50 protein-coding genes, 1 pseudogene and 1 riboswitch (2 of these 52 running past the window's edge) are annotated in these 57014 nt (G+C 70.9%); of the genes and pseudogenes, 29 read left to right on the forward strand and 22 right to left on the reverse strand.

From position 1 onward, the window contains the following. The 4 genes from D1369_RS29610 to D1369_RS29630 all read right to left on the reverse strand — a co-directional run. Positions 1-309: the 5' portion of a DUF4240 domain-containing protein gene (locus D1369_RS29610; protein WP_037899723.1), read on the reverse strand. It extends 210 nt beyond the left edge of the window; only the first 309 of its 519 coding nucleotides appear in the window; its start codon is at positions 307-309; its stop codon lies beyond the left edge, outside the window. A gap of 56 nt (positions 310-365) precedes the next feature. Beyond that, positions 366-1340 carry a YafY family protein gene (locus D1369_RS29615; protein ID WP_037899721.1) on the reverse strand — a complete coding sequence of 325 codons (975 nt, stop codon included), beginning with the start codon at positions 1338-1340 and terminating at the stop codon, positions 366-368. Positions 1341-1425: 85 nt separating this feature from the next. After that, positions 1426-4128 (reverse strand): pyruvate dehydrogenase (acetyl-transferring), homodimeric type, encoded by a 2703-nt coding sequence (gene aceE / locus D1369_RS29620; protein ID WP_007381519.1) that lies wholly within the window; start codon positions 4126-4128, stop codon positions 1426-1428. 1050 nt (positions 4129-5178) lie between these two features. After that, entirely contained in the window at positions 5179-5802 is a 624-nt protein-coding gene (locus tag D1369_RS29630) for a GntR family transcriptional regulator (RefSeq protein WP_007381518.1), read from the reverse strand. Positions 5803-6016: 214 nt separating this feature from the next. Between D1369_RS29630 and D1369_RS29635 the strand changes: the two genes are divergently transcribed. Next, positions 6017-6679 carry a hypothetical protein gene (locus D1369_RS29635; RefSeq protein WP_037899717.1) on the forward strand — a complete coding sequence of 221 codons (663 nt, stop codon included), beginning with the start codon at positions 6017-6019 and terminating at the stop codon, positions 6677-6679. 59 nt (positions 6680-6738) lie between these two features. On the opposite strand, the gene sucB is transcribed toward D1369_RS29635, so the two are convergent. The 3 genes from sucB to D1369_RS29655 all read right to left on the reverse strand — a co-directional run bounded on the left by sucB (position 6739) and on the right by D1369_RS29655 (position 11990). Then, on the reverse strand, positions 6739-8538 hold the full coding sequence (sucB, locus tag D1369_RS29640) for a 2-oxoglutarate dehydrogenase, E2 component, dihydrolipoamide succinyltransferase (protein WP_118082701.1): 1800 nt from the start codon (positions 8536-8538) through the stop codon (positions 6739-6741). Positions 8539-8604: 66 nt separating this feature from the next. Then, complete coding sequence (gene lpdA / locus D1369_RS29645; RefSeq protein ID WP_037899715.1) at positions 8605-9993, reverse strand: dihydrolipoyl dehydrogenase; 1389 nt, start codon at positions 9991-9993, stop codon at positions 8605-8607. 470 nt (positions 9994-10463) lie between these two features. Further along, positions 10464-11990, reverse strand: coding sequence for a leucyl aminopeptidase (locus D1369_RS29655; RefSeq protein ID WP_007381513.1), 1527 nt, complete (start codon positions 11988-11990; stop codon positions 10464-10466). Positions 11991-12222: 232 nt separating this feature from the next. Here D1369_RS29655 and D1369_RS29660 point away from each other — a divergent pair, with 232 nt between their 5' ends. Beyond that, positions 12223-13005: an endo alpha-1,4 polygalactosaminidase gene (locus D1369_RS29660; protein WP_037899712.1), complete on the forward strand. Its 783-nt coding sequence runs from the start codon at positions 12223-12225 to the stop codon at positions 13003-13005. 14 nt (positions 13006-13019) lie between these two features. Here D1369_RS29660 and D1369_RS29665 read toward each other — a convergent pair whose 3' ends face one another. Continuing rightward, positions 13020-13802, reverse strand: a complete 783-nt coding sequence (locus tag D1369_RS29665) for an adenosylcobinamide-GDP ribazoletransferase (RefSeq protein ID WP_007381511.1) — start codon at positions 13800-13802, stop codon at positions 13020-13022. Positions 13803-13875: 73 nt separating this feature from the next. Between D1369_RS29665 and D1369_RS29670 the strand changes: the two genes are divergently transcribed. Further along, positions 13876-14631 (forward strand): hypothetical protein, encoded by a 756-nt coding sequence (locus D1369_RS29670; protein WP_007381510.1) that lies wholly within the window; start codon positions 13876-13878, stop codon positions 14629-14631. Between the two features lie 206 nt (positions 14632-14837). Here D1369_RS29670 and D1369_RS43455 read toward each other — a convergent pair whose 3' ends face one another. The 3 genes from D1369_RS43455 to cobT all read right to left on the reverse strand — a co-directional run bounded on the left by D1369_RS43455 (position 14838) and on the right by cobT (position 18480). Beyond that, positions 14838-15533, reverse strand: a complete 696-nt coding sequence (locus tag D1369_RS43455) for a hypothetical protein (protein ID WP_007381509.1) — start codon at positions 15531-15533, stop codon at positions 14838-14840. A 9-nt stretch (positions 15534-15542) separates the two neighbouring features. Further along, positions 15543-17306, reverse strand: a complete 1764-nt coding sequence (locus D1369_RS29680) for a phosphatidylglycerol lysyltransferase domain-containing protein (RefSeq protein ID WP_007381508.1) — start codon at positions 17304-17306, stop codon at positions 15543-15545. 61 nt (positions 17307-17367) lie between these two features. Beyond that, entirely contained in the window at positions 17368-18480 is a 1113-nt protein-coding gene (cobT, locus tag D1369_RS29685) for a nicotinate-nucleotide--dimethylbenzimidazole phosphoribosyltransferase (RefSeq protein ID WP_007381507.1), read from the reverse strand. 126 nt (positions 18481-18606) lie between these two features. Here cobT and D1369_RS29690 point away from each other — a divergent pair, with 126 nt between their 5' ends. Beyond that, entirely contained in the window at positions 18607-19200 is a 594-nt protein-coding gene (locus tag D1369_RS29690) for a methyltransferase domain-containing protein (RefSeq protein WP_037899710.1), read from the forward strand. On the opposite strand, the gene D1369_RS29695 is transcribed toward D1369_RS29690, so the two are convergent. Continuing rightward, positions 19189-20391: a bifunctional adenosylcobinamide kinase/adenosylcobinamide-phosphate guanylyltransferase gene (locus D1369_RS29695; RefSeq protein ID WP_118082702.1), complete on the reverse strand. Its 1203-nt coding sequence runs from the start codon at positions 20389-20391 to the stop codon at positions 19189-19191. The two genes, D1369_RS29690 and D1369_RS29695, sit on opposite strands and share 12 nt — an antisense overlap. A gap of 176 nt (positions 20392-20567) precedes the next feature. On the opposite strand from D1369_RS29695, the gene D1369_RS29700 reads away from it, so the two are divergent. Next, the gene (locus D1369_RS29700; RefSeq protein WP_020115856.1) at positions 20568-20783 is read left to right on the forward strand and encodes a hypothetical protein; all 216 of its coding nucleotides are present in this window, start codon (positions 20568-20570) and stop codon (positions 20781-20783) included. A 36-nt stretch (positions 20784-20819) separates the two neighbouring features. On the opposite strand, the pseudogene D1369_RS29705 reads toward D1369_RS29700, so the two are convergent. From D1369_RS29705 to D1369_RS29715, 3 genes and pseudogenes are all read right to left on the reverse strand, one after another. Next, positions 20820-20954, reverse strand: a pseudogene (locus D1369_RS29705) (signal protein PDZ); the annotation flags it as partial. Positions 20955-21000: 46 nt separating this feature from the next. Further along, the gene (locus D1369_RS29710) at positions 21001-21702 is read right to left on the reverse strand and encodes a methyltransferase domain-containing protein (protein WP_037899707.1); all 702 of its coding nucleotides are present in this window, start codon (positions 21700-21702) and stop codon (positions 21001-21003) included. 83 nt (positions 21703-21785) lie between these two features. After that, complete coding sequence (locus D1369_RS29715) at positions 21786-22388, reverse strand: DUF3043 domain-containing protein (protein ID WP_037899705.1); 603 nt, start codon at positions 22386-22388, stop codon at positions 21786-21788. A gap of 291 nt (positions 22389-22679) precedes the next feature. On the opposite strand from D1369_RS29715, the gene D1369_RS29720 reads away from it, so the two are divergent. The 7 genes from D1369_RS29720 to D1369_RS29750 all read left to right on the forward strand — a co-directional run bounded on the left by D1369_RS29720 (position 22680) and on the right by D1369_RS29750 (position 30128). Beyond that, a complete protein-coding gene (locus D1369_RS29720; RefSeq protein WP_234358555.1) occupies positions 22680-23459 on the forward strand; it encodes a PspA/IM30 family protein in 780 nt (259 codons plus the stop codon). A 22-nt stretch (positions 23460-23481) separates the two neighbouring features. Continuing rightward, complete coding sequence (locus D1369_RS29725; RefSeq protein WP_007381500.1) at positions 23482-23760, forward strand: hypothetical protein; 279 nt, start codon at positions 23482-23484, stop codon at positions 23758-23760. 482 nt (positions 23761-24242) lie between these two features. Further along, entirely contained in the window at positions 24243-25475 is a 1233-nt protein-coding gene (locus tag D1369_RS29730) for a histidine kinase (RefSeq protein WP_007381499.1), read from the forward strand. Next, a complete protein-coding gene (locus D1369_RS29735) occupies positions 25472-26149 on the forward strand; it encodes a response regulator transcription factor (protein WP_118082703.1) in 678 nt (225 codons plus the stop codon). The genes D1369_RS29730 and D1369_RS29735 overlap by 4 nt, the downstream gene beginning before the upstream one ends. Positions 26150-26255: 106 nt before the next feature. Beyond that, complete coding sequence (locus tag D1369_RS29740) at positions 26256-26666, forward strand: YciI family protein (RefSeq protein ID WP_007381498.1); 411 nt, start codon at positions 26256-26258, stop codon at positions 26664-26666. 16 nt (positions 26667-26682) lie between these two features. Beyond that, on the forward strand, positions 26683-27828 hold the full coding sequence (locus D1369_RS29745) for a DUF6596 domain-containing protein (RefSeq protein ID WP_037903231.1): 1146 nt from the start codon (positions 26683-26685) through the stop codon (positions 27826-27828). A gap of 92 nt (positions 27829-27920) precedes the next feature. Continuing rightward, a complete protein-coding gene (locus D1369_RS29750; RefSeq protein ID WP_037899703.1) occupies positions 27921-30128 on the forward strand; it encodes a serine/threonine-protein kinase in 2208 nt (735 codons plus the stop codon). An 18-nt stretch (positions 30129-30146) separates the two neighbouring features. On the opposite strand, the gene nadA is transcribed toward D1369_RS29750, so the two are convergent. Beyond that, complete coding sequence (gene nadA, locus D1369_RS29755) at positions 30147-31331, reverse strand: quinolinate synthase NadA (protein ID WP_037903227.1); 1185 nt, start codon at positions 31329-31331, stop codon at positions 30147-30149. A gap of 253 nt (positions 31332-31584) precedes the next feature. Between nadA and D1369_RS29765 the strand changes: the two genes are divergently transcribed. Beyond that, complete coding sequence (locus D1369_RS29765; protein ID WP_007381494.1) at positions 31585-31941, forward strand: iron-sulfur cluster assembly accessory protein; 357 nt, start codon at positions 31585-31587, stop codon at positions 31939-31941. A gap of 80 nt (positions 31942-32021) precedes the next feature. On the opposite strand, the gene D1369_RS29770 is transcribed toward D1369_RS29765, so the two are convergent. After that, positions 32022-33887 (reverse strand): hypothetical protein, encoded by a 1866-nt coding sequence (locus D1369_RS29770; protein WP_240436187.1) that lies wholly within the window; start codon positions 33885-33887, stop codon positions 32022-32024. Between the two features lie 688 nt (positions 33888-34575). Next, positions 34576-34785: a hypothetical protein gene (locus D1369_RS29775; protein ID WP_007381491.1), complete on the reverse strand. Its 210-nt coding sequence runs from the start codon at positions 34783-34785 to the stop codon at positions 34576-34578. 202 nt (positions 34786-34987) lie between these two features. Here D1369_RS29775 and D1369_RS29780 point away from each other — a divergent pair, with 202 nt between their 5' ends. After that, positions 34988-35962: a carbohydrate kinase family protein gene (locus tag D1369_RS29780; protein ID WP_037899700.1), complete on the forward strand. Its 975-nt coding sequence runs from the start codon at positions 34988-34990 to the stop codon at positions 35960-35962. Positions 35963-35966: 4 nt separating this feature from the next. Here D1369_RS29780 and D1369_RS29785 read toward each other — a convergent pair whose 3' ends face one another. After that, positions 35967-37328 carry a cysteine desulfurase/sulfurtransferase TusA family protein gene (locus D1369_RS29785; RefSeq protein ID WP_007381489.1) on the reverse strand — a complete coding sequence of 454 codons (1362 nt, stop codon included), beginning with the start codon at positions 37326-37328 and terminating at the stop codon, positions 35967-35969. A gap of 269 nt (positions 37329-37597) precedes the next feature. Here D1369_RS29785 and coxB point away from each other — a divergent pair, with 269 nt between their 5' ends. The 4 genes from coxB to D1369_RS29810 all read left to right on the forward strand — a co-directional run bounded on the left by coxB (position 37598) and on the right by D1369_RS29810 (position 42091). Then, entirely contained in the window at positions 37598-38563 is a 966-nt protein-coding gene (gene coxB / locus D1369_RS29795; RefSeq protein WP_007381488.1) for a cytochrome c oxidase subunit II, read from the forward strand. Further along, positions 38560-40302, forward strand: coding sequence for a cytochrome c oxidase subunit I (gene ctaD / locus D1369_RS29800; protein ID WP_007381487.1), 1743 nt, complete (start codon positions 38560-38562; stop codon positions 40300-40302). Before coxB ends, ctaD begins: the two co-directional genes overlap by 4 nt. Next, a complete protein-coding gene (locus D1369_RS29805; RefSeq protein ID WP_007381486.1) occupies positions 40299-40697 on the forward strand; it encodes a cytochrome c oxidase subunit 4 in 399 nt (132 codons plus the stop codon). The genes ctaD and D1369_RS29805 overlap by 4 nt, the downstream gene beginning before the upstream one ends. Positions 40698-40828: 131 nt before the next feature. Beyond that, complete coding sequence (locus D1369_RS29810; protein WP_007381485.1) at positions 40829-42091, forward strand: Ig-like domain-containing protein; 1263 nt, start codon at positions 40829-40831, stop codon at positions 42089-42091. Between the two features lie 122 nt (positions 42092-42213). Here the strand turns inward: D1369_RS29810 and D1369_RS29815 are convergent, their stop codons facing one another. Further along, entirely contained in the window at positions 42214-42615 is a 402-nt protein-coding gene (locus D1369_RS29815; protein ID WP_007381484.1) for a response regulator transcription factor, read from the reverse strand. 145 nt (positions 42616-42760) lie between these two features. Between D1369_RS29815 and D1369_RS29820 the strand changes: the two genes are divergently transcribed. From D1369_RS29820 to D1369_RS44600, 7 genes are all read left to right on the forward strand, one after another. Continuing rightward, on the forward strand, positions 42761-43381 hold the full coding sequence (locus tag D1369_RS29820; protein ID WP_007381483.1) for a heme-copper oxidase subunit III: 621 nt from the start codon (positions 42761-42763) through the stop codon (positions 43379-43381). 60 nt (positions 43382-43441) lie between these two features. Then, on the forward strand, positions 43442-44251 hold the full coding sequence (locus D1369_RS29825; protein ID WP_007381482.1) for a c-type cytochrome: 810 nt from the start codon (positions 43442-43444) through the stop codon (positions 44249-44251). After that, the gene (locus D1369_RS29830; RefSeq protein ID WP_007381481.1) at positions 44248-45303 is read left to right on the forward strand and encodes a Rieske 2Fe-2S domain-containing protein; all 1056 of its coding nucleotides are present in this window, start codon (positions 44248-44250) and stop codon (positions 45301-45303) included. Before D1369_RS29825 ends, D1369_RS29830 begins: the two co-directional genes overlap by 4 nt. Next, positions 45300-46937 (forward strand): cytochrome bc complex cytochrome b subunit, encoded by a 1638-nt coding sequence (locus D1369_RS29835; protein WP_007381480.1) that lies wholly within the window; start codon positions 45300-45302, stop codon positions 46935-46937. Before D1369_RS29830 ends, D1369_RS29835 begins: the two co-directional genes overlap by 4 nt. 169 nt (positions 46938-47106) lie before the next feature. Next, the gene (trpD, locus tag D1369_RS29840; protein WP_007381479.1) at positions 47107-48171 is read left to right on the forward strand and encodes an anthranilate phosphoribosyltransferase; all 1065 of its coding nucleotides are present in this window, start codon (positions 47107-47109) and stop codon (positions 48169-48171) included. A 78-nt stretch (positions 48172-48249) separates the two neighbouring features. After that, positions 48250-48366, forward strand: a riboswitch (SAM riboswitch). Positions 48367-48497: 131 nt separating this feature from the next. Further along, a complete protein-coding gene (locus tag D1369_RS29845) occupies positions 48498-49859 on the forward strand; it encodes an aminotransferase class V-fold PLP-dependent enzyme (RefSeq protein WP_007381478.1) in 1362 nt (453 codons plus the stop codon). 68 nt (positions 49860-49927) lie between these two features. Continuing rightward, positions 49928-52069: a serine/threonine-protein kinase gene (locus tag D1369_RS44600; protein WP_118082704.1), complete on the forward strand. Its 2142-nt coding sequence runs from the start codon at positions 49928-49930 to the stop codon at positions 52067-52069. On the opposite strand, the gene D1369_RS29855 is transcribed toward D1369_RS44600, so the two are convergent. Together D1369_RS29855 and D1369_RS29860 are read right to left on the reverse strand one after the other, a co-directional pair. Further along, positions 52066-52347, reverse strand: a complete 282-nt coding sequence (locus D1369_RS29855) for an Lrp/AsnC ligand binding domain-containing protein (protein WP_007381475.1) — start codon at positions 52345-52347, stop codon at positions 52066-52068. The two genes, D1369_RS44600 and D1369_RS29855, sit on opposite strands and share 4 nt — an antisense overlap. After that, entirely contained in the window at positions 52344-53084 is a 741-nt protein-coding gene (locus tag D1369_RS29860) for a rhomboid family intramembrane serine protease (RefSeq protein WP_063649677.1), read from the reverse strand. Before D1369_RS29860 ends, D1369_RS29855 begins: the two co-directional genes overlap by 4 nt. 171 nt (positions 53085-53255) lie before the next feature. Between D1369_RS29860 and D1369_RS29865 the strand changes: the two genes are divergently transcribed. From D1369_RS29865 to D1369_RS29880, 4 genes are all read left to right on the forward strand, one after another. After that, on the forward strand, positions 53256-53495 hold the full coding sequence (locus D1369_RS29865) for a hypothetical protein (protein WP_007381473.1): 240 nt from the start codon (positions 53256-53258) through the stop codon (positions 53493-53495). Between the two features lie 35 nt (positions 53496-53530). Continuing rightward, positions 53531-54874 (forward strand): NYN domain-containing protein, encoded by a 1344-nt coding sequence (locus D1369_RS29870; protein ID WP_007381472.1) that lies wholly within the window; start codon positions 53531-53533, stop codon positions 54872-54874. Between the two features lie 209 nt (positions 54875-55083). Then, positions 55084-56118, forward strand: coding sequence for a C40 family peptidase (locus tag D1369_RS29875; protein WP_007381471.1), 1035 nt, complete (start codon positions 55084-55086; stop codon positions 56116-56118). Between the two features lie 203 nt (positions 56119-56321). Continuing rightward, positions 56322-57014, forward strand: partial view of a C40 family peptidase gene (locus tag D1369_RS29880; protein WP_007381470.1) — the 5' portion only. 324 nt of this gene lie beyond the right edge of the window; 693 of the gene's 1017 nt are visible here — the first part of the coding sequence; it begins with the start codon at positions 56322-56324; its stop codon lies off the right edge, out of view.

Consider the following 57014-nt stretch of genomic DNA (forward strand, 5'->3'; position numbering starts at 1 on the left):
CAGGTCGGCGAGCGAGTCGGGGTCGTGCACCCCGCCCTCGTACACCTCGCGGCCCTGGCCGATCAGCCAGCAGCGGAAGGAGTCGAAGGCGTCGTCGCTCGCCCCGTCCAGCAGGATCCAGGCGGCGCCCCACAGGTCCCACGTGTACGCGCGGTTGAAGCGTGCCTCGAAGTGACGGGCGAAGTCGAGGACCATCTCCGGGTCCAGCGCGAGCAGCCGGTCCACCAGCAGGTCGGCCTGCTCCTCGGGGTCGCCCTCGGCGGCCTCGCGGGTGGCGTCCACCAGCTCCCAGAACTCCGTCTCGTCCATCACGGGTCCAGCATCGGGCCTGAAAGGGTGGGGCGCACGTGGAGTGCGGCGGATTGTTATGTCCCGTACAGGCGGCCCAGCCGTCTCGCGTCCTCGGCGAATCGCGCCCGCAGACTCTCCGGAGCCAGCACTTCCACCTCAGGACCGAGTCCCGCCAGCTGGGTGTGGGCGACCTGTTCGGACTCCACCGGGAGCGTCACGGTCAGCCACCCGTCCTCGTGAGCCGCTTCCGCGGCCGCCAGCGCCTCCCGCGCGGAGGCCGGATCGACGACGTACGGAAGTCGTCGCACGCCGTCCCCGGACAGCCGTACGACGACCTCGGCCCGCAGGATCGAGCGCGCGAACTGTTCGGCGCGCTCCGCCCAGAAGCCGGGCAGGTCGAACCCCTCGTCGCGCTCGAAGCGATCCTCGCCGGCCGTCACCGCCGTGAAACGGTCGAGCCGGTACACCCGGAAGGAACCGCCGTCCTGGACCCGCGCGCACAGGTACCAGACGCCCGCCTTGAGCACGAGCCCGTACGGTTCCAGCTCCCGCTCCACTTCGCCCTCCCGGCCGCAGTAGCGCGCGGTGACCCGTCGGTCGTCCCACACCGCGTCGGCGACGGCGGGCAGCGACTCGGGGGACTTCGGCTCGGTGAACCAGCCCGGCGCGTCCAGGTGGAAGCGCTGGGCCGACGTACGGGAAGCGTCCCGCAGGGACGGCAGCAGGGCCGCCGAGACCTTCAACCGGGCGGCGGAGGCGGCGTCCTCCAGCCCCATCTCGCGCAGCGCCCCCGGCACCCCGGACAGGAACAGCGCCTCGGCCTCGCTCCGGGCCAGTCCGGTCAGCCGGGTCCGGTACCCGCCGATCAGCCGGTACCCGCCGGCCCGCCCCCGGTCGGCGTAGACCGGGACCCCCGCCTCCGACAGCGCCTGCGCGTCCCGCGACACCGTCCGCTCCGACACCTCCAGCTCCCGCGCCAGCTCGGCGGCGGTCATGGAGGGCCGGGACTGGAGCAACAGCACCATCCTGATGAGCCGGGCAGCACGCATACGGCCATGATGCCGGGGCCCACTGACAGCGAAGGGGTACGGCGGCCGCCGTACCCCTTCACCGCGAGCGTCGAAGCTCAGGCCCTCACAGCCCGTACTTCTCGCGTGCTTCCTTCACCGCCGTCGCCTTGACCTCGCCGCGGCGGGCCAGCTGGGCCAGGGCCGCGACCACGACCGACTCGGCGTCGACGCCGAAGTGGCGGCGGGCGCCCTCGCGGGTGTCGGAGAGGCCGAAGCCGTCCGCGCCGAGCGAGGACCAGTCCTGCTCGACCCACTGCGCGATCTGGTCCGGGACCTGACGCATGTAGTCGGAGACCGCGAGCACCGGGCCCTCGGCACCGTGCAGCGCCTGACGGACGTACGGTACCCGCTCCTCGCCGCGCAGCAGACCGGCGTCGGCCTCCAGCGCGTCACGGCGCAGCTCCGTCCAGGAGGTCGCGGACCACACGTCGGACGCCACGCCCCACTCCTCGGCCAGCATCCGCTGGGCCTTCAGCACCCAGTGGATCGCCGTGCCGGAGCCGAGGAGCTGGATGCGGGGGGCGTTCGCGGCCGGGGAAAGGCCCGCGGACTCCGCCGTGTTGAAGCGGTACAGGCCCTTGACGATGCCCTCGTCGATGCCGAGGCCGGACGGCTTCGCGGGCTGCGGGAGCGGCTCGTTGTAGACCGTCAGGTAGTAGAAGACGTTCGGGTCCTCGCCGGGGGCCGCCTCGCCGTACATGCGGCGGATACCGTCGCGCACGATGGTGGCGACCTCGTAGGCGAACGCCGGGTCGTACGTCAGCGCCGCCGGGTTCGTCGCCGCGATCACCGGGGAGTGCCCGTCCGCGTGCTGCAGGCCCTCGCCCGTCAGCGTGGTACGGCCCGCCGTGGCGCCGACGAGGAAGCCGCGGCCGAGCTGGTCGCCGAGCTGCCACATCTGGTCGGCGGTGCGCTGCCAGCCGAACATCGAGTAGAAGATGTAGAACGGGATCATCGCCTCGCCGTGCGTCGCGTACGACGTCGAAGCGGCGATGAAGTCGGCCATCGAACCGGCCTCGGTGATCCCCTCGTTGAGGATCTGGCCGTTCTGGGCCTCCTTGTAGTACATCAGCTGGTCGCGGTCGACCGGCTCGTACGTCTGGCCCTTGGGCGAGTAGATGCCCAGGGACGGGAAGAGGCTCTCCATGCCGAAGGTTCGCGCCTCGTCGGGAACGATCGGCACCCAGCGCTTACCCGTCTCCTTGTCGCGGACCAAGTCCTTGATGAGCCGGACGAAGGCCATGGTGGTGGCCACGTTCTGCGAGCCGGAGCCCTTGTCGAAGGAGGCGAAGGCCTTCTCCGCCGGGGCCGGCAGGGGGGCCACGGGGTGCACTCGGCGGGCCGGCGCGGGACCACCGAGAGCGGCCCGGCGCTCCTGGAGGTAGCGCACCTCGGGGGAGTCGGCGCCCGGGTGGCCGTAGGGCACCACACCGTCGACGAAGTCGCTGTCCTTGATGGGCAGTTCGAGCAGGTCGCGCATCGTCTTGAACTCGTCCACCGACAGCTTCTTCATCTGGTGGTTGGCGTTCTTCGACGCGAAGCCCTCGCCGAGGGTGTGGCCCTTGACCGTCTGGGCCAGGATCACGGTCGGCGCGCCCTTGAACTCGACGGCGGCCTTGTAGGCGGCGTACACCTTGCGCGCCTCATGGCCACCGCGGGAGAGGTGGAAACACTCGAGGATCTTGTCGTCGGACAGCAGCTTGGCCATCTCGACGAGCGCCGGGTCCTTGCCGAAGAAGTCCTGGCGGATGTAGGCCGCGTCGCGCGTCTGGTACGTCTGCACCTGCGCGTCCGGTACCTCGCGCAGCCGTCGTACGAGCGCGCCTGTGGTGTCGAGCTGGAAGAGCTCGTCCCAGGCGTTGCCCCACAGCGACTTGACGACGTTCCAGCCGGCGCCGCGGAACTGGGCCTCCAGCTCCTGCACGATCTTGAAGTTCGCGCGGACCGGGCCGTCGAGGCGCTGGAGGTTGCAGTTGATGACGAAGGTGAGGTTGTCGAGGCCCTCGCGGCTCGCGAGCGCGAGTGCCGCCGTGGACTCGGGCTCGTCCATCTCGCCGTCGCCGAGGAAGGCCCAGACGTGGGACTGCGAGACGTCCTTGATGCCGCGGGCGGTCAGGTAGCGGTTGAAACGCGCCTGGTAGATCGCGGAGAGCGGGCCGAGGCCCATCGACACCGTCGGGAACTCCCACAGCCAGGGCAGGCGGCGCGGGTGCGGATACGACGGGAGGCCGTTGCCGCCCGACTCGCGGCGGAAGTTGTCGAGCTGGTGCTCGTCCAGCCGGCCGTCGAGGAAGGCGCGGGCGTAGATGCCGGGGGAGGCGTGGCCCTGGATGTAGAGCTGGTCGCCGGACCCGTCGGCCTCCTTGCCCTTGAAGAAGTGGTTGAAGCCGGTCTCGTAGAGCCAGGCCGCGGAGGCGAAGGTGGCGATGTGGCCGCCGACGCCGTATTTGCTGCCCCGGGTCACCATCGCGGCCGCGTTCCAGCGGTTCCACGCGGTGATGCGGGCCTCCATCTCCGGGTCACCGGGCAGGCCCGGCTCGGCGGCGGTGGGGATGGTGTTGACGTAGTCGGTCTCGAGGAGCTTCGGCAGCGCGATGCCGTTGCCCTCCGCCCTCTCCAGCGTGCGGCGCATCAGGTACGCGGCACGGTGCGGGCCGGCCGCCTTGGCGACCGCGTCCAGGGAGGCCTGCCATTCGGCGGTCTCCTCGGGGTCCCGGTCGGGGAGCTGGTCGAGCTCGCTGGCCTGGATGGCGTTGGGGTCGGTCATGTCGCCGCCTTCCTCAGTCGAAGGGGGTTCCCTCAATCAGGCAGGGTTTCGGGGGTGCCCTTTGTCTTTGGCAGGACAGGGCGGAGGGCCCCGGTAAGGGCCCGTCGGCGACTCTAACTCGCTGATCGATGATCGATCAAAGGGTTGAGGGGCAAAACTTCTCGATGACGACAAAGTAGGCACGGGGTGCCTCCGGCGGTGGCACCGGGTGACTGCGAAGGCGCGGGTTTTTGCAGGTCGGAGGGCGTTTGAGCGAAGGTGCGCTCGACTGCTCGGCAACCTCTCGGGGACACGGGTGCCGCTCCTCGGCACGGAGGTGCTCGACAGCGGCGGTGGTCGGGCACGGTGGTGCTCGGGTCTTGTGGCGTTCGGTTGCGACGGTGCACGGCCTGGCGGTGTTCGGCCATGGTGGCATTTGGCCGCGGCCGTGTTCGGGGTCGGTGGTGCTCGGCCCCGATGTGCTCGGCTTGATGGTGCTCGGGCCCGGTGGTGTGTTCGGCCGCGATGGTGCTTGGCCCGGCGGTGGTCGGCCATGGCGGGGCTCGGGTCTGGTGGTGCTCAGGCGCGATGGTGCTCTGTCGCGGCGGTGCTCGGCCTGATGGTGTTCGGGCTTGGTGGTGTTCGGCCACGATGTGCTCAGCTTGGTGGTGCTCGGGCCTGGTGGCGCTCGGTCGCGACGGTGTTCAGCCATGGTGGCATTTGGCCGCGGCCGTGCTCGGGGTCGGTGGCGCTCGGCCGCGATGGTGCTTGGCCCGGCGGTGTTCGGCCGCGGGGGCGCTCAGTGGCGGCGGCGCTCGCTCTGCCCGGCGGTGCTCAGCCGTGACGGTGCTCTGCCTGGCGGTGCTCAGCCGTGACGGTGCTCTGCCTGGCGGTGCTCAGCCGTGACGGTGCTCTGCCTGGCGTGCTCAGCCGTGATGCTGCTCTGCCCGGCGGTGTTCGGCCACGGTGGCATTTGGCCGTGCCCGTGCTCGGGGTCGGTGGCGCTCAGTCGCGACGGGGCGGTCACAGCGGTGCTGTCCGGCGGTGTCGAACCGGCCGTGGTCCCGGCCCTCAGGCCCTCGGCGCGCACCCCAGCACGTGGGACTTCACGATGTCGGCGATCCGCGGGTCCCGCCTCCGGAACGCGGCCACCAGCTCCTCGTGCTCCTCCGCGTACGACTGCTGTACCGTCCCCAGCCAGCGGATCGACAGCGCCGTGAAGACCTCGATGCCCAGGCCCTCCCAGGTGTGCAGCAGCACCGAGTTGCCGGCCGCCCGCACCAACTCGCGGTGGAAACCCACGGTGTGCCGCACCTGGCCGGTCCCGTCGGAGTCCCGGTCGGCCTCGTAGAGCGCGGCGACATGCGGTTCGAGCGCCGAGCAGTCCTGCGCCAGCCGCTCCGCCGCCAACTCCGCCGCGATGGCCTCCAGCCCGGCCCGGACCGGGTAGCTCTCCTCCAGGTCCGCCGCCGTCAGGTTCCGCACCCGTACGCCCTTGTTCGGCGCCGACTCGATCAGCCGCAGCGACTCCAGCTCGCGCAGCGCCTCCCGCACCGGCGTCTGGCTGACCTCCAGCTCGGTCGCGATGCGACGTTCCACGATCCGCTCACCCGGCTGCCAGCGCCCGCTGACGATCCCCTCCACGATGTGCTCGCGGATCTGTTCGCGCAGCGAGTGGACGACGGGCGCGGTCATGAGAGCTCCTTAAGGGCGTTTGACGTTTAGACAATAAGGCCGAGACCCCGTCCGGGAGGGGCGCGCGGGGGCGCTTTCATGCAGGTGAGACGAGGCTTACACGCTCCCAGTCCTACGACTTCTGTCAAGCCACGGAACCCCACGGCCCTGAGAAGTGTCGCGTCCGTCAAGGGGTTCCCGCACGGGGCGCCTCTTCGCACCGCAGGGGGACGGCATGCACATCGGGGGACGACGGGGACTGGCGGTGGGGGCCGTGATCGGCGCGATCGTCGCCGTGGCGGGCTGCGGACAGGCGGCCGCACGGGCGACGGCGGAGACGGCACCGAGCGGCGCGGAAGCGATCACCGACATGGCGGGTGCGGCGCCGAGCAGGGGTGCCGCCTGTGTGTTCGTCAAGCCCGACGGGGCGCAGAAGTTCGGCCACGTCGGCTGGGGCTTCAAGGTCCCGGGCACCGGCCGCTGGGTCTACGGTGCCGTCGAGAACCCGAGCGAGAAGCTGTACACCCCGCCGGGCGGTGACATCGGGGCCTGGCACGCCGAGGGCTCGTACGACCGCATGCTCAGCGAGATGAGCACCGACGCCAACTACCCCGGCAGGTCGGAGCACCCCTACAGCCGCTACCGCTGTACGAAGTCCTCGGCGCACGACGTGAACAGGGCCCGGGTCATGATCCGTACCGTCGAGGCCCGCGGGTTCCTCGTCGGGGTCGATCCGAGGACCGGGAAACTCACCTCGCGGGACTGCCTGGACGCCACCTACGACGTCCTGAAGGCGTACCGCACGCAGCACCTCACGCCCGCTCCGAAGCTGTCCGTCCCCAACGTGTGGGTGGAGGAGCTGTGGGGCTGGTCGGACCAGCAGCTGACACCCAGGTGAGGAAACGCCGGTGCCCCCGCCCGGAGAGCCGGACGGGGGCACCGTAGAAGCGAAGCCGCTTACAGGCCGAGCTCGACCTCGAACTCGCCCGCCTCCAGGATCGCCTTGACCGCGGTCAGGTAACGGGCCGCGTCGGCGCCGTCCACCAGACGGTGGTCGTAGGAGAGGGTCAGGTAGGTCATGTCGCGGACGCCGATGACCGTGCCCTCCTCGGTCTCGATGACCGCCGGGCGCTTGACCGTGGCACCGATGCCGAGGATCGCGACCTGGCCCGGCGGCACGATGATCGTGTCGAAGAGCGCACCGCGCGAACCGGTGTTGGAGATGGTGAAGGTCGCGCCGGACAGCTCGTCGGGCGTGATCTTGTTCGCGCGGACCTTGCCCGCGAGCTCCGCCGTGGCCTTGGCGATGCCGGCGATGTTGAGGTCGCCCGCGTGCTTGATGACCGGGGTCATCAGGCCCTTCTCGGAGTCCACCGCGATACCGATGTTCTCGGTGTCGAAGTAGGTGATCGTGCCTTCGCCCTCGTTGATCTTGGCGTTGATCGGCGCGTGCGCCTTCAGCGCCTGCGCCGCCGCCTTGACGAAGAACGGCATCGGGGAGAGCTTGACGCCCTCACGGGCCGCGAACGCGTCCTTGGCACGGGCGCGCAGCTTCATCAGGCGGGTGACGTCGACCTCGACGACCGAGGACAGCTGCGCCTGCTCGTGCAGCGCCTTGACCATGTTGTCGCCGATGACCTTGCGGATGCGCGGCATCTTGACGGTCTGGCCACGGAGGGGAGAGGCCTCCAGGGACGGCGCCTTCTTGGCGGCGGCGGCCGGGGCGGCGGCAGCGGCCGGAGCCGGGGCAGCGGCGGCCTTCGCGGCCTCGGCGGCGGCGATGACGTCCTGCTTGCGGATACGGCCACCGACGCCGGTGCCCTTGACGCCGGCCAGGTCGACGCCGTTCTCGGCGGCGAGCTTGCGCACCAGCGGGGTCACGTAGGCGCCGTCGTCACCGGAGGTCGCGGCCGGAGCCGGGGCCGGGGTGACCGGGGCGGGCGCCGGAGCCGGAGCGGCGGGCGCCGGGTCGGGAGCCGGAGCCGTCTGCTGCTGCGGGGCCGGAGCCGAGGGCGCCTGCGGGGCCGGAGCCGGAGCGGGCGCCGGAGCCGCGGGGGCGGGAGCCGGGGCCGGGGCCTCGGCAGCCGGGGCCGGAGCGGGAGCGGCGGGGGCCTGGGCGGCGGCCGGAGCCGCACCCGGGGCACCGATGACGGCGAGCTTGGCGCCGACCTCGGCCGTCTCGTCCTCACCGACCACGATCTCCAGCAGCACACCGGCGGCGGGCGAGGGGATCTCGGTGTCGACCTTGTCGGTGGAGACCTCGAGCAGGGGCTCGTCCTCCGCGACCTCCTCGCCGACCTCCTTCAGCCACCGGGTGACGGTGCCCTCGGTGACGGACTCGCCGAGCGCGGGCAGGACGACGTCCGTGCCCTCGGCGGAGCCGCCGCCGGAAGCGGCCTCGGCGGTGGGAGCGGGCGCCGGGGCGGCCTGCTCGGTGGACGGAGCGGCCGCGGCCGGCTCCGGGGCGGGCTCGGCGACCGGCTCGGCGGCCGGGGCCGGAGCGGCCGCCGGGGCGCCGGTGCCGTCGTCGATCACGGCCAGCTCGGCGCCGACCTCGACCGTCTCGTCCTCGGCGACCTTGATGGAGGCCAGGACACCGGCGGCGGGGGAGGGGATCTCGGTGTCGACCTTGTCGGTCGACACCTCGAGCAGCGGCTCGTCGGCCTCTACGCGCTCACCCTCGGCCTTCAGCCAGCGGGTGACGGTGCCCTCGGTGACGCTCTCGCCGAGCGCCGGAAGGGTTACGGAAACCGCCATGGTTTCGGTTGCTCCTTACGAATTGCGGAAGTCTGAGTCGTCGCTACGACGTGCAGTGACCGAGGGTCAGTCGTGCGAGTGCAGCGGCTTGCCCGCCAGGGCCAGGTGGGCCTCGCCGAGCGCCTCGCTCTGCGTCGGGTGGGCGTGGATGAGCTGGGCGACCTCGGCCGGCAGCGCTTCCCAGTTGTAGATCAGCTGGGCCTCGCCGACCTGCTCGCCCATGCGGTCGCCGACCATGTGGACGCCGACCACGGCACCGTCCTTCACCTGGACGAGCTTGATCTCGCCGGAGGTGTTCAGGATCTTGCTCTTGCCGTTGCCCGCCAGGTTGTACTTCAGAGCGACGACCTTGTCCGCGCCGTAGATCTCCTTGGCCTTGGCCTCGGTGATGCCCACGGAGGCGACCTCGGGGTGGCAGTACGTCACCCGCGGGACACCGTCGTAGTCGATCGGAACGGTCTTCAGACCGGCCAGACGCTCCGCCACCAGGATGCCCTCGGCGAAGCCGACGTGCGCGAGCTGGAGCGTGGGGACCAGGTCTCCGACGGCGGAGATGGTCGGGACGTTGGTGCGCATGTACTCGTCGACCAGGACGTAGCCGCGGTCCATCGCGACGCCCTGCTCCTCGTAGCCGAGACCGGCGGAGACGGGCCCGCGGCCGACGGCCACCAGCAGCACCTCGGCCTCGAACTCCTTGCCGTCGGCGAGGGTGACCTTGACACCGTCCTGGGTGTACTCGGCCTTCGAGAAGAAGGTGCCCAGGTTGAACTTGATGCCGCGCTTGCGGAACGCGCGCTCAAGAAGCTTGGAGGAGTTCTCGTCCTCGAGGGGGGCGAGGTGCTTGAGGCCCTCGATGATCGTGATGTCCGACCCGAAGGACTTCCACGCGGAGGCGAACTCGACGCCGATGACACCGCCGCCCAGGATGATCGCGGACTTCGGAACGCGGTCCAGCACGAGGGCGTGGTCCGAGGAGATGATCCGGTTGCCGTCGATCTCCAGGCCCGGCAGCGACTTCGGCACGGAGCCGGTCGCGAGGAGCACGTGGCGCCCCTGGATCCGCTGGCCGTTGACATCGACGGAGGTCGGCGACGACAGCCGGCCCTCACCCTCGATGTAGTGCACCTTCCGGGAGGCGACGAGCCCCTGCAGGCCCTTGTACAGGCCGGCGATCACGCCGTCCTTGTACTTGTGCACCCCGGCGATGTCGATGCCCTCGAAGGTGGCCTTCACGCCGAACTGCTCGCTCTCGCGGGCCTGGTCGGCGATCTCGCCCGCGTGCAGCAGGGCCTTGGTGGGGATGCATCCCCGGTGCAGGCAGGTACCGCCGACCTTGTCCTTCTCGATCAGGGCGACGTCAAGCCCCAGCTGCGCCCCGCGCAGGGCCGCGGCGTAACCGCCACTACCACCGCCGAGGATCACTAGGTCGAAAACGGTGCTGGCGTCGTTCGCCACGTCACGTCCTCCATGCATGTGCGCCGTACGCCGGTCTGCAGTGACCGGGCGGCGGCTGGTGTCCGGCCGCTCTTTCTTCGGCCCTGTGGTGGGGGCCCTGTCCTGCCGAGCCCCATCTTCGCACTTGTCGGCCCTGAACGAGACGCCGGGCCGGGGTGTGAGACACCACACGCTCACATGTGAAAGGGGGATGCGGTGAGACACCCAGGGGCGCGGGGCTGTATCGATCTGCGGCTCCGCCGCGCGGGCGCGACCAGCCGCCGCTCGCAGGCGGACGAGAGCCCAGGTGAGACGCCCAGGGGCGCGGGGCTGTATCGATCTGCGGCTCCGCCGCGCGGGCGCGACCAGCCGCCGCTCGCAGGCGGACGAGAGCCCAGGTGAGACGCCCAGGGGCGCGGGGAACTGCGCGACAAGCCACAACGGGCCCGCAGCCGCCCACGCCCCTTGGGAGCCGAGCTCCTAGGCGAGCATCAGCCCAGGTCACCGGAGCCGACAAGCTCCGCCAGCCGCACCAGCGTCCGCACCGCCGACCCCGTCCCGCCCTTCGGCGTGTACCCGAACGGACCCCCGTCGTTGAACGCGGGACCCGCGATGTCGAGGTGCGCCCACGGGATCCCCTCGCCCACGAACTCCCGCAGGAAGAGCCCGGCGACAAGGCCCCCGCCCATCCGCTCACCCATGTTCGCGATGTCGGCGGTCGGGGAGTCCATCCCCTTGCGCAGGTGCTCAGGCAGCGGCATGGGCCACGCCGGCTCCCCGACCTCCTCCGCGGCCTCGTGCACCGCCGTACGGAAGGAGTCGTCGTTCGCCATGATCCCGAAGGTCCGGCTGCCCAGCGCGAGCATCATCGCCCCGGTCAGCGTCGCCACGTCCACGATCGCGTCCGGCTTCTCCGCCGACGCCGCCCACAGCGCGTCCGCGAGCACCAGCCGGCCCTCGGCGTCGGTGTTGAGCACCTCCACCGTCTTGCCGCTGTACATGCGCAGCACGTCACCGGGCCGCGTGGCGGACCCCGACGGCATGTTCTCGGCGAGCGCCAGCCATCCGGTCACGTTGACCTCGAGGCCCAGCCGCGCGGCCGAGACCACGGCCGCGAACACGGCCGCCGCCCCGCTCATGTCGCACTTCATCGTCTCGTTGTGGCCCGGGGGCTTGAGCGAGATGCCGCCCGAGTCGTAGGTGATGCCCTTGCCGACCAGCGCGAGGTGCTTCTTCGCCTTGGACGAGGTGTACGACAGCTTCACCAGCCGCGGCCCCGAGGTCGACCCCGCGCCGACGCCGAGGATGCCGCCGTAGCCGCCCTTCTCCAGCGCCTTCACGTCGAGCACCTGCACCTTGAGGCCGTGCTCCTTGCCCGCGGCCTGCACGATCGCGGCGAAGGCCTCGGGGTTCAGGTCGTTGGGCGGCATGTTGATGAGGTCGCGCGCGCGGTTGAGCTCCTCGGCGACCGCGGTGGCCCGGGCGAGCGCGGCCTTGTACGCGGCGTCCCGCGGCTTGCCGCCCAGCAGTGCGGCCTCGGCCAGCGGAGCCTTGCCGTTCTTGGCCTTGGCGTCCTTGCCGTTCTCCTTGTAGGCGGTGAAGGAGTACGCCCCGAGCAGCACGCCCTCGGCGACCGCGCCGACGTCGGCGGCATCGCCCAGCGGCAGCACGAACGCGGCCTTCTTCGTTCCGGCCAGCGCGCGGGCGGCGACACCGGCGGCCTTGCGCAGCGCCTCCGAGTCGAAGGCGGAGTCCTTCTCGGGCTCGGCGCCCAGGCCGACCGCCACCACGAGAGGGGCCTTGAGGCCGGCGGGCGCGGGCAGCTTCGTCACCTCGCCCTCGGCCCCGGAGGCACCGAGGGTCTCCAGGACACCGGCGAGCCTGCCGTCGTAGGCCTTGTCCACGGCCTCGGCGCCCGGTGCGACGACCGGGCCCTTCGCGCCCTTGGCGACACCGATCACGATCGCGTCGGCCCGCAGGCCGGGCGCCGCGGAGGTGCTGAGAGTGAGAGCAGTCACGGTGGTGAATTCTCGCTTCCGATGTGAAGTTTCTTGGGTCGAGGGGGGTGGGGTCGACCGGGCCCGACGGCCGACCCTATTTCTTGTCCGGATCCGGATCCCGATCGGGGCCTTCACCCCTGTCGGCGACCACCCGGGACGAGCCTACGCTCGGGTCGGCCGAGCGTACCTCCGGCTGCGACCCGCGAGATCATTCCTGGGGTACCCCGCCGCACTCCCTGGAGTCCGTCCGTTGAAACGCCCCCTGCTCCTCCTTGCCGGCCTGCTCCTCCTGGTGACAGGGTGCACGGCCGCCCCCGACTCCCCGTCCGGCGGCTCGCGTTGGCGGCCCCGCCCCGGCATCGCCTGGCAGTGGCAGCTGACCGGCCGCGTCGACACGTCGGTGGACGTGCCGGTGTACGACATCGACGGCTTCGACCAGTCGGCGGCCGTGGTGTCGTCGCTGCACGGCAAGGGCCGCAAGGTCATCTGCTACCTCTCCACGGGCGCGTGGGAGGACTGGCGCCCGGACGCCGGCAGGTTCCCCAAGTCCGTGATCGGACGCGGCAACGGCTGGGAGGGGGAGCGCTGGCTCGACATCCGGGCGACCGACGTCCTGGAACCGCTCATGGCGGAGCGCCTCGACATGTGCCGCGAGAAGGGCTTCGACGCGGTGGAGCCGGACAACATGGACGGCTACAAGAACCGCACGGGCTTCGCGCTGACGGCGGCCGACCAGCTCCGCTACAACCGCCTGATCGCGCGACTTGCCCACGACCGCGGCATGTCGGTCGGCCTGAAGAACGACCTCGACCAGATCCCGCGGCTGGTGGGCGACTTCGACTTCGCCGTCAACGAGCAGTGCGCGCAGTACGACGAGTGCGGGGACGTGGAGCCGTTCATCAAGGCCGGCAAGGCGGTCTTCCACGTCGAGTACGAACTCCCCGTCAGCCGCTTCTGCGCCGAGTCCCGGCGGCTGAAGCTGAGTTCGATGCTGAAGAAGTACGAGCTCGGGGTGTGGCGCGAGGCCTGCTAGAGGTTCGGGGCTTCCTAGAAGTTCAACGACAGGACCACCAGCGCGGTCGTCGCCGCCGTCTCCGCCAGCCCGCCGAACACATCCCCGGTCACTCCGCCGAAGCGGCGCGTGCAGTGCCGCAGGAGCAGTTCGGCCACCCCCACGGCGGCGGCGACCGCGAGGACCGCGCGGACCATGTCGTACGCCCCCGAAAGCGCCCCCGCCCCGGCCGCCCCCAGCGTCACGGCGGCGGTCGTCAGGACCGCGCCCCGGACCGGGACGACGCCCGCCACCGCGGCCCCCAGCCCCTCCGGCCGGGCCGGCGGGACCCCGGCACGGGCCGCGAGGGTCAGGGCCAGGCGCGCGGCCGTCGACGAGACCACCGCGGCCGTCGCACCCCGCGCCCAGGAGTCGCCGTACATCTGCGACAGCGCGGCCACCTGGGCGAGGAGCACGAGGACGAGGGCGATCACCCCGAACGGGCCGATGTCCGACTGCTTCATGATCCGCAGGGCGTCCTCGGCGGGCTTGCCGCTGCCCAGGCCGTCGGCGGTGTCCGCGAGACCGTCGAGGTGCAGGCCGCGCGTGAGGACGGCGGGTGCGGCGACCGTGGCCACCGCGGCGAGCAGCGCGGAGGCGCCCAGGAACAGCAGCAGGAGCCCCACCGCCGCCGACACGCACCCCAGGACCACGCCGACCAGTGGGGCGCACAGCATTCCGCCGCGTGCCGCCTCCCGGTCCCAGCGGGTCACCTTCACGGGGAGCACGCTGAGCGTGCCGAAGGCGAAGCGGAGGCCGTCGAGCGGGGGCGGGGTCATGGACACGTCGGCAGGGTAGCCCGGACGCCGTAACCGCCGGGCGGCCCACCCCCGGCGACCGGACACTGGGTCCATGGGCCACTGGCTGCACCGCAACATCGTCGAACCCGGCAAGCTGCCGCTGCTCCTCGCCCTGACCGCGTTCGTGCTGACCTTCGTGATCACACGGGTCATCACCCGGCTGATCCGGGCGGGCAAGGGGCCCTTCGGCAACGTCAGTTCCGGTGGCGTGCACATCCACCACGTGGTGCCGGGTGTCGTCCTCACCATCGTCGGCGGCTTCGGCGCGGTCGCCAGTGGGCGGCACGGTTTCGGGGCGGGGCTGTGCGCGGTGGTCTTCGGGATGGGCGCGGGTCTGGTGCTGGACGAGTTCGCGCTGATCCTGCATCTCGACGACGTGTACTGGAGCGAGGAGGGCCGCAAGAGCGTCGAGGTCGTCGTCCTCACCGTGGCGCTGGTCGGGCTGGTGCTCGCGGGGTTCTCGCCGTTCGGCGTCAACGATGTGTCGCAGGGCGAGGCCCAGGACCGCGGCGGCGTCATCTCCAGCGTGGTGGTCAACTTCCTCTTCGCGATGCTCGTCCTGCTCAAGGGGAAGACCCGGATGGCGATCTTCAGCGTGATCGTCCCCCTCGTCGGCCTCATCGGCCTGATCCGACTGGCCCGCCCCGGCTCCCCCTGGGCCCGCCGCTTCTACGCCCGCCGCCCGCGCGCCCGCGCCCGGGCGGTATTGCGCGCCTACCACCGCGACAAACGCTGGTCGGGCCCCCGCCGCAGGTTCCAGGACCTGATCGGCGGCAAACCGGACCCGGTACGCCCGGTCGGGCGTTGAGGGAGAGCGGGATCCCTGCTCGGCCGGGGGCGTCCACCCGGACTCTGAGGGACGGCAGTTCGATCCCCGTACGGACCCTCGGCCCCTGAGAGGGCAAGTACGGCCTGGTCGGCCGCGGGCACCTGCCGGGTGTTGACGTGGCCCGGAGATAGCGGCGCTGAGGCGCGCCCGCCGACTGCTGACGTGGCGTCGAGGGACTGGCCGGCTCAGGGGGCGCATCGTGGGCCCGAGTCGGCGTCCTCCTGGGGGCGGGCGTGCCGGCGGCGGGCTGCTGAGAGGCCGCACACGGCCAGCATCGCCGCGATCGCCGCCACGTGTTCCCGGCCGGCGAGGTTCCCCTTCGCCAGCACCTCGACCACCATCGCCGCGATCACGGCACCCGCGGTGACCCGGGCGCCGTAGCGCCAGCCGAGGAAGACGGCGAGCCCCACCACGGCCGCCGACGGGCCGGTGTCGACGACGTGGGCGTCCGAGGCGGGCAGGCCGAGGGGGCTGTCGGGCCCCAGCCAGATGCCCACCCGGGCGTACAGCGTTCCGGCGAGCGTGGCGGCGTAGGCCAGCGTGAGCGTCCGCCACCGGCCCAGACAGATCTCGGCGATCCCGAACACGAACAGGATCTGCGCCAGCGCACCCCACACCGGCAGGTCCAGGGCCGGCACGAACAGGGAGAGCGGGGTGCGGAGCAGGGCGAGCCAGAGGGGATCCGCGGCGCGCACGGCACCGACGTCCTGGACGACGTCGTAACCCCACGACTGGTTGTGCACGAAGTGCAGGGCCGCCGTCAGACACACGGCCGCCAGGGCCAGGGGAACCGCCCGCCATCGCCGCCGCAGCAGCGGCCCGCGGACGGTGATGTACAGCTCACCCCACTCCGCACGAGCCCAGCGGGCGAGCGTCTTCATCCCACGTCCTCATCTGTGCGTGCTCAAGTGCTCCCGGCGCCGCAGCCACCCCGGCAGCCCCGGCACCTCCAGGAACCCCTCCGCGCGGGCGGAGGCGATGCCGATGCGCGGCAGGTCCGCGCTCTTCTCGAAGAGCAGGAACCGCGGCTCCCAGATGGGCCGGTACTTGGCGTTGGCCCGGTACAGGGACTCGATCTGCCACCAGCGGGAGAAGAAGCTGAGCAGCGACCGCCACAGCCTCAGCACCGGCCCGGCGCCAAGACGCGCACCACGTTCGAAGACCGAGCGGAACATCGCGAAGTTGAGCGAGACCTGGGTGATCTGGATCTCCTGGGCCCGGTTCAGCAGCTCGATGACCATGAACTCCATGAGGCCGTTGTCCGCGTCGCGGTCCCGGCGCATGAGGTCGAGGGACAGCCCGTGCGGCCCCCACGGCACGAAGGAGAGCACCGCCTTCAGCTCCCCGTCGGCGTCACTGCACTCCAGCGCCACGCACCGCCCGTCCTCCGGATCCCCGAGCCGCCCCAGCGCCATGCTGAACCCGCGCTCGGTGGCCCCGTCGCGCCAGTCGTCGGCCCGCCGTACGAGCGCCTCCATCTCCTCGGCGGGGATGTCCTCGTGGCGCCGGATCCGTACCGTGTACCCGGCCCGTTTGACCCGGTTGTAGGCCTGCCGGACGGTCCGCATCGCCCGTCCCTCCAGCGTGAACTCGGCGACCTCGACGATCGCCTCGTCGCCCAGCTCCAGCGCGTCCAGGCCGTGCCGCGCGTACACCGTCCCCGCGTCCTCACCCGCGCCCATCACGGCCGGCAGCCACCCGTGCGCCCGCGCCTCGGCGAGCCACGGCTCGATCGCCCCCGGCCAGGCCTCCGGGTCGCCGATCGGATCACCGGAGGCCAGCGAGACCCCGCTGACCACCCGGTACGTCACGGCCGCCTTCCCGGTCGGCGACCAGACGACGCTCTTCTCCCTGCGCAGCGCGAAGTACCCGAGCGAGTCCCGCTCGCCGTGCCGGTCCAGCAGTTCCCGCAGGCGCCGCTCGTCGTCCTCGGTGAGCGGGTCGACGGCACGCCGGGAGCGGAAGGCGGCGTAGAGGACGGCGAGGACGAGGACCGTGCTGAGCACGTTGATGACGACGTTGACCCAGTTCGGCGTCAGGATCCCGTCGAAGCGGGAGTCGTCGGCGGCGACCGAGACCAGTCGCAGCGTGCCGTACCACCAGCGTTCCACGAAGGCCGACGACCGCGAGGCCTGGTTGGTGACGGTCACCAGCAGCGCGGCCAGCAGCGAGCACACCAGCAGTCCGCCCACGGCCACGGCGGCGGCGAGCCGTGGGTTGGACCGGTCGCCCTTGGCGTAGAACTCCCGCCGCCCGACGAGCAGGGCGACCACGAAGGCGGCGGTGAGGAACAGGGAGATCCAGTTCTGCGCGTACCGCCGGATCTCCGGGAACGCCATCGCGAGGACGAACAGCGCGAGGAACGCCCCCGACAGCACCAGGTTCAGGATCCACGCCGCGCGCTTGCGCCGCCGCATGGTGATCGCGAGGAAGGCCGTGAACACTCCGGAGGCGAAGCCCGCCGTCAGCAGATACGGCGTGAAGAAGTCCTGCTGGTTGTGGCGCCGCACGTCCTGCCCCAGGGACACCCACACCGCACTGAGGAAGTTGACGAACGCGACGACCCGCAGGTACCAGACGGCGAACCCGGCGGACCGTCGCGAGGCGGCGGTGGACCGTACATCCCGAACAGGTGCGACTCGGACATCTCCCATGAAGGGCGATCATGCCCTTTGCGCCGGCGATTTGGTCGCAAGGGCACTCACCTGTCCTCGACTACTCCTCCTCGGACTCCTCCTCGGACGCCTTCTCCGGTTCCTCCTCCTGCGACTCCTCGAAGGCCGCGGGCTTCTCCGGCAGCTCGGCGGCCAGCGCGGCCGCGGCCTGTACCAGCGGCAGCGCGAGCAGTCCGCCCGCGCCCTCCCCGACCGTCACGCCATGGTCGAGCAGCGGTTCCAGGGCCATCCGGTCCAGTGCCTTCGCCTGCCCCGGCTCACCACTGCTCTGCCCGGCCAGCCACCAGTCCGGCGCCCGGAACGCGATCCGCTGCCCCACCAGGGCACAGGCGGCCACGACCACCCCGTCCAGTACGACGGGCAGCTTGCGCACCGCGCTCTGCAGCAGGAACCCGGTGATCGCCGCGAGGTCGGCCCCGCCCACCGTCGCCAGCAGCTGCAACTGGTCCCCGAGCACCGGCCGCGCCCGTCGCAGCGCGTCCCGGATCGCCGCGCACTTGCGCATCCACGCCAGGTCGTCGATCCCGGTCCCGCCCCGCCCGGTCACCACGGACGCGTCGGTCCCGCACAGCGCGGCGACCAGCACCCCGGCCGCCGTGGTCCCGCCCACGCTCACATCACCGAGCACCACGAGATCCGTACCGGAGTCGGCCTCCTCGTCGGCCACCGCGACCCCGGCCCGGAAGGCGGCCTCCGCCTCCTCGAGGGTCAACGCGTCCTCGACATCGATACGACCGCTCCCGCGCCGCACCCGATGCCGTACGACGTCCTGCGGCAGCTCGTCCGGATCGCAGTCCAGCGCCATGTCCACGACCCGCACCGGCACGCCGAGGCGCCGGGCGAGGATCGACACCGGACGGCCGCCCTCCAGGACCTCCCGCACCAACTCCGCCGCGCTGCCCGCGGCCCGCCCCGAGACACCCAGTTCGGCGATCCCGTGGTCACCGGCGAACAGCACGACCCGCGGCCGTTCGACCGACCGTACCGGTACGGCCGACTGCGCCGCCGCCAGCCACTCACCCAGGTCGTCGAGGCGGCCCAGCGCCCCGGGAGGCACGATCTGACGCTCCCGGCGCGCCTCGGCGTCGCGACGCACCCCGCCGTCGGGGCGCTCGATCAGATCGGTGAAGTCGTCGAGATTAAGCGAGCTCATTCGCCGAACAGTACCGGCCCTGATCGAACACGGGGGTGCCACAGGGTCATGACGTCATTGCACCCGGGATCGGGATCCCATACGTTCCGTTTTGTAGCGAATTGCTGTGCGTCCCCGGGAGACCCCATGCCCGCACCAACCGCCCCTTCCGTACGGCGTCTTCGCTCCACCGCCCGCGCCATACTGCCGTTCCCCGAACCCGAGAGCTGGCTGGACGTCGACACCGGGGACGCCGACTTCCCGGAGGCGGCGCGAACGTTCTTCCCCTACACGGCCTTCGACGGTCTGGACCCCACCCCCCGCGTCCTGCACGCCCAGGCGATCGAGCGCCTGGAGGAGGGCTACCAGGCCCGTCTGACGGACCCGCGGATCGTCGCCCACCTGCGCGCCCGCTACGACGTGGTCAGCCTGCTGAACCGCCGCCCGGATCCCGCGGAACTCCGGGCGGCCCTCGCCGTCCTGCGCCCCGGCGGCCACCTCCTGGTGGAGTCCCGGGACGACCCCCGCGCCGAACTGGAGTCCCGGGGCTGCACCGTCATCGCGACGGCCCGCCGATCCGCGCACATCCCGGCCCGACTGACGGCCCGTCTGCCGGACACCCCCGGGATGCTGACCTCCACCGCGCGAGCGCTGGACCACACCCTGGCCCTCCTCCTCGCCGGCACCCGCTTCGCGAAGGCGTACCGGGTGATCGCCCGCAAGGAGCCGTCAGCCCCGTAGGACCATCGCCTGTCCCGCCACCACCAGCACCACCTGCTCGCACTCGCCCGCGAACGCGGCGTTCAGCCGCCCCAGTTCGTCCCGGTACCGGCGCCCGGACGCGGTGGCCGGCACGATCCCCGACCCCACCTCGTTCGACACGGCCACCACGGTCCGCCGCGCCTCCCGCACCGCCTGAGTCAACTCCCGCACCCGCGACCGCAGTTCCCGCTCCCCGCCGTCGGCCCACTCCGCGTCGTCCCACGCTCCGACGGCGTCCATCGCGTCCGTCAGCCACAGCGACAGACAGTCGACCAGCAACGGCGCCCCGTCGTCCTTCAGCAGCGGCACCAGGTCGCAGGTCTCCGTCGTACGCCACGATCCGGGCCGCCGCTCCCGGTGTGCGGTGACCCGGGAGGCCCACTCGGTGTCCCCGTTCCGCGACCCGCCGGTCGCCACGTACAGCACGTCGGGGAACGCCTCAAGACGCCGCTCGGCCTCCACCGACTTCCCGGACCGTGCCCCGCCCAGCACCAGCGTCCGCCGCGGCACATCCGGTACGTCCTCGTAGGCGCCGACGACCAGAGTCGTCCCGTCGGGCACCGTCCGCGCCCCGGCCGCGGCCAGCCTGCGCCGCACCTCGGCGCCGGGCGGCACGTCGTGATCGACATGCACGGCGACGACGTCGGTCGTGGGCCCCACGGCCCCGACGGCCCGCAGCCGGGCGAGCGCGTCCGGCCGCCGTACGACATCGGCGAGCACCATGTCATACGACTCCACGGCCCCCTTCTCCAGCCCCGCGGGCGCACCCCCGGGCGGCAGGTACAGCACCCGCTGCCCGGCGGGCCCGGTGACGGCGTACCCGGTCCCCGGCGCGTCCATCGGCACGGCCCGCATCCGATGCCCCGTCAACAACGTCAACTCCCGCCCGTCCGGCACCCGCCCCGGCTGCGGAAGACCTGCGGGCACCTCGACGGGGGGCCCGTCATGGGGGTGTGACAGCAGGACCTGCCCCACCCCGGCGAGCGACTGCCCGGCCCGGGCGGCGGCGAAGGCGGCACCGGGGGTGAGATCGAGCAGCAGGATCCCGTCGACGAGCACGGCGGTGGCGGCCCGCGCGTTCTCACCGAGCGCGGTGGCGCACGCGGCACAGGGACAGAAGGGCCGGGGGAGACCGGCGGGGGCGCCGGTGCCGAGCAGAGTCAGTTCCACGGGACCGATTCTCGCCGCTCCCCGGTGATCCAGCGCGCGCGGAGAGGCTTTCAGGGGCGCGGGCCCGTGCCGATCTGCGGCTCCGCCGCGAGGGTGCGCGCAACCCCCACCGGCCCGCGGCCCGCGAACTACCGCTTAGGGTGCTCTTCGTAACGGATCAAACACGGGAGGCTCACATGGCGACATGGACCTGGCGATTCGAGAAGGCCGACGGCGCGGAGACCCAACCCGCCGTGGAGCCGGAGGAGTTCACCACCCAGGGCGACGCCGAGTCCTGGCTCGGCGAGTACTGGAAGCCCCTGCTCGCCGGCGGCGCGGAACAGGTGCGGCTGTTCGAGGACGCCACCGAGATCTACGGCCCGATGAGCCTGAAGGCGGCAGAGGAAGCGTGACCGGGGTGGGCGAGGGCCGGCCCTCGCCCACCACCGCTACTGCTCGCCCAGCGTCACCTCCACCGTCTTCGCGCTGCCGTCCCGGGTGTAGGTCACGGAGGTCTTCTGACCCGGCTTGCCCGCCGCGAGCGCCTCGGAGAGCGAGGCGATGGTCGTGATCCCCCCGAGTCTCACGTCGGGGCGAAGGCCCGGGCCTGCGCTGTTCGTCCGCACGGGCTCAGCCCCGCACCCCGCACAGGTGCAGCAGCGCGGCGACCCCACGGTACGGATCCGTCCGCCCGGCCCGCTCCTCGCAGGCCAGCAGCGCCTCCATGTCGTCCGGCGTCCCGGCCTCGTCCGCCGCCGTGTCCGTGAACACCCGCACCCCGTACCAGGCCTGGAGCGGCGCCCCGATGCCGGCGAGCGTCGCGGTCAGCGTGCTCAGCCGGTCGGCCCGCACATCGAGCCCCAGCCGGTTGCGGTACGCGGTGCTGTCGAAGGCCCCCAGCGCGCCCGCCCAGTCCCCGGCCAGTCCCGGCCGCATCGCCAGCGCGTCAGCGTTGCGCACGAGCAGCGACAGCAGCCCGCCCGGTGCCAGCATCCGCGCAAGACCGGCAAGCAGCGGATCCGGCTCCTCGACGTACATGAGCACGCCGTGGCACAGCACCACGTCGAAACTGCCCGGCAGGAAGTGCACCCCGGTGTCCCGGCCGTCGCCCTCGATGATCCGCATCCGCTCCCGGATGCCCTCGGGCTCGGCGGACAGGGCCTTGCGGGCCGCCGCGACCATGGTGGCGTCCCGCTCGAGCCCGGTCACCTGATGCCCGGCCCGGGCCAGTCGCAGCGCCTGCGTGCCCTGGCCCATCCCCACGTCGAGCACCCGCAGCCGCTGTCCGACCGGGTACCGGCCCACTATCTGCTCGTCGAGCTGCCGGGCCACCAGCTCCTGTCGTACGACATTTCGCAGCCCGCCGAGCTTTCCCAGCCAGGCGTCGGCCGCACCCCCGGAGAAAGACGTCGTACTCAGGGCCGCTCTCCGCGCTTGACCTGCGGCTTCGGCAGCCGGAGGCGACGCATCTGCAGGGAGCGCATCAGGGCGTAGGCGACCGCGCCCTTGCGGTTCTGGTCCGGGAAGCGCTCGGCGAGCCGCTTCTTCAGACGGAAACCGGTGAGGATCGAGTCGAGCACGATGAGCACGATCACGACGAGCCACAGCAGCAGCGCGATGCTCTGGAGCGCGCCCACCCGCACCAGGCTCAGCACGAGAATGACCACGGCCATCGGCAGGAAGAACTCCGCCACGTTGAACCGCGCGTCGATGGTGTCGCGGGCGAACTTGCGCACCGGGCCCTTGTCCCGCGCGGGCAGGTACCGCTCGTCACCGCCGGCCAGCGCCTGGCGCTGCCTCTCCAGCGCCGAGCGGCGCTCCTCGCGCTGGCGCTTGGCGGCGTCCTTGCGGGTGAGCGACGTGTTGGCGACGCTGCGGCGCTGGGACTGGGCCTCACTGCGCTTCGGCGTGGGCCGGCCCTTGGGGGCCTGAGGGTCGCGGGGCTGCTTGGAGTCGGTCAGCTGCGCCTTGTCGGCGACGGCGGCCTTCTCTTCCTTGGTGGCACGGCTACGGAACACAAAACCCAAGGGTAAGGGGTGTCCGGGGTTGGACCCCAGCCCGGTGGGGAACGATCCGGCAACACCAGTCGTCATGCAGGGGGACAGAGGGGACGTCCGGTGTCGGTTGCTCACCCTGAAGGTCACCTACTCCTTACGCCGGAGCAGGGGATCGGTCAGTCGTCCTTGGGGATGAGCGCATCCGTCCCGGAACAGTGCGTCAATGGATGCAGGGCCCGTACTGTGGGTTCTGTCGCAGAGCTGAGCTGGAAGTCCGTCAGAAGGGGGCGCGCGAAGCCCATGAGCGGTGTCATGAAGCGTATGGGGATGATCTTCCGCGCGAAGGCGAACAAGGCCCTTGACCGGGCCGAGGACCCGCGCGAAACCCTCGATTACTCGTACCAGAAGCAGCTGGAGCTGCTCCAGAAGGTGCGCCGGGGCGTGGCCGACGTGGCCACCTCCCGCAAGCGCCTGGAACTCCAGCTGAACCAGCTGCAGTCGCAGTCCTCGAAGCTGGAGGACCAGGGCCGCAAGGCGCTCGCGCTCGGCCGTGAGGACCTCGCCCGTGAGGCGCTGTCCCGCCGTGCCGCGCTCCAGCAGCAGGTGACCGACCTGGAGACCCAGCACTCGACGCTGCAGGGCGAGGAGGAGAAGCTCACCCTTGCGGCCCAGCGCCTCCAGGCCAAGGTGGACGCCTTCCGGACCAAGAAGGAGACCATCAAGGCGACCTACACGGCGGCCCAGGCGCAGACCCGGATCGGCGAGGCCTTCTCCGGCATCTCCGAGGAGATGGGCGACGTGGGCCTGGCGATTCAGCGCGCCGAGGACAAGACCGCCCAGCTCCAGGCCCGGGCCGGCGCCATCGACGAACTCCTCGCCTCGGGTGCCCTGGACGACCAGTCCGGCATGCACAAGGACGACATCCAGGCCGAGCTGGACCGGCTCTCCGGTGGTACGGATGTAGAGCTGGAACTGCAGCGCATGAAGGCGGAGCTGGCGGGAGGCTCGTCGTCGCAGCAGGCCATCGAGGGCGGTACCGGCCAGTCGCAGTCCCAGCAGCCGCAGGACACTCCACGCTTCGACAAGCAGTAGGTCCCACGCCGAGGAGGGCGACATGATCGTTCGGATCATGGGGGAGGGGCAGGTGCGGCTGGCCGAGAGCCACCTCGCCGACCTGAACAAGCTGGACGACGAGCTGTTGGCCGAGATGGAGAAGGGCGACGGGCCGGGATTCCGCCGCACCCTCCAGGCCCTCCTCGCCCGCGTCCGGGACTTGGGCGTGCCGCTCCCGGACGACTCCCTGGAACCCTCCGAACTGATCCTCCCGTCCCCGGACGCGACCCTGGAGGAAGTCCGGGACCTGCTCAGCGACGACGGCCTGATCCCGGGCTGATCCCGCACTCCGCGCGCGGGATCGATCCCTGAGCCGGTCAGGGCGCTCTGCTCCAGCCGTTCGGGGAAGCCCGCCCGGCCAGGGTGGGCCCGCACCACTCCCCTCCCGCCGCCGTCCCCCGGGGGCTCCACGCTTCAGCCCGCCCCAAGCCCCGACCCACTTCCGAGAACTGGCGGGCCCCGGAGTGGTCCTCACGCCCCGTGCCGCGAGGCCGGAAACGTACAGGTGGCCGGGGCTCCGCCTCCGGCATCACCCTGCCCGCGTCCGAGGACCGGTCGGCCCCGGAGCGCCCCGGTCCGCGAGGCCGTCGGAAACGTACAGGTGGTCGCGGTTCCACCCGAGGCCGCGCCGCCCCCGGCACCATCCCCCCCGTCCGAGGACCCGAGGGCCCCCGGAGCGGTCACCGCGACCCGGGCCGCGAGGCCGGAAACGTACAGGTGGCTCCCGTTCCGCCCCCGGCAGGGCCCCCGTACTGTTCAAGAGTGAGCCGCCCCCTCGACCGTGCCCGGCACCACCTCAAGGCGCACCCCCTGGCCCTGGACGCCGTCCTCGCGGCGGGCGTACTCGCCTGCATGGTGGCCGGTTCCTTCGTCGAGCCCCATGACCAGGACGCAGTCAGCTGGAGCATCCGCACCCCCGACCTGCTCAGCCTCGTCCTCATGGCCCTCGCCGCCCTCGCGCTGGTCTTCCGCCGCCGCGCCCCCCTCACCGTCCTCGCCCTCACCGGCACCGCCTCCATCATCGAGTGCGTCACCGGCGACCCCCGCGCCCCCGTCGCCATGGCCGCCGTGATCGCCCTCTACACGGTCGCCTCCACCACCGACCGCCCCACCACCTGGCGCGCCGGCCTGCTCACCATGACCGTCCTCACCAGCGCCGCGATGCTCGCGGGGCCGCTGCCCTGGTACGCCCAGGAGAACCTCGCCATCTTCGCCTGGACCGGCATCGGCGCCACCGCCGGCGACGCGGTCCGCAGCCGCCGCGCCTTCGTCCAGGCCATAAGAGAGCGCGCCGAGAAGGCCGAGCGCACCCGTGAGGAGGAGGCCCGGCGCAGGGTCGCCGAGGAGCGTCTGCGCATCGCCCGCGACCTGCACGACGTCGTCGCCCACCACATCGCCCTGGTCAACGTCCAGGCCGGAGTCGCCGCGCACGTCATGGACAAACGGCCCGACCAGGCCAAGGAAGCCCTCGCCCATGTCCGCGAGGCCAGCCGCTCCGCCCTCAACGAACTCCGCGCCACCGTGGGCCTGCTGCGGCAGTCCGGCGACCCCGAGGCCCCCACCGAACCCGCCCCGGGCCTCGCCCGCCTCGACGAACTCGTCGGCACCTTCCGCAGCGCGGGCCTGCCCGTCGAGGTCGCCCGCGCCGACCACGGCACCACCCTGCCCGCCGCCGTGGACCTGGCCGCCTACCGGGTCATCCAGGAAGCCCTCACGAACGTCCGCAAACACGCCGGGACGGACGCGAAGGCCGAGGTCAGCGTCGTACGCGTCGGCCCCAACGTGGAGATCACGGTCCTCGACGACGGTGCCGGCGACGACGACGACCCGGACAACGGCGGCGGCCACGGCCTGCTCGGCATGCGCGAACGCGTCACCGCCCTGCGCGGCACCCTCACCACCGGTCCCCGCTACGGAGGCGGCTTCCGCGTCCATGCGATCCTGCCCGTCAAGACCCGTGCCGCGGCAAGGGACGAACCGGGGGAGCCCGTATGACGATCCGTGTCCTGCTCGCCGACGACCAGGCGCTGCTGCGCAGCGCCTTCCGGGTGCTCGTCGACTCGGAACCGGACATGGAGGTGGTCGGCGAGGCGTCCGACGGCGCCGAGGCCGTACGGCTGACCAGGCAGGAGCGCGCCGACGTCGTGCTCATGGACATCCGGATGCCCGGCACGGACGGGCTCGCCGCCACCCGCATGATCAGCGAGGACCCCTCCCTCGCCCATGTCCGCGTGGTCATCCTGACCACCTTCGAGGTCGACGACTACGTCGTGCAGTCCCTGCGCGCCGGCGCCTCCGGCTTCCTCGGCAAGGGCAGCGAACCCGAGGAACTCCTCAGCGCCATCCGGGTCGCGGCCGGCGGCGAGGCCCTGCTGTCCCCGGCCGCCACCAAGGGCCTGATCGCCCGCTTCCTCGCCCAGGGCGACGCGGACGACAACGACCCGGTGAGCTCCGAACGCCTCGCCGCCCTCACCGTCCGCGAGCGCGAGGTCCTCGTCCAGGTCGCCGGCGGTCACTCCAACGACGAGATCGCCGAGCGCCTGGAGGTCAGCCCGCTCACCGTCAAGACCCACGTCAACCGGGCCATGGCCAAGCTGGGCGCCCGGGACCGGGCCCAGCTCGTGGTGATCGCGTACGAGTCGGGGCTGGTGCGGCCGAGAGCGGAATGACCCGGGTGCACTCCGCCCTCGCGGCGATGTCGAGAACTCGTGCCCCGCTCCGTCCCCGTGGTGAGAGCGGCCAGAATGGGTCGCATCGGGACCGAGGAGAGACACCATGGCCAAGTACCTGCTGCTGAAGCACTACCGTGGCGCCCCGGCTCCGGCCAACGACGTGCCCATGGAGCAGTGGACGCCCGAGGAGATCTCGGCGCACGTGCAGTACATGCGGGACTTCGCGGCCCGGCTGGAGGAGAGCGGGGAGTTCGTCGACAGCCAGGCGCTCACCCCCGAGGGGACATGGGTCCGCTACGACGGTGAGGGTCGGCCGCCGGTGACCGACGGCCCGTTCGCCGAGACCAAGGACCTCATCGCCGGGTGGATGGTGATCGACGTCGACAGCCACGAGCGGGCCGTCGAGCTGGCCGGGGAGCTGTCGGCTGCCCCCGGCGCGGGCGGAAAGCCGATCCACGAGTGGCTCGAGCTGCGCCCCTTCATGACCGAGCACCAGACCTGCGTCACGGAGTGACCACGTGACCACGTCCATGGACGAGGCGCTGCTCAGAAGCCTCACCCCGAGCGTGCTCGCCGTCCTCGTCCGCCGCGGAGCCGACTTCGCGGCGGCCGAGGACGCCGTCCAGGACGCCCTCGTCGAGGCCATGCGGGTCTGGCCGGACGACCCGCCGCGGGACGCCAAGGGCTGGCTGGTCACCGTGGCCTGGCGCAAGTTCCTCGACGCGACCCGCTCGGACACCGCCCGCCGCCGGCGAGAGGGCCGTATCGAAGAGGAACCGGTGCCCGGCCCCACGCCCGCCGTGGACGACACCCTCCAGCTCTACTTCCTGTGCGCCCACCCCTCGCTCACCCCGTCCTCCGCCGTCGCCCTCACCCTGCGCGCCGTCGGCGGACTCACCACCCGCCAGATCGCCCGGGCCTACCTCGTGCCCGAGGCGACCATGGCGCAGCGCATCAGCCGGGCCAAGCGCACCGTCTCCGGCGTCCGCTTCGACCGGCCCGGCGATGTCGCCACCGTGCTGCGCGTCCTCTACCTGGTCTTCAACGAGGGCTACTCCGGCGATGTCGACCTCGCCGCCGAGGCCATCCGGCTCACCCGGCAGCTCGCCGCCGCCATCGACCATCCCGAGGTCGCCGGGCTGCTCGCCCTCATGCTGCTCCACCACGCCCGCCGCGCCTCCCGCACCGCCCCCGACGGCAGCCTGGTGCCGCTCGCCGAGCAGGACCGCACCCGCTGGGACACCGCGGCGATCGCCGAGGGTGTGCGGATCCTCCAGGCCGCCCTCGCCCGCGACCGGCTGGGCGAGTTCCAGGCCCAGGCCGCCATCGCCGCCCTGCACGCCGACGCCCCCACCGCCGAGGAGACCGACTGGGTGCAGATCGTCGAGTGGTACGACGAGCTCGCCCGCCTCACCGACAGTCCCGTCGTCCGTCTCAACCGCGCGGTCGCCGTGGGCGAGGCGGACGGCCCCCGAGCGGGCCTGGCCGCGCTGGCCGCGCTGGAGGACTCACTGCCCCGCCACACCGCGGCCGCGGCCTATCTCCACGAACGCGCCGGCGACCTGACGACCGCCGCACGCCTGTACGCCGAGGCCGCCCACAAGGCCCCCAACCTCGCCGAACGCGACTACCTGACCCGCCAGGCGGCCCGGCTCAACTCGCGCCCGGGGGCGTGACGGGCGGGCCGGGGCCTTTCCCCGGCGGGTCCGGTCACCCCCGTTACATATGCTGTGCCTTGGACTGCCGCACGGGGGAAGGGGATGCGGGCGTGCCGCTGCACAAGGACGACCCGAAATCGGTCGGTGGGTACCGGCTGGCCGACCGGCTCGGGTCCGGGGGCATGGGCATCGTCTACCTGGGCAGGGCACGGTCGGGGCGCGAGGTCGCCGTGAAGGTCGTGCACGCCCAGTACGCCGAGGACAAGGTCTTCCGCGCCCGCTTCCGCCAGGAGATCGAGTCCGTCCGCAAGGTGAGCGGTGCCTTCACCGCGCCGGTGGTGGACGCCGACTCCGAGGCGGTACGGCCCTGGATGGCCACCCAGTACGTACCCGGCCCCTCCCTCGCCGACCGGATCCGTGAGCGGGGCGCGCTCAGAGACGGCGAACTGCGGCGGCTGGCCCTCGGGCTGGTGGAGGCGCTGCGGGACATCCACCGGGCCGGGGTCGTGCACCGCGACCTCAAGCCCGCCAACGTCCTGATGGCCGAGGACGGCCCCCGTGTCATCGACTTCGGCATCTCCCGCGCCGCCGAGAACCACAACACCCTCACCGAGACCGGGCAGATGATCGGCACTCCGCCCTTCATGTCCCCGGAACAGTTCACCGACGCCCGCACCGTCGGCCCCGCCTCGGACGTCTTCTCGCTGGGGGCACTGCTGGTGTTCGCCCTCACGGGGCGCGGGCCCTTCGACGCCGACAGCCCCTATCTGACCGCTTTCCGGGTCGTCCACGAGGCACCCGTGCTGAACGGTGTGGCCCAGCCGCTGCGCGCGGTCCTGGAGCGCTGTCTGGCCAAGGAGGCCGCCAAGCGGCCCGGCCTCGACGAACTGGCGCGCACGTTCGCGGAGATCCTGCCCGAGCCGCACCCCGATGACCCGGCCACCGTGACGTTCCGGCCGGTCGGACAGCCGGCCGTCGAGGAGGCCCCCGTCGAGGCCGGCCCGGCGGCGACCGCACGGCCCGGGCGCGGGTGGGGTCGCCGCACCCGCTCCCTCGTGGCGGCCGGCACGGTGGGCGTGCTGTCCCTGGGCTTCCTGGCCTATCTGGGGTTCGGGCCCGGCTTTCCCGGGAGTTCCGGGACAGCGGGCCCCAGTCCGTCCGCGGCCTCCCGCTGGGCGGCGGTGCCCGCCGACTGGGAGCCGTGGCAGACGACGGTGTACGCGACGGCGTCGAAGGGCGCGGACAAGCCGCTGCGGAAGGAGGGCGAGTCCACGTGTGTGACACATGAGGACGCCGTCTACTGCGGGGGCAGCGGCCTCCTTCCCGTGCGGCTGGACGGCCGCACCGGCAGAACCGTCTGGCGGGCCGACCTCGCGTCGAACCTCAGCGGGACGGGGAGGTACGACTCCGTGGTCCTCGGTGTCCGGGACGGCGCGGTACTCGTCCAGCAGATCGTTTACGAGGAGTCCTTCAACCAGTCCCTCGCCAAGGTGGTCGCCCTCGACGCGGAGAGCGGCGAGCAGCTGTGGGCCCGCGAGATGAACCAGATTGCCAACGCCGCGACCCTGGCCGACGACCTCTTGCTGACCCCTGTCGGCCGGAAGCTCACGGCCCGCTCCCCGCGCACGGGCGCCGGACGCTGGACCTTCACCACGCCCGCCGATCACTACTGCACCTACACGACGCTCGGCACCGCCCTGTACGCGCAGTGCCTCGCGTCGGACACCGCCGAGAACACCCGGTTCCTGGAGCTGAACCGGACGGACGGGTCGGTGGTACGACGCCTGGAGGCGCCGTACGCGTGCGGCCTGCTCGGCACCGTCGGCGGACGGGCCGCCTGCGTGGCGGGAGGAGACGGTTCGGAGCTCCTGGAGGACACGACGTTCGGAGAGGTCCTCCTCCTGGATCCGCGGTCGGGGACCCGCACGACCACGAAGCTGACGCGGAGGTACCAGGGTTCGGTGACCATGGCGGCCGGCACCCTGTGGATCGCCGGAACCGACGGCCGGGTGACCGCGGTCTCCCCGCTGACCGGCAAGCAGCTGTGGCAGACCCGGACCGGCGTCGAACGCTCGGGCAGGCCCACCTACGACACCCGGTCCCGCACCCTGTACCTGGTCAGCCCCAGCGGACGGGTCGCGGCCCTGGACGCGCACCGGGGCCGGCTGCTGTGGGAGACGGGCCCCCGCGCCGAGCGGCTCTCGAACAGCGAAGGGACCAAACCCGAGGTGCTGTCCTACGGCGGCGCACTGGTCGTGACCACCCCGGACGGCACCGTCTTCAGTCTGGACCCCGCCCACCCCGGGACATCGGGGTGAGCGGCGTCCGCGGCGGGCCTACGGCAGCGCCAGCATCCGCTCCAGCGCCAGCTTGGCGAACGCCTCCGTCTCCTTGTCGACCTCGATCCGGTTGACGAGCGTGCCCTCGGCCAGGGACTCCAGGGTCCAGACCAGGTGGGGCAGGTCGATGCGGTTCATGGTCGAGCAGAAGCAGACCGTCTTGTCGAGGAAGACGATCTCCTTGCCCTCGGGGGCGAAACGGTTCGCGAGGCGTCGTACGAGATTGAGCTCCGTGCCGATCGCCCACTTCGAGCCGGCCGGGGCCGCCTCCAGCGCCTTGATGATGTACTCGGTCGAGCCGACGTAGTCCGCGGCGGCCACGACCTCGTGCTTGCACTCGGGGTGGACGAGGACGTTCACTCCGGGGATGCGGGCGCGGACGTCCTCCACGGACTCCAGCGAGAAGCGGCCGTGGACCGAGCAGTGCCCGCGCCACAGGATCATCTTCGCGTCCCGCAGCTGCTCGGCGGTCAGGCCGCCGTTCGGCTTGTGCGGGTTGTAGAGGACGCAGTCCTCCAGGGTCATCCCCATGTCCCGCACGGCGGTGTTGCGGCCGAGGTGCTGGTCGGGGAGGAACAGCACCTTCTCGCCCTGCTCGAAGGCCCACTCAAGAGCCTTCTTGGCATTGGACGACGTGCAGATGGTGCCGCCGTGCTTGCCCGTGAACGCCTTGATGTCCGCGGAGGAGTTCATGTACGACACCGGCACGACCTGCTCGGCTATGCCGGCCTCGGTGAGCACGTCCCAGCATTCGGCGACCTGCTCGGCCGTCGCCATGTCGGCCATGGAGCAGCCGGCGGCGAGGTCGGGCAGCACGACCTTCTGGTCGTCGGACGTGAGGATGTCCGCGGACTCGGCCATGAAGTGCACACCGCAGAACACGATGTACTCGGCCTCCGGGCGCGCGGCCGCGTCCCGGGCCAGCTTGAAGGAGTCGCCCGTGACGTCGGCGAACTGGATGACCTCGTCACGCTGGTAGTGGTGGCCGAGGACGAACACCTTGTCGCCGAGCTTCTCCTTGGCCGCGCGGGCGCGCTCGACCAGGTCGGGGTCGGACGGCGAGGGCAGATCGCCGGGACACTCGACGCCCCGCTCGCTCCTCGGGTCGGCCTCGCGGCCGAGCAGCAACAGGGCGAGCGGAGTCGGCTGTACGTCGAGCTCCGTGGTCTGGGCGGTGGTCACGACACGCACCCTTTCTACTTTTCGTCGAACTGACGTTATCTATCATAACCCGGTTCACGTCACTTTGACGATGGTCATTGCGTCGATGTGACGTGAATCCCGAAGAACGGCGGATGAGCCGTTTTCCGCTCCGCGTCGCGTGTGCGAGCATGAAGAAGGCGCCGAAAACCGGCGTCCGGCCCGGAATGAATCCGCGGCCTTGCCGGTTGCACCAGTCGGCAAGCAGTCTCCGTACAACCCGGGAGAGATGTAGATGTCCGTATCGGACGAGACCGGCACCGTCACCGACGGCATCATCCTGTCCGACGCCGCCGCGGCGAAGGTCAAGGCCCTGCTCGACCAGGAAGGCCGTGACGACCTGGCCCTGCGCGTCGCCGTTCAGCCCGGCGGCTGCTCCGGCCTGCGTTACCAGCTCTTCTTCGACGAGCGCTCGCTCGACGGCGACGTCGTCAAGGACTTCGACGGCGTCAAGGTCGTCACCGACCGCATGAGCGCCCCGTACCTGGGCGGCGCGTCCATCGACTTCGTGGACACCATCGAGAAGCAGGGCTTCACGATCGACAACCCGAACGCGACCGGCTCCTGCGCCTGCGGCGACTCCTTCAGCTGAGCCGCGGGTTCCGACCCGGTTCCGAGCGACAGAAGGCGGCGGCCCCCTTTGAAGGGGCCGCCGCCTTCGCGCGTCTCCGCCTACCGGGCCCCGGAGGTCTCCGGCAGCCGTGCCCCCGCCTTCTTCAGCGGGATCTCCTTGCCGTCCGAGCCCACGACCTTGCGGTCACCGAGCGGCTCGTCGAGTGTCACGGTCTTCTGCATCTCCTTGGCGATCGCGATGCAGACCTGGTCCTGCCACGGCGTGAAGGTCACCTTGACCGTCACCTCGTCCGCGCTCTCGCTCGCCGTCGCCGCGTAGTCCCCGCACACCCCGCCGGTGAAGCTCACGGTCAGCTCGTTGCCCTCGGCCGTGTAGCCGTCCACCTCGACGTCCCGCGTCTTCGGCGTGGCGGAGGGCCGGTCGGAGGGCGCGGTGGGGGACGCGGGCGTGGTCGGCGTCGCGGTCGCCGGGGAGGCGATGTACCGCGGGTCGACCGCCGGATACGTCACCGTGAAGGCGTCCTTCGCGCCCGTCGCCCGCACCTCGAACAACCAGGACGGCACGAGGGCCTGCCGGCCGCCCACGAAGTGCGAGGCCAGCCCGAACACCGCCTTCTCGACGGTGAGCGTGCTCTTCGCCGGGCTCGCCGTCGACTCCCCGCAGGGCGCCTCCAGCCGGTCCTTCAGCGGTACGGGACTGGCGCAGCCGCCGATGCCCATGCGGTGGTCGGTCGCGGGCACCTTGTTCAGCAGGCCCAGCGTCTTCTCGGCGCTCAGCACGGGATACGTGTCGCCCTTCACCGGCGCCTTCAACTGGCCGGTGCCGCCGACCACTTCACCCTGGCCGTTCACGGTGACGCCGGTCGCCCAGCCGTAGGTGGGCAGCCCGCCCACGAGCGGATCGGCGTTCACGATCCGCTGGGCGCCCATGACCTGGCTCGCGTCCAGTTTCGCGGTGTCCTGACCGAGCGCCTTCAGCACCGGTGCGGCGGCCTTCTCCGCGACCGCCGTGCTCACCGGGGGGCCGGTGGGGGTCTCGGGCTCCTGCCCGCACACAGTGGCGCTGCCGCAGTCGTCGGGGACGGAGGAGTAGCGCTGGAAGGTCCACGCGCCCGGCGCCTGCCGGTTCACCTGGAGACTCGGCCCCGAACCGTCTTTGACCCCGACCCGCCAGACCTGCCCCTGCGCGACCGGCGTCCCGTCGACCCCGAGCGCCTCGGCGAGCCGCGCCACGTCGTCCTCGGTGACCTGCCCCTGGGTCCGGTAGACAGGCGCCGAGTCGGGCCCGTCCGGGAGGCTGCCGTCCACGCGATAGGTCACGCCGTACGGATTCGGCTCCCCGGGCGCGATCCCGTTCCCCCCTCCACCGCCCGCGCGGTAACCGTCGAGCGCGAGAGGCGGCGGGGTGTCGTCGCCGGACGCGCCGGTGGTCGTACCGTCACCGGACCCTCCGGAGGCCCCGGCGGCGAGGTACGCCCCGCCTCCTCCGACCAGCAGCACGGCAGCGGCCACGGCGGCAATGGCGACGGGGGACCGATGCCGGGCGGGGCGGGGTGCGCCGGCATCCCCGTGCCGGGGGATCTCGGAGTCGGGGAGTTCGGGAGCGGGGGCAGCCTGACCGGGGCCGGCATCGGCATCGGTGCCGAGGCGGGCGGGGGCCTTGGGCGCGTCCTTGTTGGCGGGGGATGCGCCGGTTGCGCGGCCGTCCGGTTCGGCGGCCGGGGTGGAGTCCGCGTCGGCGTCGGCGTCGGCGAGACCGGCGGCCTGGTCGGCGGTGGCGGCCTCGGCGGCCGTGCGCTTGCTCAGGTCGGCGAGGGAGCCGGGGCTCGCGGAGTCATCCGGTTCGGCGGGCCCGGCTCCCGCGCCGGCGGTGGAGTCCGTATCGGCGTCGGTGGAGGGCTCGGGTTGGTCGAGGTCGGCGGGTTGGTCGGTGGCGGCGGCGTCGGGGGTCGTGAGCTTGCTCAGCTCGGCAGGGGAGTGGGGGCTCGCGGAGTCATCCGGTTCGGGGGCACCGGCTCCCGCGGCGGCGGTGGCGTCCGTGTGGGCGTCGGCGGTGGGCCGGGGTTGGTCGAGGTCGGCGGGTTGGTCGGTGGCGGCGGCGTCGGGGGTCGTGAGCTTGCTCGGCTCGGCAGGGGAGTGGGGGCTCGCGAAGTCATCCGGTTCGGCGGGACCGGCACCGGCACCGGCTCCCGCGCCGGAGGCCGGGGAGTCGTCCGTGTCGGCGTCGGTGACTCCCTCGGCGTGCCCGGCCGAGCCTTCCGCGGTACCGGCCGACTTCTCGGCGCCCTCGGCCCCACTCTCCTGATCGGCCCTGCTCTGACCTGCCCCGGCGTGGCCCGTCCCGACCTCGCCGGAGGCCTCGGCAGCGCTCGCTTCACCGACACCGTGCGCCTTCACAGCGCTCCCGTCCCCGCCGCCGGAGGTCTCGCCGGGGTCGTTGTTGTCGGGTCGCTCGGTGTTCACCGCATCGCTCCTTCTGCTGCGCAACTGTCCCTCGACCCTGACCCGACCCTGTCAAAAAGGTCGGCAAACGGGTCGTATCCCGCATCCCCTTTCCGGGGGACGGCGATGGGACGCAGCGGGGGAGCGCGCGGTTCCCTCGAACGCGCCGACGTACGCGCCGACGCACGCGCCGTGAGTCAGCCGCAGCGACTCAGTCGCCGTACTCCGACATCGACTCCAGCAGCCGGGCGGACCCCTCGGGCACCGTCACACCGTGGATCAGCGAGGGGGAGACCGGAAGCGCGGCGATCCGGTCGGGAACCGTCCAGTGCGGAGCCATCCGGGCACAGTCACCGCGCAGCGAGGCGAGGTCCCCGTCCAGGTCGGCCGGGGCTGAGGCGTACAGCTCAAGGTTCGTCATGACGGAACCGTAAGCACGCCGGAGCCCGCGAAGAAAGATCTACTATCGGGTAGTTTTTCCTGCTTCACCACACCGTCCGTCGCCTCGCAGTACTCCATACGGACCCGATAGCGTTAACCGTCAACACGCCCTCCCGTCTCCCACCACCACCCTTCCAACGAGCGCTATCGCGCCCCCCTTCATTTCCCTGGAGAGCCTCGCCGTGCGCATCGCAGTCACCGGCTCCATCGCCACCGACCACCTCATGACCTTCCCCGGCCGCTTCGCCGACCAGTTCGTCGCGGACCAACTGCACACGGTCTCGCTCTCCTTCCTGGTCGACAACCTCGACGTCCGCAGGGGAGGCGTCGGCGCGAACATCGCCTTCGGCATGGGACAGCTCGGCACGAACCCGATCCTCGTCGGCGCCGCGGGCTTCGACTTCGACGAGTACCGCGCCTGGCTGGACCGGCACGGCGTGGACACCGCCTCCGTCCGGATCTCCGAGACGCTGCACACCGCCCGCTTCGTGTGCACCACCGACGCCGACCACAACCAGATCGGCTCCTTCTACACGGGCGCGATGAGCGAGGCCCGCCAGATCGAGCTCAAGACGGTCGCCGACCGCGTGGACGGCCTCGACCTCGTCCTCATCGGCGCCGACGACCCCGAGGCGATGCTCCGCCACACCGAGGAGTGCCGGTCCCGCGGCATCCCGTTCGCCGCGGACTTCTCCCAGCAGATCGCCCGGATGAACGGCGACGAGATCCGGATCCTGCTGGACGGCGCCACGTACCTCTTCTCCAACGAGTACGAGAAGGGTCTCATCGAGTCCAAGACCGGCTGGTCCGACGCGGAGATCCTCGCGAAGGTGGGCCACCGGGTCACGACGCTCGGCGCCCAGGGCGTGCGGATCGACCAGGTCGGCGAGGAGCCGATCGTCGTCGGCTGCGCGGAGGAGGAGCGCAAGGCCGACCCCACGGGCGTCGGTGACGCGTTCCGCGCCGGCTTCCTGTCGGGGCTCGCCTGGGGTGTCTCCCTGGAGCGCGCGGCCCAGGTGGGCTGCATGCTGGCCACGCTCGTCATCGAGACCGTGGGGACCCAGGAGTACCGACTGCGGCGCGGCAACTTCATGGAGCGGTTCACCAAGGCGTACGGCGACGAGGCGGCCGACGAGGTGCGCACGCACCTCAAGTGACCCCCTAGGAGATCCGGCGGACCACGTAAGCGGAACCCTGGTCCGCCGGCTCCTCTCCCACGTACTCCTGCTCCCGCATCTCGCACCACGCGGGGATGTCCAGCCGGGCGGCCTCGTCGTCCGACAGGACCCGGACGGTCCCGCCCACCGGCACCTCGCCGATGACCTTCGCCAACTCGATGACCGGGATCGGGCACCGCTTGCCGAGAGCGTCCACGACCAGTGCGTCCTCGTGGGCGACGGCCGAAGGCGTCGGTGCCCCCAGCTTCTCCCGTACCGACGCCACAGCCGTCGGCAACACCTCCAGGAACCGGTCGACCTCCTCGGAGACCGCCCCGAACGGCAACGACACCCGCACATTCCCCTCACTCAGCACCCCCATCGCCTTGAGCACATGGCTCGGCGTCAGCGTGCTGCTCGTGCAGGACGATCCGGAGGAAACGGAGAAACCCGCCCGGTCCAGTTCGTGCAGCAGTGTCTCCCCGTCGACATAGAGACAGGAGAAGGTGACGATCCCCGGCAGCCGCCGCTCGGCATCGCCCACCACGTCCACGTCCGGCACCAACTGCGGCACACGCGAGCGGATCCGCGCCGTCAGCTCCCGCAGCCGTACGGCCTCCCGCTCCGCCTCGGCCCGCACCGCGCGCAGCGAGGCCGCCGCCGCGACGATCGCCGGCAGGTTCTCGAAGCCAGGCGCCCGCCCCGACTCCCGCTCGTCGGCCGGTCCCTGGGGGGAGAACCGGACACCTTTCCGTACGGCGAGGAGACCGACCCCCGACGGGCCACCCCACTTGTGCGCGCTGGCGGTCACCAGGGACCACTCACCCTCGACCGGCCCCCACCCCAGCGACTGCGCCGCGTCCACCAGCAGCGGCACTCCCGCTTCCCGGCACACGGCGGCCACCTCGGCCACCGGCTGAACGGTCCCCACCTCGTGGTTGGCCGACTGGAGGCACGCCAGCGCGGTGTCGGGGCGCAGGGCGTCGGCGTACGACCGCGGGTCCACCGCGCCCGTGCGGTCCACCGGAACCTCGCTCACGTCGAACAGCTCAGCCGAATGCAGTACTGAGGAGTGTTCGACCGCTGACACGATCAGGTGACGTCCGACCCGCCGACGTCCGCCCATCGCCCCGGCGATCCCGGTGTGCACGGCCCGGGTTCCGGATGAGGTGAATGTCAGCTCGTCCGGCCGGCACCCGAGCGCCTCGGCAGCGGCCTCCCGAGCGGCATCCAGCAACAACCGAGCCCGCCGCCCCTCCCGATACAACCGAGAGGGATCAGCCCACCCTTCATCCAGAGAGGCCAACAGCGCCTGACGGGCAACAGGATGAAGCGGAGCACTGGAAGCAGCGTCGAAATAAGACACACGGCAACGCTAACCCCTTAGGGGTGCGGGGCTGTGTCGATTTGCGGCTCCGCCGCGGGGCGCGACCAGCCACAACGCACCCGCAGCCGCCAATCCAGCGAACCCCCAACTCGGTAGGCCCCCCTCCTCGCGACCCCCGGATGGGCGTCGGCTAGGGTTTGGTCCGCATAAACATCCAAACCCCTGCCCGACGCAGGGCGGCGACCGACCACCGAGTAAGGCCAGGCCGCAGCCGATACGCGCGGGCGAGACTCTCGGGAAGGCGCTACGTGAGTCCCAACGGCTCCGACCGCTCGCCGCGGCGCCCGATGCGGCGGAAGCTGCTGCAGGCAATGACTGCGGGCCTGGTCCTGGCGACAGCCACCGGTTGCTCGTACAACTGGGAAGACTTCCCCCGCCTTGGTATGCCCACCCCGACCACGGAAGAGGCTCCGAGGATCCTCTCCCTGTGGCAGGGCTCCTGGGCCGCCGCGCTCGCTGTCGGCGTACTGGTGTGGGGTCTGATCATCTGGAGCGCCATCTTCCACCGGCGCAGCCGCACCAAGGTGGAGGTACCTCCGCAGACCCGGTACAACATGCCCATCGAGGCGCTGTACACCGTGGTTCCGCTCGTCATCGTCTCGGTCCTGTTCTACTTCACGGCCCGCGACGAGTCGAAGCTCCTCAGCCTCAAGAAGCAGCCCGACGTCACCATCAACGTCGTCGGCTACCAGTGGAGCTGGGCCTTCAACTACATCGAGCCCGTCGCTGGTTCCACGGGCGACGCGAAGACGGACAAGAACCTGGCCGCGATTCCGACCCGGTTCAAGAACGCCTTCCCGGCGAACGCCGGCGGTGTCTACGACTTCGGGACGCCCGCCACGCGGAACCCGCAGACCGGCAACCCCGGCCCGACCCTCTGGCTCCCCAAGGGCAAGACGGTCCGCTTCGTCCTGACCTCGCGTGACGTCATCCACTCCTTCTGGGTGGTGCCGTTCCTGATGAAGCAGGACGTCATCCCGGGTCACACCAACGCCTTCGAGGTGACTCCGAACAAGGAGGGCACCTTCATGGGCAAGTGCGCCGAGCTCTGCGGCGTCGACCACTCCCGGATGCTGTTCAACGTGAAGGTCGTCTCCCCCGAGCGCTACGAGCAGCACCTCAAGGACCTCGCGAAGAAGGGGCAGACCGGTTACGTTCCCGCGGGCATCGAGCAGACCGCCCACGAGAAGGACCGGGAGACGACGAACCTGTGAGCATCCTCAACGAACCCCAGGGTGCCGCGGCGGCAGGGTCCCACTACACGGACGAACTGCCGGTCCGGCGCCAGAACCGCGGCAGCGTGGTCATCAAGTGGCTCACCACCACTGACCACAAGACGATCGGGACCATGTACCTGGTCACGTCGTTCGCGTTCTTCCTGATCGGCGGCGTGATGGCGCTCCTCATGCGCGCCGAGCTGGCCCGGCCGGGCCTGCAGATCATGTCGAACGAACAGTTCAACCAGGCGTTCACGATGCACGGCACGATCATGCTGCTGATGTTCGCGACGCCGCTGTTCGCCGGCTTCACCAACTGGATCATGCCGCTGCAGATCGGCGCGCCCGACGTGGCGTTCCCGCGGCTGAACATGTTCGCCTACTGGCTCTACCTGTTCGGCTCGACGATCGCGGTGGGCGGCTTCCTGACCCCGCAGGGCGCGGCCGACTTCGGCTGGTTCGCCTACTCCCCGCTGTCGGACGCGGTCCGCTCGCCGGGCGTCGGCGCCGACCTGTGGATCATGGGTCTGGCCTTCTCCGGCTTCGGCACGATCCTCGGTGCGGTCAACTTCATCACCACGATCATCTGCATGCGCGCGCCGGGCATGACCATGTTCCGCATGCCGATCTTCGTGTGGAACGTGCTGCTGACCGCGGTGCTGGTCCTGCTCGCCTTCCCCGTCCTCGCCGCCGCGCTGTTCGCGCTGGAGGCGGATCGGAAATTCGGGGCACACGTCTTCGATGCCGCGAACGGCGGAGCGTTGCTCTGGCAGCACCTCTTCTGGTTCTTCGGCCATCCAGAGGTGTACATCATCGCCCTGCCGTTCTTCGGCATCATCTCCGAGGTCATCCCGGTCTTCTCCCGCAAGCCGATGTTCGGCTACATGGGTCTGATCGCGGCGACCATCGCGATCGCGGGTCTGTCCGTGACGGTGTGGGCCCACCACATGTACGTCACCGGCGGTGTGCTCCTGCCGTTCTTCTCCTTCATGACGTTCCTCATCGCCGTACCGACGGGCGTGAAGTTCTTCAACTGGATCGGAACGATGTGGAAGGGGTCCCTGAGTTTCGAGACCCCGATGCTCTGGGCCACCGGCTTCCTGATCACCTTCACCTTCGGTGGTCTGACCGGTGTCATCCTGGCCTCGCCCCCGATGGACTTCCACGTCTCGGACTCGTACTTCGTGGTGGCGCACTTCCACTACGTCGTCTTCGGAACCGTCGTCTTCGCGATGTTCTCCGGCTTCCACTTCTGGTGGCCGAAGTTCACCGGCAAGATGCTCGACGAGCGCCTCGGCAAGATCACGTTCTGGACGCTGTTCATCGGCTTCCACGGCACCTTCCTGGTCCAGCACTGGCTGGGCGCCGAGGGCATGCCGCGTCGGTACGCCGACTACCTGGCGGCCGACGGCTTCACCGCCCTGAACACGATCTCGACGATCAGCTCGTTCGTGCTCGGCCTGTCGATCCTGCCGTTCCTCTACAACGTGTGGAAGACGGCCAAGTACGGCAAGCCGGTCGGCGTCGACGACCCGTGGGGCTACGGCCGCTCGCTCGAGTGGGCGACCTCCTGCCCGCCGCCGCGCCACAACTTCCTCACCCTGCCGCGGATCCGCAGCGAATCCCCGGCGTTCGACCTGCACCACCCGGAGATCGCCGCGCTCGACCAGCTCGAGAACGCCGGTCACGGTGAGAAGGCTCTGGCCGGCAACGGCGGCAAGGAGGCCGGGAAGTGAAGATCCAGGGACGGATGTTCTTCTGGCTGAGCATCTTCATCCTCGCCATGGCGATCGTCTATGGCGTGTGGTCGAAGGAGCCGGCCGGTACCACCGCGCTCTTCCTGGCCTTCGGCCTGTCCATCATGATCGGCTTCTACCTGGGCTTCACGGCCAAGCGGGTGGACGCCGGCGCGCAGGACAACAAGGAGGCCGACGTCGCGGACGACGCCGGCGAGGTCGGGTTCTTCAGCCCGCACAGCTGGCAGCCGCTCGCCCTCGGCTTCGGCGGCGCCCTGGCCTTCCTGTCGGTCGCGATCGGCTGGTGGCTGCTGTACTTCTCGGTGCCGGTGATCATGATCGGCCTGTACGGCTGGGTCTTCGAGTACTACCGCGGTGAGAACCGCACCCAGTAGCACGAGCTGAGCTCATCAGGGGCCCGGACACTCCGTCAGGAGCGTCCGGGCTCCTGCGTTTGCCGCAAGAGTGCTCACTCGTACGAGTCACCCGGCGTGCCGCAGTTGACTTCGCTTCCTAGCGTGAAGTCATGAACCACGCACCGCGTACCCGCACCGTCGTGAGCTGCACGCTGCTGGTGATCGCCCTCGGCGCGAGCGCCAGCGCCTGCGGGTCCGACGGGAACCCGCTGGCGGCCACGCCGTACGACGCGGCCGACCAGATCGCCTTCAACGCGCCCTCGGACGACGGCAAGAAGGCCGACCCGGACAAGCCGCTCGAGGTCACCGCCGAGGACGACGACAGCCGCATCACCGACGTCACGGCCACGGACGCCACGGGCCGCCACCTGGCGGGCGAACTCTCCGCCGACGGCACCCGCTGGCACAGCACCTCCCCGCTGGCCGCAAACGCCCATTACACGGTCCGGGTGAGCACCGAGGACGACGACGGGGCACCCGGCCGCAAGGTCCTCGACTTCGACACCAGCAAGCCTCTCGGCAAGACCCGCCTGAACGTCACCTTCGGCCCCAAGGCGGGCACGTACGGCGTCGGCCAGCCCGTCACCGCCAAGCTGGACCGTCCCGTCAAGGACAAGGCCCAGCGGGCCGTCGTCGAGCGTGCCCTCAGGGTGGACTCCACGCCCGCCGTAGCGGGCGCCTGGCACTGGGTGGACGACAAGGAACTCCACTACCGGCCCAAGGAGTACTGGCCCGCCCACGCCACGATCCAGGTCCGCAGCGACCTGGAGGGCATCAAGATCGGCGACCGGCTCTGGGGCGGCAAGGCCAAGCCCCTGAAGCTGACGACCGGCGAGCGCATCATCGCCGTGACGGACGCCTCGTCACACTCGATGAAGGTCTACAAGAACGAGGAGGTCATCAAGGAGCTCCCGGTCACCACGGGCAAGCCCGGCTTCGAGACCCGCAACGGCGTCAAGGTCGTGCTGGGCAAGGAGTACTTCGTACGTATGCGCGGCACCAGCATCGGGATCGCCGAGGGTTCCTCGGAGTCGTACGACCTGCCGGTCTACTACGCGACCCGCCTCACCTGGAGCGGCGAGTACGTCCACGCCGCCCCCTGGTCGGTCGGCTCCCAGGGCTACGCCAACGTCAGCCACGGCTGCACCGGCATGAGCACGTCCAACGCCGAGTGGTTCTTCGACACGGTCCACGAGGGCGACGTGGTGCAGGTCGTCAACTCGGACGGCCACACCATGGAGCCCTTCGGCAACGGCTTCGGCGACTGGAACCTGGACTGGAAGAAGTGGCGCGAGGGCAGCGCCCTGGTGGCAGGCACCCCGGACGCCCCGAGCGCGGACCAGACGGCAAGGCTGAGGCCGGAGAGCGTCTAGAGGCGCCTCAGGGGCAGCGCCCCTTCAGGGGCGCGGGGCTGTATCGATATGCGGCTACGCCGCGTGGGCGCGACAAGCCACGACGAGCCCGCAGCCGCCATGGAACCCCGCACCCCGAGCTCTCAGGCGCTCAAAGCCTTCTTGTTCCGCAGCAAAGAAGCCAGCGCCGCCGCGAACTCCACCGGATCCACGGGATGCGTCACCGCACCCTCCGCCCGGCTCCACGTGGCCAGCCACGCGTCCTGCGGCCGCCCGATCAGCAGCAGCACCGGCGGGCAGTTGAACACCTCGTCCTTGATCTGCCGGCACAGGCCCATGCCCCCCATCGGCACGGCCTCCCCGTCCAGCACACAGACGTCGATCCCGCCCTTGTCCAGCTCTTTCAGCACCGCCGCGGGCGTGGCGCACTCCAGGAACTCGACCAACGGGACGTCCGGGGCCGGTCGCCGGCCGGAGGCGATCCGTACCTGCTCGCGGGTGTTGGAATCGTCGCTGTAGACCAGCACCGTTGCGGTCGGCTGCATTGTTCCTCCGTGACGTCAGCGTCGTAAGGACAGGCCCGTTGGGCCGGATGCTACTCCCTTGAACACCACGTCAACACCGGTATGGAGCAGGGAGACACTCCGAACGGCACCCCCCGGGGTGAGGGCGGGATAAGCGACCGACATAATGTCGGTCGTGGCGACAGCAACGACAGAGACAACCGGGCACGCGCACCCATCGGTCAACCGGCCGAACCTCACCAGCGTCGGAACCATCATCTGGCTGAGTTCCGAGCTGATGTTCTTCGCGGCCCTCTTCGCGATGTACTTCACCCTGCGATCGGTGACGGGTCCCGACCACTGGAAGGAAATGGCGTCCAGCCTGAACTTCCCGTTCTCGGCGACGAACACCACGATCCTGGTGCTTTCCTCCCTCACCTGCCAGCTCGGCGTCTTCGCCGCCGAGCGCGGTGACGTGAAGAAGCTCCGGGGCTGGTTCATCATCACCTTCATCATGGGCGCGATCTTCATCGGCGGTCAGATCTACGAGTACACGGAGCTGGTGAAGAAGGACGGGCTCTCGCTCTCCTCCGATCCGTACGGCTCGGTGTTCTACCTGACCACCGGCTTCCACGGCATGCACGTGACGGGCGGCCTCATCGCGTTCCTGTTCGTTCTCGGGCGTACCTACGCGGCCAAGAGGTTCACCCACGAACAGGCGACCGCGGCCATCGTCGTGTCCTACTACTGGCACTTCGTCGACGTCGTCTGGATCGGCCTCTTCGCCACGATCTACATGATCAAGTAGCCGGGCCCGCTCCCGACATCGCAAGCATCGACGCAGAAGATCCTGACACCGGGGTAATCCGTGAAAAAGCTCTCCGCACGACGACGCCACCCGCTGGCGGCGCTCGTCGTCCTACTCCTCGCGCTGGCATGCACCGGGGGGCTGTACGCCGTGTTCGCCCCCGCGGACAAGGCGAAGGCAGATGAAACCGCCCAGTCCCTGGCCATCGACGAGGGCAAGAAGCTCTTCGCCGTAGGCTGCGCCAGCTGCCACGGCACCGGCGGTCAGGGATCCTCCGACGGTCCGAGCCTCGTCGGCGTGGGCGCCGCAGCCGTCGACTTCCAGGTCGGCACCGGCCGTATGCCGGCCCAGCAGCCGGGCGCGCAGGTTCCGCGCAAGAAGGTCATCTACACGCAGGCCGAGATCGACCAGCTGGCCGCGTACATCTCGTCGCTGGGTGCCGGTCCGTCCGTCCCGACCGAGGCGCAGTACGGCCCCGACGGCGCCGACATCGCCAAGGGCGGCGAGCTGTTCCGTGACAACTGCACCCAGTGCCACAACTTCACCGGCAAGGGTGGCGCGCTGACGCACGGCAAGTTCGCGCCGAGCCTGGAGGGTGTCGCCCCGAAGCACATCTACGAGGCCATGCAGACCGGCCCGCAGAACATGCCGTCGTTCCCCGACACCACGCTGTCGGAGCAGAACAAGAAGGACATCATCGCGTACCTGAACGCGGTCAACGGCGACGACACCGTGAGCCCCGGCGGCCTTGAGCTGGGCGGTCTCGGCCCGGTCTCCGAGGGCCTGTTCGCCTGGATCTTCGGCCTCGGCGCGCTGATCGCGGTCGCCGTCTGGGTCGCCGCTCGGACCGCAAAGGCCAAGAAGTCATGAGTAGCCAAGACATTCCAGAAGAGAACCTGCCCGCAGAGCAGGACGCGCACGGCGCGGTAAGCGTCGCGGACGAGAAGAACCCGTTCGCGGACCCCGGCCTCCCGCCGCATGAGCACCGGGTGCAGGACATCGACGAGCGGGCCGCCAGGCGGTCCGAGCGCACGGTGGCCATGCTGTTCACGGTGTCGATGCTGGCCACGGTCGGGTTCATCGCCTCGTACGTGGGCATCCCCCACGACAAGTCGATCTTCGTCTTCCCGATCGGGCACATCAACGCGCTCAACTTCGCGCTGGGCCTGACCCTCGGTCTCGCCCTCTTCTCGATCGGCGCGGGCGCGGTCCACTGGGCCCGCACCCTGATGTCCGACGAGGAGATCGCCGACGAGCGTCACCCGATCGAGGCGTCCCCCGAGGTCCGCGCGAAGGTGCACGCGGACTTCAAGCAGGGTGCCAAGGAGTCGGCGCTCGGCCGTCGCAAGCTGATCCGCAACACGATGTTCGGCGCGCTGGCCCTGTTCCCGCTCTCCGGCGTCATGCTGCTGCGCGACCTCGGTCCGCTGCCCGGCACCAAGCTCCGCCACACCATGTGGCGCAAGGGCCTCCAGCTCGTCAACATGAACACCAACGAGCCGCTGCGCCCTGAAGACGTCGCGGTCGGCTCGCTGACCTTCGCCAAGCCCGAGGGCCTGGAGGAGCACGACGAGGAGTTCCAGACCGAGATCGCCAAGGCCGCCCTGATGATCGTCCGCATCCAGCCGGACAACATCAAGGACAAGCGCGAGCTCGAGTGGTCGTACGAGGGAATCGTCGCGTACTCGAAGATCTGCACCCACGTGGGCTGCCCGATCTCCCTGTACGAGCAGCAGACGCACCACGTGCTCTGCCCCTGCCACCAGTCCACCTTCGACCTCTCCGACGGTGCCCGGGTGATCTTCGGCCCCGCCGGTCACGCCCTGCCGCAGCTGCGGATCGGCGTGAACGACCAGGGTTACCTCGAAGCGCTCGGCGACTTCGAGGAGCCCGTCGGTCCTGCATTCTGGGAGCGCGGATGAGTACTACAGAGTCCTCCGAGTCCCGCGCACGCGGGAAGGCGCCGGCCGGCGAGCGCGTCGCCGACTGGGCCGACGGACGGCTGGGGATCTACTCCCTGGCCAAGTCCAACATGCGCAAGATCTTCCCCGACCACTGGTCGTTCATGTTGGGTGAGGTCTGCCTCTACAGCTTCATCATCATCATCCTCACGGGTGTGTACCTGACGCTGTTCTTCCACCCGTCGATGAACGAGGTGGAGTACCACGGCAGCTACGTCCCGCTGCAGGGACAGCTGATGTCCGAGGCGTTCAACTCGACCATGCACATCTCCTTCGATGTGCGCGGTGGTCTGCTGATCCGGCAGATCCACCACTGGGCGGCGCTGATCTTCCTCGCCGGCATGTTCGTGCACATGATGCGTGTGTTCTTCACGGGCGCGTTCCGCAAGCCGCGTGAGGTCAACTGGCTGTTCGGCTTCCTGCTGTTCGTCCTCGGCATGTTCACCGGCTTCACCGGTTACTCGCTGCCGGACGACCTGCTCTCCGGCACCGGTGTCCGCTTCATGGAGGGCGCGATCCTGTCCGTGCCGATCGTCGGCACGTACCTGTCGTTCTTCCTGTTCGGCGGGGAGTTCCCGGGCGGCGACTTCGTGGCCCGCTTCTACTCGATCCACGTCCTGCTGCTGCCGGGCATCATGCTCGGCCTGGTCGTCGGCCACCTGATCCTGGTCTTCTACCACAAGCACACGCAGTTCGCGGGCCCCGGCAAGACCAACAACAACGTGGTCGGCATGCCGCTGCTGCCGGTCTACATGGCCAAGGCCGGAGGCTTCTTCTTCCTGGTCTTCGGCGTCATCGCGGCCATCGCGGCGATCGCCTCGATCAACCCGATCTGGTCGATGGGCCCCTACCGTCCCGACCAGGTGTCCACGGGCGCCCAGCCGGACTGGTACATGGGCTTCTCCGAGGGCCTGATCCGTGTCATGCCGGGCTGGGAGATCAACTTCTGGGGTCACACGCTCGTCCTGGGCGTGTTCATCCCGCTGGTGATCTTCCCGCTGGTCCTGGTCGCGATCGCGGTGTACCCGTTCATCGAGTCCTGGGTCACCGGCGACAAGCGCGAGCACCACATCCTGGACCGGCCGCGCAACGCTCCGACGCGTACGGCCTTCGGTGTCGCGTGGATCACCTGGTACATGGTGCTGCTGATCGGTGGTGGAAACGACCTCTGGGCCACCCACTTCCACCTGTCGATCAACGCCATCACCTGGTTCGTGCGGGTCGCGTTCTTCGTCGCCCCGGTCCTGGCGTTCGTCGCCACCAAGCGGATCTGCCTCGGCCTCCAGCGCCGCGACAAGGACAAGGTGCTGCACGGTCGCGAGTCCGGCATCATCAAGCGCCTGCCGCACGGTGAGTTCATCGAGGTGCACGAGCCGCTCAGCCAGGAGCAGCTGCACACGCTCACGGCGCACGAGCAGTACGCACCGGCGCAGATCGGCCCCGCGGTCGACGAGAACGGCGTCGAGCGCAAGATCAAGGGCTCCGAGAAGCTGCGCGCCAAGCTGAGCGAGGCGTACTACGGCGAGGAGTCCCAGATCCCCAAGCCGACCGTCGAGGAGTACAAGGAGATCACGAGCGGCCACGGCCACCACTGATCGCTGCTTGTCGCTGCGCTCGCCACGCGCGGTAGTAAGGGCCCGTCCGACACAGCGGACGGGCCCTTTGCCGTCCGGGGTCCCGTCCGAACGCCGGACGGGACCCTGCGTCGTGCGCTGGGCTGGATAGGGTGTGGGCACACTTTTCTACGACATCTGGAGCGGCCCCATGAGCGCTGTGACCCCCGCTGGAGGCAACACCGCGGCGGGCCGTTCCTGGCCCGAGGTACTGAACGCCCTGCTGTACGGCCGTGACCAGAGCGCCGACGCCACGGCGTGGGCCATGGACCGGATCATGCAGGGCGAGGCGACCGACGCGCAGATCGCCGGCTTCGTGGTCGCCCTCAGGGCCAAGGGCGAGACGGTCGAGGAGATCAACGGGCTCGTCCGGGCGATGTACGAGCACGCCAACGTGATCGAGGTCCCCGGGCGCACGGTCGACGTCGTCGGCACCGGAGGCGACGGCGCCAAGACCGTCAACATCTCCACGATGTCGGCGATCGTCGTGGCCGGCTCCGGCGCCACGGTCGTCAAGCACGGCAACCGGGCCGCCTCCTCCGCGTCCGGTGCCTCGGACGTCCTGGAGAAGCTCGGCGTCAACCTGGAGCTCACCCCGGGGCGGGTGGCCGAGGTGGCCGAGGAGGCCGGGATCACGTTCTGCTTCGCGGTCAAGTTCCACCCGGCGCTGCGTCACGCGGGCGCCGCCCGCGGGCAGTTGGGTATCCGCACGGTGTTCAACATCCTCGGCCCGCTGACCAACCCCGCCCGGGTGCGGTCCCAGGCGGTCGGGGTCGCCGATCCGCGCATGGCGCCGGTCGTCGCCGGCGTCTTCGCCGAACGTGGCAACTCCGCCCTCGTCTTCCGCGGTGACGACGGCCTCGACGAGCTGACGACCACATCGACCTCCCGCGTCTGGATCGTCCGCGAGGGCAAGGTCACCGAGGAGAGCTTCGACCCCCGGGACGTCGGCATCGACCTGGTGCCCGTGGAGGCCCTGCGGGGCGGTGACCCGGCATACAACGCGGAGGTCGCCAGGAAGCTCCTGGACGGCGAGACGGGCCCGGTCCGGGACGCCGTACTCCTGAACTCGGCGGCCGCGCTGGTGGCCCTGGACCCGGGGACCGGGACCCTGGCCGAGCAACTGCGGGCCGGGATGGACAAGGCCGCCGCGTCGATCGACTCGGGGGCGGCGAAGCGGACGCTGGAGCGATGGGTGGCCGCGAGCAACGCGTAACGGCCACCCCAGGGTGTCGTCCCGCGATCCGGACACGGGTTGCGGGACGGCGATCACCTCACGTACGTTCTTTGACCAGGTCATGAGTGACAGTCATGAGGCCCCGGCCGACTGTCCGGCAACCCTCCGTCCGTGGCGGGGTGCCCCGGGTGAAGACCAGGCCGTAGGCAGCGAGGTCTGCGGCAAGCGCGGATCCCTCACGAACCCAGGGATCCTGGTCATTCGAGGGAGTCTCCCGTGAGCAAGCGAATGCGATAGGGCCGCCGAGCCCCGCCTCCGCGCACCCGTCTCACCTTTCTTTCCACGACTTTTCACGGGAGTCCCCCATGTCTGTCTCCACCGCTGCCGCCGCCCAGACCATTTGTGCCCAGCTGCCCGTTCTGGGCCGGGATGTCACCGTCCCGCTCGTCACCGGCGGCGAAGTCACCTACGCGGCGCTCGACTACGCGGCCAGCGCACCGGCCCTCCAGCGGGTCTGGGACGACGTGGCGGCGTACGCTCCCTACTACGGCAGCGTGCACCGCGGGGCCGGCTACCTCTCCCAGCTGTCGACCGACCTGTTCGAGAACGCCCGCAGGACCGTCACCGAGTTCCTCGACTGCCGCGACGACGACCAGCTGATCTTCACCCGGTCGACCACCGACTCGCTCAACCTCCTTGCCGCCGCGCTCCCCGCCGACTGCCAGGTCTTCGTCTTCGAGACCGAGCACCACGCGAGCCTGCTGCCCTGGCAGGACGCCCGGGTCAGCTACCTCGACGCCCCGCGCACCCCGCGGCAGGCCGTCGAGACCCTGGAGAAGGCCCTCGCCGACCGGGACCCCCACGGCCCGGCCCTGGCGTGCGTCACCGGCGCCTCCAACGTCACCGGTGAGCTGTGGCCGGTACGGGAGCTCGCGGCGGCCGCTCACGCCCACGGTGCCCGCATCGTGCTCGACGCGGCCCAGCTCGCCCCGCACCACCCGGTGAGCGTCCGCGACCTCGACGTCGACTGGGTCGCCTTCTCCGGCCACAAGCTCTACGCCCCCTTCGGCTCCGGCGTCCTGGCCGGCCGCGCCGACTGGCTGCGGGCCGCCGACCCCTACCTCGCGGGCGGCGGCGCCAGCCGCAAGGTCACCCGGCGCGAGGACGGGGGAGTGGACGTGGAGTGGCACGAGAGCGCCGCCCGCCACGAGGCCGGCTCTCCGAACGTCATCGGTGCCTACTCCATCGCCTCCGCCTGCAAGGCGCTGACCGAGGCCGGCTTCGACAGCCTGGTCGCGCGCGAGCAGCACCTGATCGAGAAGGTCCGCGAAGGGCTGGCCGAGGTCCCCGAGGTCCGCGTCCTGTCCCTGTTCGGCGACGACGCCCCCCGCGTCGGCGTGATCTCCTTCGTCGTCGACGGCTGGAACAGCTCCCACTTCGCCGCCGCCCTCTCCGCCGAGTACGGCATCGGCGTCCGCGACGGCCTCTTCTGCGCCCACCCCCTCGTCCGCACCCTCCTGGGCAGCGACCCGCAGTCCCAGGGCGAGTGCGGTGCCCCCGAGGCCGCGCCGGGCGAGAAGTCCCTCAACGCGATCCGGGTGAGCTTCGGCGCGGGCACGCCGGACGAGCACGTGGAGCGGTTTGTGAAGGCCGTGAAGGAACTGGTCGCGGACGGTGCGAAGTGGACGTACCGCACCGAGGACGGCCGCTGCGTCCCGGCCGTCTGACGTACTGACGTCCGGCGCGCGTATACGCTCCCCCTCAGCAGCCGTACGGAATGCAGGGGGAGCACGGGGTGCAGGAGCTGCGCGAGACGGACCCGCGGACCATCGGGCCCTACCAGGTCCTGGGCAGACTCGGGTCCGGCGGCATGGGCGAGGTGTATCTCGCCGAGGCGCGCGGCGGACTGCGGCTGGCGGTGAAGGTCGTACGGGCCGAGCACGCCGAGGACCGCACCTTCCGCGCCCGGTTCCGGCACGAGGTGCGGGCCGCGCAGACCGTCGGCGGGGCGGGCACGTACACCGCGCGGGTCGTGGACGCGGACACCGAGGCCGCGCGGCCGTGGATGGCGACCGAGTTCGTGCAGGGCCCCAACCTGAGGGACGCGGTGCTCGACCGGGGACCGCTGCCCGCGGACACGGTACGGCTGCTGGCGGCCGCGCTCGCCGAGGCGCTCGCCGCGATCCACGCCAAGGGGCTGGTGCACCGGGACCTCAAGCCCTCCAACATCCTGCTCGCGCCGGACGGCCCCCGGGTCATCGACTTCGGGATCGTCCGGGCCCTGGAGGGCACCGCCCTGACCCGGACCGGCGTGGTCGTCGGGTCGGTCGGCTATCTCTCGCCCGAGCAGATCCGCAACGGCGCCCAGGTGGTGCCGGCCAGTGACGTCTTCTCCCTGGGCGCGGTCCTCGCCTACGCCTCCGGTGGCAGGGAACCCTTCGGCGAGGGCCAGGACTCGGTCGTCCTGCTGCGGATCCTGACCGGCGACGTCGACCTGTCCGCCGTACCCAAGGAACAGCTGCCGCTGGTGGAGGCCTGTCTGCGGGACGACCCCGCCGCGCGGCCGACGCCCGCCGAGCTGGTCGCGGCCGCGGGGCACAGCGAGGCGTCGCTGCGTGAGGGCCTGCGGCCGGGGTGGTACTCCTCCGGTGCCGAGAAGGAGCCCGAGACCGTTCACAGCGGCGCTCGTTGGGTTCCCGGGCACGACTCGGGGGAGCGCGGGAGCCGGGTCGAGTACGTGGCGCCCATGACCGTCACGGACGTCCCCGCGGCCACCCTGGTGCCACCCGCCACCGCACCGCCGTCCCGGCGCCGACTGCTGCGGGCCGTGGCGGGGGGCGCGGGGGTTGTGGCGGCCGGAGGCGTGGGCGGCTGGCTGTGGCTGCGCGACGCGCCGGACGGATCAGTGAAGACGGGGGCCGGGTCCCCGGCGGGCACACCCGCGACGGGCTGGCAGTACAAGGTCCAAGGGCTCGGCGGGCGGCGCGGTCCCTGCGCGGCCGTCTCGCCCGACGGCACCCGGGTGTACGTCGGCGGCGCGGACGGCGCGCTGCACGGGCTGGACCTGGACGGCCGGACCGTGTGGCGGACCCGGCTCGGTGCCGAGGCCATGTCCCCCCTCACCACCGCCGACGGCGTGTACTGCCTGCTGGAGGACGGCCAGGAGGGCGCCTCCAAGCTGTGCGCGCTCGGCCGGGGCGGCAAGATCCGCTGGACCAGGTCGTTCGCCGCGAACAGCCAGTTCCTGGTCGCCGCGGGCCGGCTGGTCCTGGTGTCCTACGGCGACGGATCGGACGCGGGCGGGGTGCGGGCCTACGCCCCCGACGGCAGCGTGCGCTGGTCCACGTCGACCGGCCCGGCGCCCACCGGCGAACCCGTGGTGGCGGACGGAGTGGTGTACGTCGGCACCTTCGGGGACCGGGTCCACGCCCTGGACGCGAAGACCGGCAAGCGGCTCTGGACGACCCCGGCCGGTGCCGACCCCGGGCGGCCCGTGCCGGTCGGCGACGTTCTGCTGGTCGGATCGGGCGGCGAACAGTCGCTGCACGGCATCTCCCGCACCGGCAAGCGGCTGTGGGACGCGAGCAACGACAAGGTGTACGGCGGGCGCTACCTCACCTGCGTGCCCTTCGCCGGCCTGGCCGTCACCGCGTCCGACTACGAACTGGTCGCCCTGGACCCCGCCGACGGATCGACGGCGTGGTCCTTCCAGTTCACCGACGACGGAAACCAGTACAGCGACCCCACGGTCGCCGGGAACACCGTCTACGTACGGCACGGCTCGACGCTCTACGGCCTCGACCGCAGGGGGAAGCAGACCTGGCACCGGCGCGTCGAGGGCGGCGCGTCCGTCGGAACCCAGTCCCCGGTGGTCAGGGGCGGCCGTGTCTATGTCGCGACCGCCGACGGCATCACCGTGCTCGCGCTGTCCTCCTAGCTGTCGAGGCCGATCGCGAACGCGGCCTCCAGGTCGTGCTGCGAGTAGGTGCGGAAGGCCACGTGGGTGTCCGTCGCCTCGACGCCCGGGATCTTGCTGATGCTGCCGGGGATGACCTCGGCGAGGTCCTCGTGCCGCTTGACCCGGACCATGGCGATCAGGTCGTACGTGCCCGTCACGGAGAAGACCTCGCTCACGGACTCCAGCGCGGCGATCCGCTCCGCGATCTCGGGGATCCGGTCCACGCTGGTCTTGATGAGGACGATCGCGGTGATCACGGCTGGTTCTCTCCCTCGGGGGCCGGAGCTGGGGCGGCCCTCACTCTAGTCGTACGGCCGAAACGCACCCAGGCGAAGACCAGGCCCAGGCCGAAGCCCACCAGGTGGGCCAGATAGGCCACCCCGGGGCCGTCGGAGGCCCGGCCCGCCGCGAGCCATTGCAGCGCCGCCCAGAACGGGAGGACCACCCAGGCGGGAAAGCGCAGCGGCAGGAAGAAGAGGAACGGCAGGAGACTGGTCACCCGGGCCCCGGGGAACAGGAACAGAAACGCGCCGAGGACCGCCGAGATCGCCCCGGAGGCACCTACCAGGGACTGCTCGGAGCCGGCGTTGGCGGCCGCGTAGCCCAGCAGGGCGAGGTAGCCGCAGCCGACGTAGAACAGGAGGAACTGCACCCGGCCCATCCGTTCCTCGGTCATCACCCCGAACACGTAGAGGAAGAGCATGTTGCCCAGCAGATGCACCCAGCTGCCGTGCACGAACAGCGCGGTGGCCGGGGTGAGGGCGGCACCCGGCGAGCCCTCGAAGAGCTCGGCGGGGACCACCCCCCAGCGGTGGAAGTAGGCCCGCTGGGCGGCCAGGGCCGCGTCCCCGGAGCCGTAGGCCGGGTCGAGACCCGAGGCGGGGCCGATCACGAAGACCAGAGAGCACAGGGCGATCAGACCGTAGGTGACCGGAGCCGGCCCCCACAGCGCCCTGCCTGCTCCACCGACTGTCACCCTCCAGTTGCTGATCATGGACACAGAGCATGACGTAACGGGACGCAACCGAACAGAGCGCCTCGCCGCCGGAGAGGTCCTGTGGACGTCCGAGCGGCGAGTACCCGCCAGGCCGTAGGGTTGCGAGCCACATGCACCGGGACGCCGGTGCGTCACCGACAATGGCTAGTAGGAAAGAGCACAGGCACGATGACGGTTCCCCTCCCGACCGCCTCGACGCGGTGGCGCTGCACCCTCTGCGGCAACCTCACGCGCTTCGACGTGACCCGCTCGTCGAAGGTCGTCGAGTACGTCCACCTCGACCTGGCGGGAGACCCGAAGGTCGAGGAGCGCGAGGTGGTCAGTGAGACCATCGAGTCGGTGCGGTGCCGCTGGTGCAACGCCGTGGACCAGGTGGAACTCGTCGACAGGCCGGGCGCCGGCTCCTGACCGGGCCGGCCCCGCACAGTGATGGGGTGTGAGGGATGGTGGAGACACAAGGCGGGGAGCCGGGCGACGGCACCGCCGAGGTGCTCGACCGTCCGCTGCCCGACGGTGTGCGGCGCAGGGTCGTGCACATCGTCTCCGAGGGTTTCGGCGGGCTGACCGTCGGTGAACTGCCCGTACAGCTGAGGCAGTACGCGCGCTTCGCGCCGAACCGGCGGGCCAAGTTCGCGGGCAACGCGATGGCGGCCGCGCTGGAGACCGATCCGCTGTTCCGCCAGCGCATCGGGGAGAAGTTCAGAGAGGTCCAGCCGGAGCTGTCCGGCGCCCTCGACTCCGGTGCCCCGCCCCCGGCCGCGGACCCGCTCGATGTGGCGGCCGCGGCCTATGTTCTGCGGCCCACCGGCTGGGTCAAGCTGGTCACCGCGGCCGGCGAGGAGGCCCAGCGCGCCGACGCCGAGCGGGCCGACGAGGAGAACCGCGCCGAGCTGGAGCGGCTGCGCGAGGAACTCGCGGCCGCCCGCGACCAGACGCGCGCCGAGACCGAGCGGCTGCGTACCGAGCTGGAGTCCGCCAAGAAGGAAGCCGAATCGCTTCACCGGAAGCTGCGCGCGGCACTCAGTGACGTCAAGCGCGGCGAGGCGGCCCTGCGCAAGCTGCAGGCCGAGACGGACACCGTACGCGCCGAGGAGCACGCCCGGGTGTCCGCCGCCGAGAGCGAGTCCCGGCGTCTGAAGGCACGCCTCGGGGAGGCGGAGGCGGCTCTGGAGGCCACGCGCAGAGCGGCACGGGAGGGGCGCAGTGTCGAGGACATGCGCGTGCGTCTGCTTCTGGACACCGTTCTGGACGCGGCCCAGGGGCTGCGCCGGGAACTGGCTCTGCCGCCGGTCTCCGTACGGCCCGCCGAGACCGTGGACGCGGTCGAACCGGGCCGTATGACCCCGAAGGACATCGCCGCCCGGGCCCTGTCGGAGAACGACCCCGCCATCCTGGACCAGCTTCTCGCCCTGCCCCAGGCGCACTTGGTGGTCGACGGCTACAACGTCACCAAGACCGGCTATCCCCAGATGCCGCTGGAGAAGCAGCGCCTGAGGCTCCTCGGGCAGCTCTCCCAGCTCGCCGCGCAGACCGGGGCGGAAGTGACCTGCGTCTTCGACGGGGCCGAGCTCGCCGCGCCGGTGCTGCTCGCGCCGCCGCGCGGGGTGCGGGTGCTGTTCTCCAAGGCGGGCGTCACCGCCGACGAGTTGATCCGTCAGCTGGTGCGCGCCGAGCCGCCCGGGCGGCCGGTGATCGTCGCCTCGACGGACCGGGAGGTCGCCGACGGCATCGCCAAGGCGGGGGCGCGGCCGGTCGCTTCCGCGGTGCTTCTCAAGCGGCTGTCCTAAACATCAAGGTCCAGGTTTAATGCCCGAATTAGACCTATCGTCACGCAACGTAGGGTCAAGCCTGCCTCACTGCAGGTGAGTTATGTGTAAAGAATGCATGGCGTGACGAGATTTTGCTCCTGAGGATTTGAACTGATCACGGGAAGGTCACTAGGGTCTGGGCTCGAACCTCCGAGCGGGTGATCACTCAAAAGAAGGAGTTCACCTCCGTGGCGTCCCACCGTCGACCCAAGCAGCCGAGCCGTACGCGCGTGACCGTGCTCACGACCGCAGCCGCTGCCGCCGTGGCCCTCAGTGCCAATGCCGCCAATGCCGCGCCGAGCGAGAAGCCGAGCAAGGACGAGGTCAAGGCGAAGGTCGACGCCCTGTACGAGCAGGCCGAGCAGGCCACCGAGAAGCTCAACGGCGCCAAGGAGAAGCAGGAGAAGCTCCAGAAGGAGATCTCCACCATCCAGGACAACGTGGCCCGCGGCCAGGACGACCTGAACGAACTCCGTGACTCCATAGGCATGGCGGCCGCCGCGCAGTACCGCACCGGCTCCATCGACTCCTCGCTCCAGCTCTTCCTGTCGTCGAACCCGGACGACTACCTGGACAAGGCGTCCACCGCGGACCAGCTCAGCTCCCAGCAGGTCGAGGCGCTGAAGAAGATCCAGGAGAAGCAGCGCGAGCTGGCCCAGGACCGCGCCGAGGCCTCCGAGAAGCTCAAGGACCTCGCGAGCACCCGCACCGAACTGGCCAAGCAGAAGAAGTCCGTTCAGGGCAAGCTCGCCGAGGCGCAGAAGCTCCTCAACTCGCTGACGGCCGCCGAGAAGGCCGCCCTCGCCGCCGCCGACGCCCGCGCCAGCCGCTCCGCCAGCGAGCGCGTGGACCTCGGTGACGCCCCCGCGTCCTCCGCCCGGGCCCAGGCGGCCTTCAACGCCGCCCAGACCCAGCTCGGCAAGCCGTACGTCTACGGTGCCACCGGCACCGCCTCCTACGACTGCTCGGGCCTCACCTCCTGGGCCTACGCGCAGGCCGGCATCACCATCCCGCGCACCTCCCAGGCCCAGGCCAACGCGGGCACGCGCATCTACAGCATGAGCGACCTCAAGGTCGGCGACCTGGTCATCTTCTACGGCGACCTGCATCACGTGGGCCTGTACGCGGGCAACGGCCAGGTCATCCACGCCCCGCGCACCGGCACGGTCGTGCGCTACGAGTCGATCAACAACATGCCGTTCCAGTTCGGCGTGCGGATCTGAGGCCCGCAGCCGCTCAAGATCGCGACGACTCGCCCCCCGTTCGGGCGAATCGCGACAACCTCATCTGACTCCACGCCCCGCCCATGACCTGCGTCTGAGGCGGGGCGTCACTTTGTGTACCCATTGAGGTCTTTGGCCGGGTCCCCTTCCCGGGGCTACTGTCTGCCGCGTTCTCGTCCGCCAGTGGAAGGAGCGCGGCCTCCGTGGGGTCCCATCGCCGCCTTGTCCAGACGTCCGGGTTCAACCGGGGCGCCGGTGCCGCACTGTGCGTGCTGTCCGCGGCGGCCGCCGCGCTCGGCGCCGTACCGGCCGTCGCCGCCCCGTCCGCCGACACCAAGGCCGAGGTGGACCGCCTCTACGAGCAGGCCGAGCAGGCCACCGAGGCCTACAACAAGGCCGACGAGCGCGCCGCCTCGTTGCGCGGGGAGGTCAGCACCGCGCAGGACACCATCGCCCGGCAGCAGGAGCGCATCAACTCCATGCGGGAGAGGCTCGGTTCGCTGGCCGGTGCCCAGTACCGCTCCGGCGGCCTCGACCCGTCCCTCGCGCTGCTGTTCTCCGACGACCCGGACGACTACCTCGACAAGGCCGCCGTCCTGGACCGCATCAACGCCCGTCAGGTGAGCGAGCTCAAGGACCTCCAGGAGGCCATGCGCGAACTCGCCCAGGAGCGCAGCGAGGCAGCCCGGAAACTCAGCGAACTGGAGAAGAGCCGCAAGGCCGTCGCCTCCCACAAGCGGACCGTCGAGAGGAAGCTCGCCCGAGCGCGCCGGCTGCTCAACTCCCTGCCGTCCGACGAGCGCGCCGCCTACGACCGGGCCTCCCGCTCCGGACGCTCCGACATGCCCGACCTCTCGGGTGCCGCGGCGCCCTCGGGCCGGGCGGCCGCCGCCGTG

It is taken from the genome of Streptomyces sp. CC0208 (assembly GCF_003443735.1).
GTDB classification, from domain to species: domain Bacteria; phylum Actinomycetota; class Actinomycetes; order Streptomycetales; family Streptomycetaceae; genus Streptomyces; species Streptomyces sviceus.

Excerpts from the sequence above, each read along its gene's own strand:
- D1369_RS29615 (WP_037899721.1), bottom strand. The coding sequence starts at position 1,340 with ATGCGTGCTGCCCGGCTCATCAGGATGGTGCTGTTGCTCCAGTCCCGG.
- aceE (WP_007381519.1), bottom strand. The coding sequence starts at position 4,128 with ATGACCGACCCCAACGCCATCCAGGCCAGCGAGCTCGACCAGCTCCCC.
- D1369_RS29630 (WP_007381518.1), bottom strand. The coding sequence starts at position 5,802 with ATGACCGCGCCCGTCGTCCACTCGCTGCGCGAACAGATCCGCGAGCAC.
- D1369_RS29635 (WP_037899717.1), top strand. The coding sequence starts at position 6,017 with ATGCACATCGGGGGACGACGGGGACTGGCGGTGGGGGCCGTGATCGGC.
- sucB (WP_118082701.1), bottom strand. The coding sequence starts at position 8,538 with ATGGCGGTTTCCGTAACCCTTCCGGCGCTCGGCGAGAGCGTCACCGAG.
- D1369_RS29665 (WP_007381511.1), bottom strand. The coding sequence starts at position 13,802 with ATGACCCCGCCCCCGCTCGACGGCCTCCGCTTCGCCTTCGGCACGCTC.
- D1369_RS29670 (WP_007381510.1), top strand. The coding sequence starts at position 13,876 with ATGGGCCACTGGCTGCACCGCAACATCGTCGAACCCGGCAAGCTGCCG.
- D1369_RS43455 (WP_007381509.1), bottom strand. The coding sequence starts at position 15,533 with ATGAAGACGCTCGCCCGCTGGGCTCGTGCGGAGTGGGGTGAGCTGTAC.
- D1369_RS29680 (WP_007381508.1), bottom strand. The coding sequence starts at position 17,306 with ATGGGAGATGTCCGAGTCGCACCTGTTCGGGATGTACGGTCCACCGCC.
- cobT (WP_007381507.1), bottom strand. The coding sequence starts at position 18,480 with ATGAGCTCGCTTAATCTCGACGACTTCACCGATCTGATCGAGCGCCCC.
- D1369_RS29690 (WP_037899710.1), top strand. The coding sequence starts at position 18,607 with ATGCCCGCACCAACCGCCCCTTCCGTACGGCGTCTTCGCTCCACCGCC.
- D1369_RS29700 (WP_020115856.1), top strand. The coding sequence starts at position 20,568 with ATGGCGACATGGACCTGGCGATTCGAGAAGGCCGACGGCGCGGAGACC.
- D1369_RS29720 (WP_234358555.1), top strand. The coding sequence starts at position 22,680 with ATGAAGCGTATGGGGATGATCTTCCGCGCGAAGGCGAACAAGGCCCTT.
- D1369_RS29725 (WP_007381500.1), top strand. The coding sequence starts at position 23,482 with ATGATCGTTCGGATCATGGGGGAGGGGCAGGTGCGGCTGGCCGAGAGC.
- D1369_RS29735 (WP_118082703.1), top strand. The coding sequence starts at position 25,472 with ATGACGATCCGTGTCCTGCTCGCCGACGACCAGGCGCTGCTGCGCAGC.
- D1369_RS29740 (WP_007381498.1), top strand. The coding sequence starts at position 26,256 with ATGGCCAAGTACCTGCTGCTGAAGCACTACCGTGGCGCCCCGGCTCCG.
- D1369_RS29745 (WP_037903231.1), top strand. The coding sequence starts at position 26,683 with ATGGACGAGGCGCTGCTCAGAAGCCTCACCCCGAGCGTGCTCGCCGTC.
- D1369_RS29765 (WP_007381494.1), top strand. The coding sequence starts at position 31,585 with ATGTCCGTATCGGACGAGACCGGCACCGTCACCGACGGCATCATCCTG.
- D1369_RS29775 (WP_007381491.1), bottom strand. The coding sequence starts at position 34,785 with ATGACGAACCTTGAGCTGTACGCCTCAGCCCCGGCCGACCTGGACGGG.
- D1369_RS29810 (WP_007381485.1), top strand. The coding sequence starts at position 40,829 with ATGAACCACGCACCGCGTACCCGCACCGTCGTGAGCTGCACGCTGCTG.
- D1369_RS29815 (WP_007381484.1), bottom strand. The coding sequence starts at position 42,615 with ATGCAGCCGACCGCAACGGTGCTGGTCTACAGCGACGATTCCAACACC.
- D1369_RS29820 (WP_007381483.1), top strand. The coding sequence starts at position 42,761 with ATGTCGGTCGTGGCGACAGCAACGACAGAGACAACCGGGCACGCGCAC.
- D1369_RS29830 (WP_007381481.1), top strand. The coding sequence starts at position 44,248 with ATGAGTAGCCAAGACATTCCAGAAGAGAACCTGCCCGCAGAGCAGGAC.
- D1369_RS29835 (WP_007381480.1), top strand. The coding sequence starts at position 45,300 with ATGAGTACTACAGAGTCCTCCGAGTCCCGCGCACGCGGGAAGGCGCCG.
- trpD (WP_007381479.1), top strand. The coding sequence starts at position 47,107 with ATGAGCGCTGTGACCCCCGCTGGAGGCAACACCGCGGCGGGCCGTTCC.
- D1369_RS29845 (WP_007381478.1), top strand. The coding sequence starts at position 48,498 with ATGTCTGTCTCCACCGCTGCCGCCGCCCAGACCATTTGTGCCCAGCTG.
- D1369_RS29860 (WP_063649677.1), bottom strand. The coding sequence starts at position 53,084 with ATGATCAGCAACTGGAGGGTGACAGTCGGTGGAGCAGGCAGGGCGCTG.
- D1369_RS29865 (WP_007381473.1), top strand. The coding sequence starts at position 53,256 with ATGACGGTTCCCCTCCCGACCGCCTCGACGCGGTGGCGCTGCACCCTC.
- D1369_RS29870 (WP_007381472.1), top strand. The coding sequence starts at position 53,531 with ATGGTGGAGACACAAGGCGGGGAGCCGGGCGACGGCACCGCCGAGGTG.